53 protein-coding genes, 2 tRNA genes and 1 riboswitch (1 of these 56 running past the window's edge) are annotated in these 56,042 nt (G+C 64.2%); of the genes, 26 read left to right on the forward strand and 29 right to left on the reverse strand.

Translation table 11 applies throughout. The features are described from left to right. Positions 1 to 64 precede the first annotated feature (64 nt). From PCE31106_RS11960 to PCE31106_RS12000, 9 genes are all read right to left on the reverse strand, one after another. The gene (locus PCE31106_RS11960; protein WP_150563401.1) at positions 65 to 1,591 is read right to left on the reverse strand and encodes a hypothetical protein; all 1,527 of its coding nucleotides are present in this window, start codon (positions 1,589 to 1,591) and stop codon (positions 65 to 67) included. A 462-nt stretch (positions 1,592 to 2,053) separates the two neighbouring features. Further along, complete coding sequence (gene nrdR / locus PCE31106_RS11965; protein WP_150553050.1) at positions 2,054 to 2,536, reverse strand: transcriptional regulator NrdR; 483 nt, start codon at positions 2,534 to 2,536, stop codon at positions 2,054 to 2,056. An 18-nt stretch (positions 2,537 to 2,554) separates the two neighbouring features. Then, complete coding sequence (gene glyA / locus PCE31106_RS11970) at positions 2,555 to 3,802, reverse strand: serine hydroxymethyltransferase (protein ID WP_150563402.1); 1,248 nt, start codon at positions 3,800 to 3,802, stop codon at positions 2,555 to 2,557. A 98-nt stretch (positions 3,803 to 3,900) separates the two neighbouring features. Next, positions 3,901 to 4,008, reverse strand: a riboswitch (ZMP/ZTP riboswitch). A 135-nt stretch (positions 4,009 to 4,143) separates the two neighbouring features. Further along, complete coding sequence (locus PCE31106_RS11975; protein WP_150563403.1) at positions 4,144 to 5,484, reverse strand: hypothetical protein; 1,341 nt, start codon at positions 5,482 to 5,484, stop codon at positions 4,144 to 4,146. A gap of 141 nt (positions 5,485 to 5,625) precedes the next feature. Further along, entirely contained in the window at positions 5,626 to 6,207 is a 582-nt protein-coding gene (locus PCE31106_RS11980) for a DJ-1/PfpI family protein (RefSeq protein ID WP_150563404.1), read from the reverse strand. A gap of 234 nt (positions 6,208 to 6,441) precedes the next feature. After that, entirely contained in the window at positions 6,442 to 7,698 is a 1,257-nt protein-coding gene (gene boxA / locus PCE31106_RS11985) for a benzoyl-CoA 2,3-epoxidase subunit BoxA (RefSeq protein WP_150563405.1), read from the reverse strand. Between the two features lie 47 nt (positions 7,699 to 7,745). After that, complete coding sequence (gene boxB, locus PCE31106_RS11990) at positions 7,746 to 9,173, reverse strand: benzoyl-CoA 2,3-epoxidase subunit BoxB (protein WP_017234254.1); 1,428 nt, start codon at positions 9,171 to 9,173, stop codon at positions 7,746 to 7,748. 99 nt (positions 9,174 to 9,272) lie between these two features. Continuing rightward, positions 9,273 to 10,928 carry a 2,3-epoxybenzoyl-CoA dihydrolase gene (gene boxC, locus PCE31106_RS11995; RefSeq protein WP_130026586.1) on the reverse strand — a complete coding sequence of 552 codons (1,656 nt, stop codon included), beginning with the start codon at positions 10,926 to 10,928 and terminating at the stop codon, positions 9,273 to 9,275. Positions 10,929 to 11,040: 112 nt separating this feature from the next. Then, on the reverse strand, positions 11,041 to 11,955 hold the full coding sequence (locus PCE31106_RS12000) for a helix-turn-helix transcriptional regulator (RefSeq protein WP_017234256.1): 915 nt from the start codon (positions 11,953 to 11,955) through the stop codon (positions 11,041 to 11,043). A 160-nt stretch (positions 11,956 to 12,115) separates the two neighbouring features. Between PCE31106_RS12000 and PCE31106_RS12005 the strand changes: the two genes are divergently transcribed. The 4 genes from PCE31106_RS12005 to PCE31106_RS12020 all read left to right on the forward strand — a co-directional run bounded on the left by PCE31106_RS12005 (position 12,116) and on the right by PCE31106_RS12020 (position 16,761). Beyond that, positions 12,116 to 12,586, forward strand: coding sequence for a DUF4863 family protein (locus PCE31106_RS12005; RefSeq protein WP_150563406.1), 471 nt, complete (start codon positions 12,116 to 12,118; stop codon positions 12,584 to 12,586). 35 nt (positions 12,587 to 12,621) lie between these two features. Next, positions 12,622 to 14,208, forward strand: a complete 1,587-nt coding sequence (locus PCE31106_RS12010; RefSeq protein ID WP_150563407.1) for a 3,4-dehydroadipyl-CoA semialdehyde dehydrogenase — start codon at positions 12,622 to 12,624, stop codon at positions 14,206 to 14,208. Between the two features lie 136 nt (positions 14,209 to 14,344). Next, entirely contained in the window at positions 14,345 to 15,916 is a 1,572-nt protein-coding gene (locus PCE31106_RS12015; RefSeq protein WP_150563408.1) for a benzoate-CoA ligase family protein, read from the forward strand. A gap of 14 nt (positions 15,917 to 15,930) precedes the next feature. Further along, on the forward strand, positions 15,931 to 16,761 hold the full coding sequence (locus PCE31106_RS12020; protein ID WP_150563409.1) for an alpha/beta fold hydrolase: 831 nt from the start codon (positions 15,931 to 15,933) through the stop codon (positions 16,759 to 16,761). 54 nt (positions 16,762 to 16,815) lie between these two features. Here the strand turns inward: PCE31106_RS12020 and selD are convergent, their stop codons facing one another. After that, the gene (selD, locus tag PCE31106_RS12025; RefSeq protein ID WP_017234261.1) at positions 16,816 to 17,895 is read right to left on the reverse strand and encodes a selenide, water dikinase SelD; all 1,080 of its coding nucleotides are present in this window, start codon (positions 17,893 to 17,895) and stop codon (positions 16,816 to 16,818) included. 294 nt (positions 17,896 to 18,189) lie between these two features. On the opposite strand from selD, the gene PCE31106_RS12030 reads away from it, so the two are divergent. After that, complete coding sequence (locus PCE31106_RS12030; RefSeq protein WP_150563410.1) at positions 18,190 to 19,347, forward strand: transglutaminase-like domain-containing protein; 1,158 nt, start codon at positions 18,190 to 18,192, stop codon at positions 19,345 to 19,347. 26 nt (positions 19,348 to 19,373) lie between these two features. Then, a complete protein-coding gene (locus tag PCE31106_RS12035) occupies positions 19,374 to 19,973 on the forward strand; it encodes a TlpA family protein disulfide reductase (RefSeq protein ID WP_017234263.1) in 600 nt (199 codons plus the stop codon). A 52-nt stretch (positions 19,974 to 20,025) separates the two neighbouring features. Here the strand turns inward: PCE31106_RS12035 and PCE31106_RS12040 are convergent, their stop codons facing one another. Continuing rightward, on the reverse strand, positions 20,026 to 20,949 hold the full coding sequence (locus PCE31106_RS12040; RefSeq protein ID WP_150563411.1) for a LysR family transcriptional regulator: 924 nt from the start codon (positions 20,947 to 20,949) through the stop codon (positions 20,026 to 20,028). A 158-nt stretch (positions 20,950 to 21,107) separates the two neighbouring features. On the opposite strand from PCE31106_RS12040, the gene PCE31106_RS12045 reads away from it, so the two are divergent. Continuing rightward, on the forward strand, positions 21,108 to 21,710 hold the full coding sequence (locus tag PCE31106_RS12045; RefSeq protein WP_174975139.1) for a chromate transporter: 603 nt from the start codon (positions 21,108 to 21,110) through the stop codon (positions 21,708 to 21,710). After that, positions 21,707 to 22,237 (forward strand): chromate transporter, encoded by a 531-nt coding sequence (locus PCE31106_RS12050; RefSeq protein WP_017234266.1) that lies wholly within the window; start codon positions 21,707 to 21,709, stop codon positions 22,235 to 22,237. Before PCE31106_RS12045 ends, PCE31106_RS12050 begins: the two co-directional genes overlap by 4 nt. A gap of 27 nt (positions 22,238 to 22,264) precedes the next feature. Here the strand turns inward: PCE31106_RS12050 and PCE31106_RS12055 are convergent, their stop codons facing one another. Continuing rightward, the gene (locus PCE31106_RS12055) at positions 22,265 to 23,605 is read right to left on the reverse strand and encodes a hypothetical protein (RefSeq protein WP_150563412.1); all 1,341 of its coding nucleotides are present in this window, start codon (positions 23,603 to 23,605) and stop codon (positions 22,265 to 22,267) included. A gap of 271 nt (positions 23,606 to 23,876) precedes the next feature. Here PCE31106_RS12055 and PCE31106_RS12060 point away from each other — a divergent pair, with 271 nt between their 5' ends. Both PCE31106_RS12060 and PCE31106_RS12065 read left to right on the forward strand, forming a co-directional pair. Further along, the gene (locus tag PCE31106_RS12060; RefSeq protein ID WP_254440999.1) at positions 23,877 to 24,608 is read left to right on the forward strand and encodes a DUF3047 domain-containing protein; all 732 of its coding nucleotides are present in this window, start codon (positions 23,877 to 23,879) and stop codon (positions 24,606 to 24,608) included. Positions 24,609 to 24,851: 243 nt separating this feature from the next. Next, positions 24,852 to 26,639 (forward strand): peptidoglycan D,D-transpeptidase FtsI family protein, encoded by a 1,788-nt coding sequence (locus PCE31106_RS12065; protein WP_017234268.1) that lies wholly within the window; start codon positions 24,852 to 24,854, stop codon positions 26,637 to 26,639. A gap of 730 nt (positions 26,640 to 27,369) precedes the next feature. On the opposite strand, the gene PCE31106_RS23995 is transcribed toward PCE31106_RS12065, so the two are convergent. The 5 genes from PCE31106_RS23995 to PCE31106_RS12085 form a co-directional block, all read right to left on the reverse strand. Further along, complete coding sequence (locus PCE31106_RS23995; protein WP_017234269.1) at positions 27,370 to 27,735, reverse strand: cytochrome o ubiquinol oxidase subunit IV; 366 nt, start codon at positions 27,733 to 27,735, stop codon at positions 27,370 to 27,372. Next, complete coding sequence (locus tag PCE31106_RS24000; protein WP_017234270.1) at positions 27,736 to 28,362, reverse strand: cytochrome o ubiquinol oxidase subunit III; 627 nt, start codon at positions 28,360 to 28,362, stop codon at positions 27,736 to 27,738. Between the two features lie 2 nt (positions 28,363 to 28,364). Continuing rightward, the gene (gene cyoB / locus PCE31106_RS12075; protein ID WP_026132005.1) at positions 28,365 to 30,344 is read right to left on the reverse strand and encodes a cytochrome o ubiquinol oxidase subunit I; all 1,980 of its coding nucleotides are present in this window, start codon (positions 30,342 to 30,344) and stop codon (positions 28,365 to 28,367) included. Between the two features lie 15 nt (positions 30,345 to 30,359). Then, entirely contained in the window at positions 30,360 to 31,385 is a 1,026-nt protein-coding gene (gene cyoA, locus PCE31106_RS12080) for a ubiquinol oxidase subunit II (protein WP_150563414.1), read from the reverse strand. 510 nt (positions 31,386 to 31,895) lie between these two features. Then, entirely contained in the window at positions 31,896 to 32,525 is a 630-nt protein-coding gene (locus tag PCE31106_RS12085) for a LysE family translocator (RefSeq protein ID WP_017234274.1), read from the reverse strand. Between the two features lie 267 nt (positions 32,526 to 32,792). Between PCE31106_RS12085 and PCE31106_RS12090 the strand changes: the two genes are divergently transcribed. Further along, a complete protein-coding gene (locus PCE31106_RS12090) occupies positions 32,793 to 33,257 on the forward strand; it encodes an Lrp/AsnC family transcriptional regulator (protein ID WP_130026597.1) in 465 nt (154 codons plus the stop codon). 77 nt (positions 33,258 to 33,334) lie between these two features. Then, a complete protein-coding gene (locus tag PCE31106_RS12095) occupies positions 33,335 to 34,900 on the forward strand; it encodes a sensor domain-containing diguanylate cyclase (RefSeq protein ID WP_150563415.1) in 1,566 nt (521 codons plus the stop codon). 5 nt (positions 34,901 to 34,905) lie between these two features. Here the strand turns inward: PCE31106_RS12095 and PCE31106_RS12100 are convergent, their stop codons facing one another. Further along, positions 34,906 to 35,223, reverse strand: a complete 318-nt coding sequence (locus tag PCE31106_RS12100; protein ID WP_026132006.1) for a YnfA family protein — start codon at positions 35,221 to 35,223, stop codon at positions 34,906 to 34,908. A 102-nt stretch (positions 35,224 to 35,325) separates the two neighbouring features. Here PCE31106_RS12100 and PCE31106_RS12105 point away from each other — a divergent pair, with 102 nt between their 5' ends. Then, positions 35,326 to 35,538, forward strand: a complete 213-nt coding sequence (locus PCE31106_RS12105; protein WP_150563416.1) for a SlyX family protein — start codon at positions 35,326 to 35,328, stop codon at positions 35,536 to 35,538. Between the two features lie 247 nt (positions 35,539 to 35,785). Further along, on the forward strand, positions 35,786 to 36,364 hold the full coding sequence (locus tag PCE31106_RS12110; protein ID WP_017234279.1) for a DUF1439 domain-containing protein: 579 nt from the start codon (positions 35,786 to 35,788) through the stop codon (positions 36,362 to 36,364). A gap of 114 nt (positions 36,365 to 36,478) precedes the next feature. On the opposite strand, the gene PCE31106_RS12115 is transcribed toward PCE31106_RS12110, so the two are convergent. From PCE31106_RS12115 to PCE31106_RS12125, 3 genes are all read right to left on the reverse strand, one after another. Further along, positions 36,479 to 36,904 carry an organic hydroperoxide resistance protein gene (locus tag PCE31106_RS12115; protein WP_017234280.1) on the reverse strand — a complete coding sequence of 142 codons (426 nt, stop codon included), beginning with the start codon at positions 36,902 to 36,904 and terminating at the stop codon, positions 36,479 to 36,481. Between the two features lie 135 nt (positions 36,905 to 37,039). Beyond that, positions 37,040 to 37,624, reverse strand: a complete 585-nt coding sequence (locus tag PCE31106_RS12120; RefSeq protein ID WP_150563417.1) for a TetR/AcrR family transcriptional regulator — start codon at positions 37,622 to 37,624, stop codon at positions 37,040 to 37,042. 192 nt (positions 37,625 to 37,816) lie between these two features. Then, a complete protein-coding gene (locus tag PCE31106_RS12125) occupies positions 37,817 to 40,045 on the reverse strand; it encodes a TonB-dependent siderophore receptor (protein ID WP_150563418.1) in 2,229 nt (742 codons plus the stop codon). A gap of 343 nt (positions 40,046 to 40,388) precedes the next feature. Between PCE31106_RS12125 and PCE31106_RS12130 the strand changes: the two genes are divergently transcribed. Continuing rightward, entirely contained in the window at positions 40,389 to 40,868 is a 480-nt protein-coding gene (locus PCE31106_RS12130) for an Lrp/AsnC family transcriptional regulator (RefSeq protein ID WP_017234283.1), read from the forward strand. Further along, positions 40,861 to 41,817 carry a DMT family transporter gene (locus tag PCE31106_RS12135; RefSeq protein ID WP_150563419.1) on the forward strand — a complete coding sequence of 319 codons (957 nt, stop codon included), beginning with the start codon at positions 40,861 to 40,863 and terminating at the stop codon, positions 41,815 to 41,817. Before PCE31106_RS12130 ends, PCE31106_RS12135 begins: the two co-directional genes overlap by 8 nt. A gap of 46 nt (positions 41,818 to 41,863) precedes the next feature. On the opposite strand, the gene PCE31106_RS12140 is transcribed toward PCE31106_RS12135, so the two are convergent. Next, the gene (locus PCE31106_RS12140; protein WP_150563420.1) at positions 41,864 to 42,622 is read right to left on the reverse strand and encodes an SDR family NAD(P)-dependent oxidoreductase; all 759 of its coding nucleotides are present in this window, start codon (positions 42,620 to 42,622) and stop codon (positions 41,864 to 41,866) included. Positions 42,623 to 42,840: 218 nt separating this feature from the next. On the opposite strand from PCE31106_RS12140, the gene PCE31106_RS12145 reads away from it, so the two are divergent. Then, on the forward strand, positions 42,841 to 43,746 hold the full coding sequence (locus PCE31106_RS12145; RefSeq protein WP_017235250.1) for a LysR family transcriptional regulator: 906 nt from the start codon (positions 42,841 to 42,843) through the stop codon (positions 43,744 to 43,746). A 70-nt stretch (positions 43,747 to 43,816) separates the two neighbouring features. Here PCE31106_RS12145 and PCE31106_RS12150 read toward each other — a convergent pair whose 3' ends face one another. Then, complete coding sequence (locus PCE31106_RS12150; protein ID WP_150563421.1) at positions 43,817 to 44,488, reverse strand: TetR/AcrR family transcriptional regulator; 672 nt, start codon at positions 44,486 to 44,488, stop codon at positions 43,817 to 43,819. 165 nt (positions 44,489 to 44,653) lie between these two features. On the opposite strand from PCE31106_RS12150, the gene PCE31106_RS12155 reads away from it, so the two are divergent. The 4 genes from PCE31106_RS12155 (at position 44,654) to PCE31106_RS12170 (ending at position 47,409) form a co-directional block, all read left to right on the forward strand. Next, entirely contained in the window at positions 44,654 to 45,073 is a 420-nt protein-coding gene (locus PCE31106_RS12155; protein ID WP_150563422.1) for a YybH family protein, read from the forward strand. A gap of 59 nt (positions 45,074 to 45,132) precedes the next feature. Then, a complete protein-coding gene (locus tag PCE31106_RS12160) occupies positions 45,133 to 45,561 on the forward strand; it encodes a VOC family protein (protein WP_150563423.1) in 429 nt (142 codons plus the stop codon). Positions 45,562 to 45,709: 148 nt separating this feature from the next. Further along, positions 45,710 to 46,639 carry an ABC transporter ATP-binding protein gene (locus PCE31106_RS12165; protein ID WP_150563424.1) on the forward strand — a complete coding sequence of 310 codons (930 nt, stop codon included), beginning with the start codon at positions 45,710 to 45,712 and terminating at the stop codon, positions 46,637 to 46,639. A gap of 8 nt (positions 46,640 to 46,647) precedes the next feature. After that, positions 46,648 to 47,409 carry an ABC transporter permease gene (locus PCE31106_RS12170; protein ID WP_026132215.1) on the forward strand — a complete coding sequence of 254 codons (762 nt, stop codon included), beginning with the start codon at positions 46,648 to 46,650 and terminating at the stop codon, positions 47,407 to 47,409. Positions 47,410 to 47,466: 57 nt separating this feature from the next. Here PCE31106_RS12170 and PCE31106_RS12175 read toward each other — a convergent pair whose 3' ends face one another. Further along, the gene (locus tag PCE31106_RS12175; RefSeq protein WP_150563425.1) at positions 47,467 to 48,081 is read right to left on the reverse strand and encodes a glutathione S-transferase; all 615 of its coding nucleotides are present in this window, start codon (positions 48,079 to 48,081) and stop codon (positions 47,467 to 47,469) included. 239 nt (positions 48,082 to 48,320) lie between these two features. Here PCE31106_RS12175 and PCE31106_RS12180 point away from each other — a divergent pair, with 239 nt between their 5' ends. Beyond that, positions 48,321 to 49,031: a type 1 glutamine amidotransferase domain-containing protein gene (locus PCE31106_RS12180; protein WP_150553013.1), complete on the forward strand. Its 711-nt coding sequence runs from the start codon at positions 48,321 to 48,323 to the stop codon at positions 49,029 to 49,031. Positions 49,032 to 49,138: 107 nt separating this feature from the next. Here PCE31106_RS12180 and PCE31106_RS12185 read toward each other — a convergent pair whose 3' ends face one another. Then, a complete protein-coding gene (locus tag PCE31106_RS12185) occupies positions 49,139 to 49,660 on the reverse strand; it encodes a DUF1993 domain-containing protein (RefSeq protein ID WP_150563426.1) in 522 nt (173 codons plus the stop codon). Positions 49,661 to 49,935: 275 nt separating this feature from the next. On the opposite strand from PCE31106_RS12185, the gene PCE31106_RS12190 reads away from it, so the two are divergent. The 4 genes from PCE31106_RS12190 to PCE31106_RS12205 all read left to right on the forward strand — a co-directional run bounded on the left by PCE31106_RS12190 (position 49,936) and on the right by PCE31106_RS12205 (position 52,232). Then, positions 49,936 to 50,670 (forward strand): YoaK family protein, encoded by a 735-nt coding sequence (locus tag PCE31106_RS12190; RefSeq protein ID WP_150563427.1) that lies wholly within the window; start codon positions 49,936 to 49,938, stop codon positions 50,668 to 50,670. Between the two features lie 150 nt (positions 50,671 to 50,820). Beyond that, entirely contained in the window at positions 50,821 to 51,333 is a 513-nt protein-coding gene (locus PCE31106_RS12195; RefSeq protein WP_150563428.1) for a hypothetical protein, read from the forward strand. 213 nt (positions 51,334 to 51,546) lie between these two features. Then, a complete protein-coding gene (locus tag PCE31106_RS12200; protein WP_150563429.1) occupies positions 51,547 to 51,864 on the forward strand; it encodes a VOC family protein in 318 nt (105 codons plus the stop codon). 71 nt (positions 51,865 to 51,935) lie between these two features. After that, positions 51,936 to 52,232, forward strand: a complete 297-nt coding sequence (locus PCE31106_RS12205; protein WP_026132214.1) for a YciI-like protein — start codon at positions 51,936 to 51,938, stop codon at positions 52,230 to 52,232. Positions 52,233 to 52,407: 175 nt separating this feature from the next. Here PCE31106_RS12205 and PCE31106_RS12210 read toward each other — a convergent pair. From PCE31106_RS12210 to PCE31106_RS12225, 4 genes are all read right to left on the reverse strand, one after another. Beyond that, positions 52,408 to 52,483: transfer RNA gene (locus tag PCE31106_RS12210), tRNA-Glu, on the reverse strand. A 16-nt stretch (positions 52,484 to 52,499) separates the two neighbouring features. Beyond that, positions 52,500 to 52,575, reverse strand: a tRNA-Ala gene (locus tag PCE31106_RS12215). 121 nt (positions 52,576 to 52,696) lie between these two features. Continuing rightward, complete coding sequence (locus PCE31106_RS12220; protein ID WP_437343809.1) at positions 52,697 to 53,890, reverse strand: DSD1 family PLP-dependent enzyme; 1,194 nt, start codon at positions 53,888 to 53,890, stop codon at positions 52,697 to 52,699. Between the two features lie 37 nt (positions 53,891 to 53,927). Next, positions 53,928 to 56,042, reverse strand: partial view of an FAD-binding and (Fe-S)-binding domain-containing protein gene (locus PCE31106_RS12225; protein ID WP_150563430.1) — the 3' portion only. The gene runs 948 nt beyond the window's last position; the window shows 2,115 of its 3,063 coding nt (coding positions 949-3,063); its start codon lies beyond the right edge, outside the window — the gene reads right to left on this strand; the stop codon is at positions 53,928 to 53,930.

A 56,042-nucleotide genomic window follows, 5' to 3' on the forward strand; every position in this document is an offset into this window, starting at 1 on the left:
TTCATGCCAACTCCTCATCTGAGCTGAGGAGCCATTATCCCTAGATTTGATTGGTACGAAATTTTCAGGACAGGTCAGCTTCGCCGCCGGACGTCGTTTGGATGTCCACAACGCCGCTGTTCGCCAGGCGCAAGCGGTCGAGGGTCGAGCGCGTAAACGACAGCTCGCCGTCGCCCTCGTTCGTGATTTCGGCATCTCCGCCGGATGACGAAGCAAACATGAGCATCCCAGAATTGATGATCGATGATTGCTTGGCGCCAGCGTCAGAAAAGCCTACGTCACCGCCTTGCGAAATCAAGATGCTGCTGCTACCGGCGTCGGAACCGTAAAACCCGAGACTCCCACCGTCACGGATCGCAATGCGCGCATTTCCCGCCGTGGTACCGGTGTCAAAGTTAACGCGCCCCCCCGCATCTAATTTGCTGCCACCCGAATCTTCGTCAACCGGAAGGCTATCGCCCTCACGAACGCCAACGTCGATACTTCCCGCGCCTGCGTGCGCATCGCCCTGGCTGACGCCCGCGGTAGCGGATTCATCGGCATCGCGACCGGCCGTGATCTCCACCACGCCATCGGCATCAACGCGAACGCCTTTGCTGCCTTCCTCAAACGACAAATTGCCTTCAGTACCGACGGCAATGCTCAGCTTTCCCGCACCCTCAATTCCCTGAAGGATATTCAGTTCACCGTTCTTGACGTCCAAGCGGTGATCCGCCCCTTCCAATAGACGCAACGTACCGACATCTCGCACGCTATCCGCCGTTCCTGTCAGCGGGTTCGACGCCGCGCCAGAATGTTGCGTGATTTCAAGAATGGTTTTCTCGTTGATCAGGTCGCCGCCACTCGTCTTCTGGATGTCGGCAAACTTGCCGCTCAAGTTATCGACCGCCCACGAACCGACTTCCTTGGCCTGTCCGTTCGCCATCTCGGCCTTCAACTCGAATCGGTTGACGAGTTCGTGCAACGACTGACCGTCAGCGATATCCAGCGTCTTCAGCGTCTCCTTGGCGCTTTCCAGCTTCTCCGAAAGCGCAAGCGCATCGGCCTTGATCGTCTTGAGGTTGGATTCACGAGACAAGAAGGCCGAGAATTTAGCGACTTCCTCGGCTCGCGCCTCGTCGCTCGCCCCGACTACCAGGTTCGCAGCTTCCTTGATTTTTTTAAGATCCTCGACGCTCATCCAATCGATATAATCCAGGGGCTTTCCGTCCGTTCCAGTTTCCGCCGACTTGAGCATCTCATCAGCTCTGGAGGCAATCCACACAAGTCCCTCATTCTGCTTTTCCAGAACTTCAACCTTAAGAATATCCCGGACTTTTTCCGCGCTTGACAGCCACGTCTGTTCCCGATTGAACGCTTCGTTCTTTTCGTCATTCGCCTTCGCAATCTCTTTGATTTGCGACTCCAGCGCACTCACAATGTGCGCCTTATGCTGCTGAACGATGACGTCAGCCGTCTCGACTTCCGCCACCGCGACAGTCGGGAACGCCGTGGCCGCCACCATCGCCGCCACTGCCATACCAATCTTCGTCTGACGCAACGCGCCAACCTTTTGAGACTTTCCTAGCATCTGATACTCCCCTTGTTTCATTCAAAAGAATCAACGACGTCGGCCACGGTCTCTTCGAGAGCGGCATAGGGGTCGTCAATGGAAGGGAGCGATTCTAGGAGACGAACAATCGAATTCTCGATTGCAGAGAGTTAATTTGGTTTATTTTCCTACGACAAATCGTATTTAATAACTTTGGGACAAATCACAACAATAAATAAAAATACCCATCGCAAATGCCTCAAATAGCGCGAATTTACTGGCCCAGTTAACCCAAAAGCACCATCAAAAATCACCGCAAATAACGGCATGCATAGCACATTTAGGTCATTTCCCGATTCCGCTTTAATTCCTACCCGCGACATCGAGAAGCCATAAAAAAACCCGCCGTGCCCTTTCGGGCACGACGGGTTTTCCGTCCTTCTTACCGGCAAACGGGCCTTACGGCCGCCTGCGCGCGCTCAGACGCACACGCATCACACGCGCTCTCGCGTCGTCATCGACTCAGGCCACCGGCTTGCGCTTGGGCTTGATATCGGTGCTGTCGATTTCCTCGAGCACGTCGCGGAACTCCGCGATGTCCTCGAAGCTGCGATATACCGACGCAAAGCGGATGTACGCGATCTTGTCGAGCCGCTTCAACTCGCGCATCACCAGCTCGCCGATGCGCTGACTCATCACTTCGCGCTCCGCACCGGCCAGCAGCTTGTATTCGATACGCGCAATCGCGGCATCCATCGCTTCGGCACTCACAGGGCGCTTGCGGATCGCCAACTGCATGCTGGCGCGCACCTTCGCGCGGTCGTACTCGGCGCGGCTGCCGTCTTTCTTGACGACCGCCGGCATCGCCAGCTCGACACGCTCGTACGTGGTGAAACGCTTGTCGCACGCCGGGCATTTCCGGCGCCGCCGGATGGCGGCGCCATCTTCCGCTTCACGCGAGTCGATGACTTGCGTGTCGTCGTGACGGCAGAACGGGCAGCGCATGCGGGCGGCGTCCGGCGCTTAGCCGTAGACCGGGAAGCGCTTCGTCAACTCAGCCACTTGTGCGCGCACGCGGGCCAGGTTGTCGGCGTCTTCCGGGTTTTCCAGCACGTCGGCGATCAGGTTGCCGACGAGTTCGGCTTCAGCTTCCTTGAAACCGCGCGTCGTCATGGCCGGCGAGCCCAGACGCACGCCGCTCGTCACGAACGGCTTTTCCGGATCGTTCGGAATGGCGTTCTTGTTCACAGTGATGTGCGCTTCGCCCAGCGCCGCTTCCGCGGCCTTGCCGGTGATGTGCTTGGCGCGCAGGTCAACCAGCATCACGTGCGATTCGGTCTTGCCCGACACGATACGCAGGCCGCGCTTGACCAGCGTCTCGGCCATCACGCGGGCGTTCTTCACGACTTGTTCCTGGTACGCCTTGAATTCCGGCGACGCGGCTTCCTTGAACGCGACGGCCTTGCCGGCGATCACGTGCATGAGCGGGCCGCCCTGGATGCCCGGGAAGATGGCGGAGTTGATCGGCTTCTCGAACTCGGCCTTCATCAGGATCACGCCGCCGCGCGGGCCGCGCAGGCTCTTGTGCGTGGTCGTCGTCACGAAGTCGGCATGCGGCACCGGGTTCGGGTACACACCGGCGGCGATCAGACCGGCATAGTGCGCCATGTCGACCATGAAGTACGCGCCGACCGACTTGGCGATCTGCGACATACGCTCAAAGTCGATCCTCAAGGCGAAGGCCGAGGCGCCCGCCACGATCATCTTCGGCTTGTGCTGCTGCGCGAGCTTCTCGGCAGCGTCGTAATCGATGTCTTCGTTCTCGTTCAGGCCGTAGCTCACCACGTTGAACCACTTGCCCGACATGTTGACCGGCGAGCCGTGCGTGAGGTGGCCACCGTGCGCCAAGCTCATGCCCATGATCGTGTCGCCCGGCTTGAGCATGGCGAAGTACACGCCCTGGTTAGCCTGCGAGCCCGAGTTCGGCTGCACGTTCGCGGCTTGCGCGCCGAACAGCGCCTTCACGCGGTCGATGGCCAGTTGTTCCACGATGTCGACATACTCGCAACCACCGTAGTAGCGCTTGCCCGGATAACCTTCCGCATACTTGTTGGTCAGTTGCGAGCCCTGCGCTTCCATCACGGCCGGGCTGGTGTAGTTTTCCGATGCGATCAGCTCGATGTGGTCTTCCTGACGCTGATTTTCTTTCTGAATCGCAGCCCAAACGTCGGGATCGACGGAGGCAACGGTGGATTTCGATTTGTCGAACATGGCGTTTCCGTTGAATTGAACAGATTTTCCGGGAGGGGATGGCGCAGCGCATCTTCCTTTGTGCTTCGGAAGACGATAGACAGGGCAGCACCAACCATCACGGCTGCCCAGGCGAACGGCAAATAAGACCCCGGCGCTTCCCGGTGGGTTGCTCCACCTCGGGCACACAAGGCTGTGCACCCTAATCGCCAGTCACGCGGGGTTTGTGGCGTCGATAGTTTATGCGAGCTTGCGACGTTAGGCAACCAGCGGCAACGCGCCTCGATTGACGCCAATGCACCAATTTGGTGCCACCCCTCGAGCCGGCCTGACAGACAGCCGGACGGCCCGATCCGGTGCGTTCATGGGCGATCACGGGCGGTGGCGGCCGGACGTAAGAATGGCGCCTGATGGGCTTCGATGGCGCGGGCGCGCGTCGGATAAAGTTGCGTCCACGCCCGGGCGGCCCATGCGCCGCCGAGCAGTGTCACGAGACGGTCGCGTCGATCCAGCAGATGGTTCACGAATTCGCCCCGGTCTTCGGCCGCCGGGATCGCCTCGGCCGCGTGGGATGCCGCGCAGACGACGTCGTGTGCATCGTCCACCCAAGGCACGATGTCGTGGGCCGAGATTCGCCCGAGGCGGAAGGCCATCTCGGCCGCCAGTGCCCGCGCGCCAGTCGGATTCTTCAGTTCGTCGAGCACGGTCCTGCTGTCGGCGGCTTGCGGCACCCCGGTCAGCCGCCGGATAAACGCCGTGAACGGCTCGCCGCCGCGAAACGGCGTCAAATCGGCAAGCGTGCCTTGAAAGCCGGCATCGAGGCAGGTCCGGAAATCGACCGTCATCATATAGGGCAAGTCGTTCTGGTCCCGCCAGACGCCGACGTTTTCCATGACGTCGCGGCAAAGGTCCCGGTTGCCCAGCCACAGCGCGGCGACATACTGACGCGCCAATGCGCACTGATAGACGTCGGGGAGGCAACCACAGAGCGCGCCGCGCATTTCGTGGCGCCGGCGCGCGGCTTCGGCATAGGACTGTGCCGCCGCGCCGGCCAACGCGTCGATCGGCGCACCGCCGGACTGCGCAAGCACTTGCGCCATTTGCCGCCCAGCTTCGCGGGCGCCATCGCGGGCACGTGTCCCCACCTCCCCGTCACAGCCACGCGCACGCTGCAAGAGTTGCGCGCCGTCGGCCCCCTCGATCGCGCGCCATGCGGCCTCCCCCTCCAGCCATTCACCGAGGGACCGGTACACAGGGAGGTACGTCGTCGCCAGATAGATCCGCTCGGGCGCCTGGGTACCGTCGAACGCCAACGAGCACCCCCGCACCAGCATTGCCGTCGGTGTCGCCAGGCCCAACGCACCGAACAGGCGAGAGGCAAGCCATGTCCGGGTGGCATGCCCGGCGCTCGGGAACGCCGTCACCACGTACTGCGGCGCTTGCGCGTCCGCGTCGAACGACAGTCGAACGGCGGTGCGGGGGCCCGCGGCCGGACGGGCGTCGTGCACACGCCGCGCGGCGGAAAAATCGTACGGCCCAATAGGAGGCAGCGGCGCGCCGCTACCGTCGTGTCCGGTGACCGCCCCGAACGTTCCGAGCGGGCCGGCTTCCGGCAACACGTCGACCCGTTTCGGTCGCGCGACCGAGGCACTGGCGGGTGAACCGACGGCATGGCCCCGGGAGGGATAAGCATTGACGTCCATCACGACTCTCCTTCGTCGTATGGCGGGGCTCCGGCGCGCGCAGCGCCTGTCGACCGACCTGGTTGAGATCGGCCGATCTTGCTGCGCCGCCGGACGTCAAGCTTTCGAAAACGAGGCAAGTTCGGACAAATCCGCCGCGCGTCAGAGCTCGATCTTTGTTCCCAGCACGGCGAGGAACTGCGCGATCCACGCCGGATGCGCGGGCCAGGCGGGGGCGGTCACCAGCTTGCCGTCGGTATGCGCCTCGTCGATCCCGATCTCCATGTACTTCCCGCCGGCCAGCCGCACCTCCGGCGCACAGGCCGGATACGCCGAGCACTCGCGCCCGTCGATCACACCGGCCGCCGCCAGCAACTGCGCCCCGTGACAGATCGCGGCAATCGGTTTGTCGCTCTCGGCAAAATGTCTGACGATCTCGACGACCTCATCATTCAACCGCAGATACTCCGGCGCGCGGCCACCGGGAATCACCAGCGCGTCGAAGTCGGCGGGAGACAGTCCGTCGAATGTCGCATTGAGCGTGAAGTCGTGACCGCGCTTCTCGCTGTACGTCTGATCGCCTTCGAAGTCGTGAATCGCAGTGCGCACCTTGTCGCCCGCCTTCTTGCCGGGGCAGACCACTTCCACCCGGTGACCCACGGCCATGAGTGCCTGCACGGGCACCATCAGCTCGTAGTCTTCGACATAGTCGCCTGCCAGTACCAGAATCCGCTTCTTGCCCATGTGACTCTCCGTTCAGAGAAAAGATGGAAGGGAAACCGCTCCTCCATGTTACTCAATTCCGGTGACGTCGCCGCGACGGCCTTCGATACCCCGACCGTCATCGACGAACGAAAAAAAACCGCGTGCCGAAGCACGCGGTGTCAAGCCGGCGCAAAACGCCGTCGGTCAAGCCGAGGTTCGCGCCACACCCTCTGCCGGGTGCTGCGCGAGCCGATATCGTCAGTCGTCAGTCAATCAGTAGGTTTCCAGATGCAGACGCCCTTCCGTCTTCATCCGTTGCCAGAGGGCCTGCCAGTCGAGCCCGGCGTCGCCCGCGATGGTCTGCAGCACTTGCAGCACGCCGTCCTCCATGCCCTTGAGCCCGCACACATAAATGTAGGTGTGGTCGTGACGCAGCAGCGCCGCCACATCGGCCGCGCGCTCGCGCATGGCGTCCTGCACGTAGCGCTTGGCCTGTCCTGGTGTACGCGAGAAGGCCAGATTCGTGTCGATGAAGTCCTTCGGCAGGTTGAGCAGGGGGCCGAAGTACGGCAGCTCGCCCTGCGTGCGCGCGCCGAAGAACAGCATGAGCTTGCCGGTCGCGCCCTTCAGACGGCGACGACGGCGATACTCGGTCATCGCCCGCATCGGGGCCGCCCCCGTGCCGGTGCAGATCATCAGCAGGTGCGAATCGGCGTGGTTCGGCATCAGGAACGTACTGCCGAACGGGCCCATCACGTTCACCACGTCGCCCTTCTTCAGATCGCACAGGTAGTTCGAACACACCCCGCCAACCGCCTGCTCCTGGTGATCCTTCGTCACGCGTTTGACCGTGAGCGCCAGGTTGTTGTAACCGGGACGCTCGCCGTCGCGCGGCGACGCAATCGAGTACTGTCGCGCATGGTGCGCCCGCCCGTCGCTCGACGTGCCCGGCGGAATGATGCCGATCGACTGTCCTTCGAGCACCGGGAACGGCTGCTTGCCGAAGTCGAGCACGATATGGTGGATGTCGCTCTCGGTGCTGGCGTCGGTCAGGCGATAGTTGCCGACCACGGTCGCCTGTACCGGCGCCTTGTGGTTGTACAGATTGACATAGGGCTTGGCGGCGGACCACGGCGGCACGACAGAGCCGCGCACGAAATCCGAGCCGGCGATGACGGGCTCGGGGACGTCGGCCGACGCACCGCCAGCCACGCCCGGCGCCGCCTCGCCGATCGTGCCCTGACCGGCGAGCGCATCGTCCTGCACGGGCAACTCGTCCCACGTGAGCTGATCGTCGACAGCATACGCGTCGACCTTGAGCACATCGCGCCAGTTGTCGATGGCCCCCGTCGGGCACGGCGAGATACACGCCATGCACCCATTGCACGTGTCCGCGCGCACCACGTAGTTGTTCTCGTCGTGCGTGATCGCGTCGACCGGACACGTCTCCTCGCAGGTGTTGCAGCGAATGCAGATCTCCGGATCGATCAGATGCTGCTTCAGAACTTCGACCGGAACGGGGCCGTTCATGATGCTGTCTCCTTGTGGGATGGCTCGCGCCTGGGCTCTCGTTGGCCTTAGTTGAAGCGCACGTACTCGAAGTCGATCGGCTGGCGGTTGATGCCGAGCGGGGGCGGCGCGATCCAGTTGGCAAACTTGCCCGGCTCGGTCACGCGGCCCATGAGCGACGCCACATACGCGCGATCTTCCGCCGACGGCAGCCACTCACGCTCATGCGCAGCCCATTCGGCCTCGCTCACCACACGGCCATCCGGCGACACACGCACGCCCGCGAATGTGCCGATCTGACGATTGAATGCCTTGTGCGGGACGCTAAGGCGGAAGTCGATACCGGCCTTCTCCAGCACCTTGTTCCAGCGATTCACCCCCGCGACCGAGTCCTTGATGTAATCGTCGCGCAGCACTTCGTTCATCGCGTTGAGCATCGGCACCTCGCGCTCGACGAGCTTGCCGTTGTCCACGTCCAGCAGCCGATACATTTGACCGTTGAGCTGATGGTCGTCGTCGCGCTTGCCCTCTTCGTAGCGGCCCTTCAGGCCCGAGCTGTAGAAGATGGCCGCGTTCGACGACTGATCCGCACCGAACAGGTCGATCGTCACGGAGTAGTGGAAGTTGACGTAGCGCTGAATCGTCGGCAGATCGATCACGCCCGCTGCCCGCAGCTTCGCGACGTCATCGGTCTTCAATTCGTTCATCACTTGCGCCGTGCGAGCGATCACGCGCGAGACGCCCGACTCGCCCACGAACATGTGGTGCGCCTCTTCGGTCAGCATGAACTTCGTGGTGCGCGCGAGCGGGTCGAACCCCGACTCGGCCAGTGCCGAGAGCTGGAACTTGCCGTCGCGATCGGTGAAGTACGTGAACATGTAGAACGCCAGCCAGTCCGGCGTCTTCTCGTTGAACGCACCGAGAATTCGCGGATTGTCTTCGTCGCCCGAGCGGCGGCCGAGCAGCGCTTCGGCTTCTTCACGGCCGTCGCGGCCGAAGTAGCGATGCAGCAGGTAGACCATTGCCCACAGATGGCGGCCTTCTTCCACGTTCACCTGGAACAGGTTGCGCAAGTCGTACATCGACGGCGCCGTCAGTCCGAGGTGGCGCTGTTGCTCGACCGACGCGGGTTCCGTGTCGCCCTGCGTGACGATGATGCGACGCAGGTTCGCGCGGTGTTCGCCCGGCACGTCCTGCCACGCAGCTTCGCCCTTGTGCTCGCCGAAGTGGATCTTGCGATCGGCTTCTCCCGGCGTGAGGAAGATGCCCCAGCGATAGTCCGGCATCTTCACGTGATCGAAGTGCGCCCAGCCGCCCGGATCCACGCTTACCGCCGTGCGCAGATAGACGTCGAAGCCATGCGAGCCTTCCGGCCCCATGTCGCCCCACCAGGACAGGAAATTCGGCTGCCACTGTTCAAGCGCACGTTGCAGCGTGCGATCGTCCGACAGGTTGACGTTGTTGGGAATCTTCTCGCTGTAGTTGATCGAAGCCATCGTGGGAATCCTCGTGTCTCGTACGTATTCTGTGTAAAACGACTTGTTCGGTCCTGCCACCGCCCGGCGTTCGTCACCGGCGATGTTGCAGCCCATTCGTCAGACGCGGTTCGGATCGAACTGCGCCTTGTTGCCCTTGCCGTAGACCTTGAGCGCGCCCTTCTCGCCCACGGCGTTCGGACGGATGAAGATCCAGTTCTGCCACGCCGACAGACGGCCGAAGATGCGGGTGTTCATCGTCTCCTTGCCGTTGAAGCGCAGGTTCGCTTCGAGGCCGGTGAGCGCGTCGGGCGACATGGCCGCGCGCTCCTCGATCGCGATGCGGATTTCGTCCGGCCAGTCGAGATCGTCGACGGCGGCCGTGACCAGCCCGAGGCGTTCCGCCTCATCGGGGCGCACCTGGCGGCCAATCGTGGCGCGCACGGCGTCGAGTTCCGCCGCGTCTTCATAGAAGCGCCGTGCCAGACGCGATTGATCGGTGACCATCGGCAACAGGCCGAAGTTGACTTCGGTGAGCGTGATTGCCGGTTCGTCTTCCTCGCTGGCGGGCAGCGCCGCCATGTACGTGCGGTCGGCCGCGAAGGCGAATTCGGCCAGCGTGCCGGTGAAGCACGAATCCGGTTCGATCAGCGCGAAGAGCGAGCGTGAGGACACGTCGATACGCGCAAACGTGCGGCGCAGCATGCCGATGGTCTCGCGCACCAACCAGTGATCCTGATGGGCCAGCAGCGATGCGTCAGCCGCCAGCACGTGTTTCGCCTCGCCCTCGGTGCGCAGCAGCCACGTGCCGATATCGAGTTCGTTCGTGCGCAGATTGAGAATGGCGTCGTCGAGTTCGCGCGCCATTTTCAGCGGCCACCAGTTCACGCCGGCGGCCTCGATACCGGCGATGTCGGCCGGCGGCGCGGACTTCGGCGCCTTCACGGTGAGGCTGGCGGTGCGGTTGGCGCGGTCGATTTCAACGTCGACGAATTCGTAGCGGATCGCGTCCGGCTCGTCGGTGCGCTCCAGGCGAGTGAGCGTCACACCCTTGCCGCCCGGACGGTCGCTGCCTTGAGCGAGTTCCAGCGCACGCGCCGACACCGTTTGTGCGAATTGCGCGGGCTTGACGACTTCGTCGACCAGGCGCCATTGCTTGGCACGCTCGCCGCGAATCCCCTCGACGACAGTGCAGAAGATGTCGGCGCGGTCGTTGCGCACGTGACGCTTGTCGGTCAAGCGAGTCAGGCCGCCGGTGCCCGGCAGCACGCCCAGCAGCGGCACTTCCGGCAGCGAGACCGACGACGAACGGTCGTCGACCAGATAGATCTCGTCACAGGCCAGCGCCAGCTCGTAGCCGCCGCCCGCACACGCGCCGTTCACGGCGGCGAGGAACTTCAGACCGGAATGGCGGCTGGAGTCCTCCAGACCGTTGCGCGTTTCGTTGGTGAACTTGCAGAAGTTGACCTTCCACGCATGCGTGGACAGGCCGAGCATGAAGATATTCGCCCCGGAGCAGAACACGCGGTCCTTGGCGCTCGTGACGACCACCGTCTTCACTTCCGGGTGCTCGAAGCGGATCCGCTGAACGGCATCGTGCAGTTCGATGTCCACACCGAGATCGTACGAATTGAGCTTGAGCTTGTAGCCTTCGCGAATGCCGCCGTCTTCCGAGATATCGATGGCGAGCGTCGCCACCGGGCCTTCGAAGCTCAGTTTCCAATGCTTGTACTGCGTGGGATCCGTACGATAGTCGACGTGGGGTTTGCCGAACATGATTGCCTCCAACACGAATAATGATCTTGTTGGATTGCAATATAGTGCAGCACAACTACACCGTCAACTAATTTTCCAAATAAAAATGAATTATTTTGCATTCCCATGAGGGTCAATCTGACGACAATTGCACGGCGAGGCGGCCGCGCAGTTGCAGATAGGCGTCGGCCAGCACCCGCCCGCCGGTGTCGAAGCTCATATCCGCCTTGGCATAGAAGTCTTGGCGGCCGGCCAGAATACGTTTGAGGTCGTCCATCGCTTCCGCGTTGCCCGACATTGGACGCAGATCGCCCTGCGCCACCACCCGCTTCATATGCTCTTCGGGCGACGCCTGCAGCCATACCGTATAGCAGTGGGTGAGCAGGAAGTTGAAGGTCGCCGCGTCGCTCACGATACCGCCCGGCGAGGCGATCACGGCACGCGGATGCTCGGCCACGACCGCTTCGAGTGCGCGCAATTCATAGCGTCGATAGGCGCTCGCGCCATAAAGCGAGTAGATTTCCGACGGCGGGCACCCCGCCAGTTGTTCGATCACGCGATTGAGTTCGACGAACGGGACGTGCATGTCGTCGGCAAGCATGCGGCCCAGCGTCGACTTGCCCGCGCCCCGCAACCCGATCAACGCGATGCGGCCACGCCGATCCGGGTCGCGCTCGCTCCCGGCAAACAGCTCGCTGAGCGCCTGACGCGCACGCGTGAGCGCCTCACCGTCGCGCCCGTGCAGAATTTCCCGAATGAGCAACCATTCCGCTGACGACGTCGTCTCGTCGCCCACGATTTCGGCCAATGTGCAATTTAGTGCCTGTGCAAGCTGACGCAGGAACAGCACGGACGCGTTACCGACACCCGACTCCAGATTGGCCACGTGACGCTCGGAAACACCGGCGTCCAGCGCAAGCGCCTTGCGCGTCAAGCCACGCCGGGCGCGCAGCGTGCGCACCCGCTCGCCCAGCGCGACCAGAAACGGGTCTTTCTCACCGGCGCCTCGCGCCGTCGGCACCCCATCGGCTTGCGCACTCTTATTCATCAGACAAGATCCTCAATGCAGGTAACATGTAATATATTGCTTGACAGCCAAAATTGCATGCTCTAATTTTCACCATGCGCCGATAAAAAAGCAAACGCGGACCGGACATCCCGAGTCCCGCCATTGATCGGCGTCATATCGACGTCCACAGGAGACATGGATGGATGTGCCTCAATTTCAGGCGTTGATCGCCGACCTGACGCGGCAACTCGATGGCCGCGCCCTCGACGCCTCTCTCGCCGATTGGCTCAACGCGCATTACGGCGCCGGCTCCGCCGGTTACGAAGCACTTGCCGACGCCTGTCGCACCGGCGTTGCCGACGGCTGGCTGTGCAACCGCGAAGGCGGTGGCATTCGCTACGGACGCGTCATCAAACCCACGCCCGACACGCACGGATTTTCCGTCGACGTGGTGGACATGGCCGATCTGGCCGGACCGCACCATGGGCATCCGAATGGCGAAATCGATCTGATCATGCCGCTCACACCGGGCGCAACGTTCGACGGACATCCGGCGGGCTGGTGCGTCTACGGTCCCGGCACAGCGCATCGACCGACAGTCGCCCACGGACGCGCCCTCGTGCTGTATCTGTTGCCAGACGGCGCCATAGAATTCACGCGCAGTGCCTGATCCGGCGCCTGCCCCCTTCCTGATTCCCCCGGTTCATGCTCATGCACTCCCCTGCCTTGCTGGAAAACTACGTCGCCGGCCATTGGGTGGCCGGTAGTGGCGCGCCCACCGCGCTCACCGATCCCGTGACAGGCGAGACACTCGCCTTCGTATCGAGCGCCGGTCTGGATCTCGACGCCGCGTTCGCCTTCGCGCGAGACGTCGCCGGCCCGGCGCTGCGCGCCTTGTCGTATGGCGAACGCGCGCAGCGCCTCGCGCAGATCGTCGCCACCTTGCAAGCGAGCCGCGACGACTACTACGCGATCGCCACAGCCAATTCAGGAACGGTCGCCACCGACTCCGCCGTCGACATCGATGGCGCTATCTACACCCTGTCGACGTATGCCAAGCTCGGCGCAACGCTGGGCGACGCGCACACGCTGCTCGACGGCGCGGCGGTGCCGTTGGCCAAGGATGCGTCGTTCGCCGTGCGTCACGTGTTCCGTCCGACACCGGGGGTGGCGCTGTTCATCAACGCGTTCAACTTCCCCGCGTGGGGACTTTGGGAGAAGGCCGCTGGCGCGTTGCTCGCGGGCGTGCCGGTCATCGTCAAACCGGCGACCTCGACCGCCTGGCTCACGCAGCGCATGGTGGCCGATGTGGTCGCCGCCGGTCTGCTGCCGCGGGGCAGCCTGTCGGTGATCTGCGGCAGCGCCGCCGGTCTGCTCGACCGGATCGGCCCGTTCGACGTGGTCTCCTTCACCGGCTCGGCCGACACCGCCGCCACGCTGCGCGCGCATCCGGCGTTTACCGAACGCTCGGCGCGCATCAACGTGGAGGCCGATAGCCTGAACAGCGCCGTGCTGCTGCCCGACGCGGCGCCCGGCACCGCCGCGTTCGACCAGTTCGTGCGCGAGGTGGCGCGCGAGATGACCGTCAAGGCCGGCCAGAAATGCACGGCCATTCGGCGCGCGATGGTTCCCGTCGCGCACTTCGATGCCGTGGCCGCCGCCATTGCCGAGCGTCTGGCCAAGACGGTCGTCGGCAATCCGCGCAACGAGGCCGTCAAGATGGGCTCGCTCGTGACTCTGGCGCAGAAACGCGCCGTGCTTGAGGGCATCGCCCATTTGCAGGCGGAAGCCGAAACCCTGTACGACGGCAATCGCGAGACCGCCTTCGTCGACGCCGGTGCCGACAGCGCATGCGTGGCCCCCGTGCTGCTCGGCCTGCGCGATGGCGCGCGCGGACAGCGCGTGCACGACACCGAAGTCTTCGGCCCGGTCGCCACGCTCGTCGGCTATCGCGATCTCGACGAAGCGCTCGCGCTGACCAAGCGTGGGCAGGGCTCCCTCGTCGTCTCGCTGTTCAGCAACGACGCCGTGGCGATGCGTGCCCCGGTCCTCGCGCTGGCCGACGCGCATGGCCGTGTGCACGCGGTCGACCCATCGGTCGTGAAGACACAGACGGGCCACGGCAACGTCATGCCGCAATCGCTGCATGGCGGCCCAGGCCGCGCCGGCGGCGGCGAGGAACTGGGCGGTTTGCGCGCGTTGCGCTTCTATCACGTGCGCTCGGCCGTTCAGGGGCCCGCCGCGCTGATCGAAGCGATCACGCAGGATGCTGTCGAACTCCCGAAGGCGTAATCTGTTCTTCAGCGGCCGTCGCAAACCGTCGCAGTCAAGGTGATTCATTCAGGCGCCGCCAGAGCGCCGACAAGTCCTCACGCCGCGCGTGCACGCCTCCAACGAGTGCGCCGTGCGGTGATCCACCGGAGACACCATGGAAGCCGTACTTACCCCACCGCCGGCGAACTTCAACTTCGCCGCGCATCTGGAGGCGCTCAACCGCGCTCGCGCTGCCAAGACTGCTTATCTCGACGACACGCGCGCGCTCACCTATGGCGAGCTGGCCGAGCAAAGCCGACGTTTCGCGACCGGACTCACACGGGCGGGCATTCACCGTGAAGAGCGCATTCTGCTCATCATGCTCGACACCATCGACCTGCCGGTCGCCTTTCTCGGCGCCCTGTACGCCGGTGTGGTGCCCGTCGTCGTCAACACCTTGCTCACGGCCGACGATTACGCCTACATGATCTCGCACAGCAAGGCGCAGCTCGTGATTGCGTCCGGCGCGCTCCTGCCGACCGTGCAGGCCGCGCTCGACAAGGTGGCCGAGGGCGCCGCGCCGCCGCCGTGCATCGTCTCGCAACCGATCGCGACCGAGGCGGGCAACGCACGCGCCCTGCCGACCTTCGACGCCCTGGTCGACGGCCCCCCGAGCGCACTGCCCGCCGACACCGACGGCGACGACATCGCCTTCTGGCTATATTCGTCGGGTTCGACCGGCAAGCCCAAGGGCACCGTGCACACGCACGCCAACCTGTACTGGACGGCCGAAACCTATGGCCGCCACGTGCTCGGCATTCGCGAAGATGACATCGCCTTCTCCGCGGCGAAGCTCTTCTTCGCTTACGGGTTGGGCAATGCGCTGACGTTCCCACTCTCGGTCGGCGCGAGCGTCGTGCTGATGGCCGAGCGACCGACCGCGCAAGCCGTGGCACAACGGCTTCGCGAGCATCGCCCGACGATTTTCTACGGCGTGCCGACGCTCTACGCCAACCTTCTCGCCTCGCCGCACCTGCCGGCCCGTGAAGACGTGGCGCTGCGGCTGTGCACGTCGGCGGGCGAGGCGTTGCCGCGCGAAATCGGCGAACGGTTCACGGCGCATTTCGGGGCGGAGATTCTCGACGGCATCGGCTCGACCGAAATGTTGCACATCTTCCTGTCCAATCGTGCCGGCCAGGTCGCCTACGGGACGACGGGCGAACCGGTGCCGGGCTACGCCGTGGCATTGCGCGACGAAGACGGTCATCCCGTGCCCGACGGCGAGATCGGCGATCTGTACATCAAGGGCCCGAGCGCAGCGCTCATGTATTGGTGCAATCGCGACAAGACGCGCGCGACGTTCCTCGGCGACTGGCTCAAGAGCGGCGACAAGTACCAGCGTCTGCCCAATGGGTATTACGTCTATGCCGGGCGCAGTGACGATATGCTCAAGGTCAGCGGCCAGTACGTCTCGCCCATCGAAGTCGAGATGGTGCTCATGCAGCATGACGCAGTGCTCGAGGCAGGCGTCGTGGGACGCGACGACGGCGGCCTGACCAAGACACAGGCCTTCGTCGTGCTCAAGCCCGGCATCGCAGCCACCGACGAGATGGCCACCGAGTTGAAGGCCTTCGTCAAGGCGCGCCTCGCCCCGCACAAATACCCGCGTGAGTTGGTGTTCGTCGACGATCTGCCGAAGACGGCGACGGGCAAGGTGCAGCGCTTCAAGCTGCGCGAGTTGCTTTAGGAGACGACAAGACGATGTCGGACGTACAGTTCGCCCGGATCGAGACGGCCTCGCACGGCCCGCTCTCGCTGGAATACCGATGGATCAACCGTGAGCTTGCCGACGCCCCGCTGCTGGTCTTCCTGCACGAGGGGCTGGGCTCTGTTGCGATGTGGAAAGACTGGCCGCAGCAGTTGTGCGACGCGGGCGGCTTTCGCGGGCTCGTCTATTCGCGCAACGGCTATGGCCGCTCCACCCCGCGTGAGCCCGGCGAGAAATGGCCGGTCGACTTCATGCACCGTCAGGCGCGGGAAGTGTTGCCCGCCTTTCTCGATGCGGTGGGCGTCGGCCCCGAGCAGGCCGGGCACGTGTGGCTTGTCGGCCATAGCGACGGCGGCTCGATCGCGCTGCTGTTCAGCGCGGCATTCCCCGAGCGGCTCGCCGGTGCGGTCGTGCTCGCCCCCCATCTGTTCGTCGAGGATCTGTCGGTGCAGAGCATCGCGAAGACGAAGGCGGTGTACGAGACGACCGACCTGCGCGCGAAGCTTGGTCGCTATCACGACGACGTCGATTCGGCGTTTTGGGGTTGGAACGATATCTGGCTGGACCCGGCGTTTCGCGAGTGGAATCTGGTCGGCGCGGTGGCGAGTATCTCGAAGCCGCTGCTCGCGATCCAGGGCGAGGACGACGAGTACGGCACGATGGCGCAGATGGACAGCATTGCCGCGCATGTGCCGCACGCGAGCGTCGTGAAGCTGCCGGCGTGCGGACACTCACCGCACCGCGACGCGCCCCAGCCACTGGCCGAGGCCATCATCGCGTTCATTGGCCGCCATCACGCGGCGGCAAACCGTCAGGCGGCATGACGTGGCGGGCGCGCGCCCACCGAGGGAGGGCGCGCGTTGCGACGATGCCCGTCGTCAGATCACTCGCACGCCGGGCGTGCCCGGACGCATGGCGCCAATGATGCCGGCTTCGTGGAAGCCGTCGGCGCGGAAGACCGCGAGCACATCGTCGACCGCGCCGGGCGCGCACGACACCAGCAAGCCGCCCGCCGTCTGCGGATCGCACAACAGATCGCGATCACGCGTCGTCAGCCGCTCCCCCAGCTCGACCGACGCCCCGTAGGACGCCCAATTCCGGCCAGACGCGCCAGTAATACATCCCTGGTCGGCCAGTTCGCGCACGCCGTCGAACAACGGCACGTCGGACATGCGCAGATACGCCGCCAGATTCGCGCCGCGGCACATTTCGAGCGTGTGACCGAGCAAACCGAAACCCGTCACATCCGTGAGCGCATGCACGCCGGGCAATGCCGCGAGCGCCGGGCCGACACGGTTCAGGCGCGTCGTGGCGTCGATCATGCGGCGATAGCCCGCCGCATCCAGTTGGTTCTTCTTGAGCGCCGCCGACATCACGCCCACGCCCAGCGGCTTGCCGAGCACGAGTACGTCGCCCGCCTGTGCATCGGCGTTGCGCTTGAGCCGCTTCGGATGCACCACCCCGAGCGCGGCGAGACCGTAGATCGGCTCGACCGAATCGATGCTGTGCCCGCCGGCAATCGGAATACCCGCCTCGGTGCAGACCGATTCGCCGCCGCGCAGAATCTCGCGAATCGTCTCGCGTGGCAACACGTTGATCGGCATGCCGACGATGGCCAGCGCAAAAATCGGCTTGCCGCCCATCGCATAGATGTCGGACAGGGCGTTGGTCGCAGCGATGCGGCCGAAGTCGAACGGGTCGTCGACAATCGGCATGAAGAAGTCCGTCGTCGCGATGATGGCCTGCTCGTCGTTGAGCTGGTAGACCGCGGCGTCGTCGGAGGTTTCCGTGCCCACGAGCAGCGCGGCGGGTGCCGGCAGCGGCGTGTCGTTGCGGGCGAGCAGTTCGGAGAGCACGCCCGGTGCGATCTTGCAGCCGCAGCCGCCGCCGTGCGAGAGCGAAGTGAGACGCGGAGCGGCCGGTGTGGCGCCCGCTTGGGTTGCATCGATTGCGGTCATGGTCGTTGGTGTGCGTTGCGAATGGCCGGGAACCCGTCACAAGGCGTGCGGCAGCCTCGATCGGCGCGTCGCCGGCGAGAAATTCGCACTCGCTGCGCCCGGAATGACGACAGTTTGCCAAAAGTCGACGTATTATGAAGCAGCTTTTGCACGTCGATTTGTCTCGAAATGGCGGTCGACGGCATGAAGCGACCGATTCACCGCGTCCCGCCATCGGGGGGACGCCATTGCTGCCGCATCGCAACACCCTAACCACTACGCGCCGTGAGCGCTGACGCCTAAGGGGACCCCACCATGCAACGCCGCCGCTTCCTCTCGCTGGGCGCCTTCGCCCTGCCCGCTTCCGTTCTGTCCACTTCGCTCGTTCCCGCCGCGGCCCAGGCCGCGTCGACGGACTCGCCGTCGCCGGGCCCGGCCGACGGCTGGCGTACGTTCGAGCTGACCACGCGCGTCGACTTGCCCGCCACGAGAGGCCCGGCGAATGTCTGGCTGCCGGTGGCGATATCGCCGTCCGGTACCTACCAGCATGCCCTTGGCACGCGCTGGGAGGCCCCGGGCGCGAATGCCGCGTTGCGCATGGTGCATGGCGCATCGGGCATCGGTGTGCCGATGCTCGCAGTGGCATGGCCCGAGGGGGCGGCTCAGGACACGCGCACCGTCACGCTGGTGAATACCTTTACCACGCGCGATCGATCCGTTGACTTGTCGCAGCCGCCCTCGGCCAACGCCCCGCGCGAATCGCCGGAGGTGCTGCGTCAGTATCTCCAGCCGACAGCGCTCCAGCCGACCGACGGCCTGGTGCGCGAGACGGCCGAGAAGATCACGCGCGGCGAGACGGGCGATGTGGCAAAGGCGCGCGCCATCTATCAGTGGATCGTGGAAAACTGCCGGCGCGAAGGCACTGTGCGCGGCTGTGGCACGGGCGACGTGCGCTACATGCTCACCACCGGCAACCTTGCGGGCAAATGTGCCGACATCAACGCCCTCTTCACCGCACTCGCGCGCTCGGTCGGCATCCCCGCCCGCGATGCCTATGGCGTGCGCGTCGCGACGTCGCGGCGGGGCTTCAACAGTCTGGGCAAGGCGGGTGACGTCACGCGGGCGCAGCATTGCCGCGCCGAGTTCTACGCGGCCGGCTACGGGTGGGTGCCGGTCGACCCGGCGGACGTGCGCAAGGTCATGCTCGAAGAAGTGGCCGGCGGTCTGCCGATCGACGACCTGCGCGTGCGGGCCGCGCGTGCGATGCTCTTCGGCCAATGGGAAATGAACTGGGTCGCGTTCAATCACGGCGCGGATATTGCGTTGCCGGAGGCCCCGGGAGCACTCGCGGCGCGCGAGAGCACCGTGCCGTTCCTCATGTATCCGAATGGCGAAGTGGCGCACGCCCGGCTTGACAGCCTCGATCCGGACACCTTCCGCTATCGCATGAACGCCCGCGAAATCAACGCCTGACGTCAATCACGAAGGAGCGCACCGCCATGCATCGCCGTCATTTTCTTCACACCCTCGGCGCCCTCGGCACAGCCGGTGCGCTGGGGGGTGTCGGCGCACCGGCGCGGGCCGCCGGGCCGGTCAATGGGGCGGCGGAAGTCGATGACAGCGCGCTCGCGGGCACGTCCGGCGGCACGCTCTCGGCGTGGCGCGGGGCCACGCCCGCCTTTACGCTCGATGGACTCGACGGCCGGCCGCACGCCTTGTCCGAATGGCGTGGGCGCGTGGTCATCCTCAACTTCTGGGCCACGTGGTGCGGCCCCTGCCGCGAGGAGATTCCGGCGATGGGCGAGGTGGCCCGTCGATACCGTCAGCGCGGCCTCGCGCTGGTCGCGGTGAATTACAAGGAACCCCTGGCGACAGTCAAGCCGTTCCTCGACAAACTTCCCATCGACGGCACCGTGCTGCTCGACGCCGACGGTGCCGTCTACAAGCGTTTCGGATCGCTCGGCCTGCCGGCCACCTATCTCGTCGATCGCGCGGGCAACGCGCGCTTCTGGCGCATGGGCGAACTGGAATGGAGCGACGTGGGACTGCACGGGCATATCGAGGCGTTGCTCACGCAAAAGGGGGGCACGACGGCCTGAGTGTGCGTCGTTGCTGCCCCCCACGGCATCAAGCCTCTTCCGACTTCCCCCCTCATCCGGCTGCGATCGACTGCGCGGCCTCGCGCACGTGATAGAGCAGTCGCGCCGCCGGCCCGGCGAGCACGCCTTCGCGGTGGGCGCAAAACAACGGTGCACGTGGCGCGGGCGCAAGCGGCCGGTAGACGATACCTTCCACCTGCATGCGCATGAGCGATGCGGGCACGACCGACACGCCCAACCCGGCCGCGACGAGCGAGAGCGTCGTCAGCAGACGCGGTGCTTCCTGCTCGATGTTCGGACTGAAGCCTGCGCCATGGCACGCCGCGATGATGGCGTCGTACAGCCCCTGCCCGGTGCGGCGCCGATACAAAATCAGCTTCTGCGTGGCAATGGCCGTCATCGGCACGGCGGCTCTGCCCGCCCGCCCCGTCAGGGCCAGCGGATGCGCCGACGGGACCGCGAGCACCATCGGCTCTTCGAGCACCGGCACGAAGACAATCTGCGCGGTATCCCCCTGCGGCTGGCGTACGAATGCAACGTCCAGTTGCCCGTCGCGCAGGCCGTCGAGCAGCTCGCTTGTACTGCTCTCGTCGAGCATCAGCGAGACGGCTGGCGCATCGCTTCGGAAGGTACGAATCACCGTCGGCACGAACGGGTGCAGTGCTGCGGAACTGGTCAGGCCTACCGACAGCCGTCCCTTGATGCCGGCCGCGACGCGGCGCACGTCGTCGACCGCCTGATCGAGTTTGCGCACGACCTCGTACGCGTCGCCAAGAAACGCCTGGCCGGCGTCGGTGAGCGCCATGCCGCGCGGCAGGCGCTCGAAGAGCGTCACGCCGAGCTGGCTTTCCAGCACCCGGATCTGCTGCGAGAGCGGCGGTTGTCCGATGCCCAGACGCTCGGCCGCGCGCGTCATGTGCCCCGTTTCAGCCACCGCAATGAAGTAGCGCAATAACCGCACGTCGATATTTGCCATATTGATTCGATATGATTCAAGTCACTTCCATATATTGGACAATATAGCGCAATCCGCCTACGCTCAAGGGGTTCCCCGCGGCATCGGTGCTGTCCGTCCTTCGATGGCCCTCTGTCTTGCGTCCCCCACCGCAGTCCCGTTTTCAGATCGAACCCGTCATGAGCCTTCCGGCCCCCTCCGCGCCTGCCGCCTCCGGCGCGCCCGCCACAACGCCGGCACCGCCAGTTGCTGACGCCCCAAGCATTCGTGCCTTGTTCCTGGGCTTCCTTGGCCTTGGCATGACCGCGTTCGGCGGAGCGCTGCCGTTGGCGCGTCGGATGATCGTCGAGAAGCATCGATGGATCACGCCCGCCGAATTCACCGACTTGCTCGGGCTGTGCCAATTTCTGCCCGGCGGCAACATCATCAATCTGTCCGTCGCGCTCGGCATGCGCTTTCATGGGTGGCGTGGTGCGCTCGCATCGATCCTCGGCTTGATCGCCGTGCCGTCGGCGGTGGTGATCGCGCTGGGCACGATCTATCAGCATTTTCAGCACGACCCGCACGTGCGTCATCTCTTCGCCGGACTCGCAGCGGCCGCCGCCGGGCTGTTGATCCAGATCGCCTGGAAAGTCTCGTGGCCGCTGCGCAAGTCCGTGGTGCTTGCCGCGGTGGCGGCGGCGTGTTTCATCGCCATCGCGGTGCTGCGCGTGCCGCTCGTGCTCACCATGCTGGTGATGACACCGATCTCCCTTTACGCCACGTGGCGGGTGTCGCAATGACCGGCACACTCGTCTCGCTCGCGCTCATCTTCTCGCAGTTGTCCGTGCTGGCCTTCGGCGGCGGCAATACCATCCTGCCGGAGATGGAGCGTCAGGTCGTCGATCTGCATCACTGGATGACGTCTGAACAATTCAGCGCACTGTTTGCGCTGGGGCAGGCGGCGCCCGGCCCGAACCTCATGATCGTGCCGCTCGTCGGATGGCACGTGGCCGGCTGGCAGGGCATGCTCGTGACATCGCTCGCGAAGTTCGGGCCGTCATCGCTCATCACGATCGGCGTGTTGCACCTGTGGGAGCGCTTCAAGGACCGGCCATGGCGTCGCCTTGTGCAGGCTGGTCTGGTGCCGATGACGGCGGGACTCGTTGCCGCGAGTGCGGCCCTGATCGTCGAAGCGTCGGCGACATCGTGGTGGCTCGGCGGGATCACGGCGGCCGTGGCGGTGCTCGCGATCCGCACGCGCGTGCATCCGCTGTGGTGGCTCGCTGCGGGCAGCATCGCGGGTTTGCTCGGTGGGGCGTACCTGTAGCGGCAGCGGTCGCGCCCGCCGCTTACGTCACCCCCTGCCCGCCTCGCGCACTTGCGCGTACGACGCGTGCCAGTGATCACGGCCCAACGCGCCGATCCCGTCGACCAGGTGCATCCAGTCGGTGGACCCGATCACCAGCGACGCGGGCGTATCGCCGCGTGCCAGCGCCGCAAGACGGGGTGGGCATGGGGAACGCCGCCCGGGTGTTCCGGCCACCATCATCAAGCGGGCAATCCAGGGGGCAACGTCTATCGGGATCGCCGGAACGACGACCTCTCCCGCCTGCGGCACCGGTTCGTCGGTCCAGCGCCAAGCGAAGCGCGCGCTGATACTCGCGCGTGTCGCGACGCCGATGGCGTCAAGAACGCGCTCACAGGTCAGCCCGCGCTGCGCGGCGGTATTCAGCGCGCGCACGGCGAGATTTCGCCAGTCGCCATCACCGCCGCAGTCAGCGCGTACGCTGGCGGCGAACAGCGCGACCACGCGGGATCGAACGCGCCGCAGGGCCTCCGGATGGGTCAGCATCGCGCGGGCGTCTCGCGTGTCGTCCGAGAGATCGTCAGTCGTCTCCAACGGATCGAACAGTTGCACGTCGACCGGATGAACGCTGAAGGTCGGCGAGCCCTCGGCATCGTGTCGCCAATCGGGTTCGAGACGTTCGCGCAGCAGCGCGAAGACAGCATCATCAAGGATCAGCGAAGGACGGTCGTCGCTCAGGTTGAGCGCGCGCCGGACGGCGCCGGGCAGCCGGAAACCCAGGCCATGGGCCAGTAACTGGCAAAGCCCGATGACTCGGTCGCTTTGCGCCAAGCTCGCTTGCGGCGCGTCGGCGAGATGCAGAATCAGCGATTCCGCGATGCGCAGTTCCGCGAACTTGCGGCGCGTCGTTGCGCTGGCGCGTTGCGAAACCGCAGTGGGTGGCAGGGGATGGGCGGCGGTCTGCGTTGCGTCGAATGCCGCCAGACACTGGCGCATGGCCGTGACTTCCTCCACGGTCCGACGCCGCAGTTGCGCATCGGTGTCGAGCGCCCACTCGCGCAGCGCGCCCTCGCCCGCGGTGCAGGCGCGCTCCAGCGCGCGCAGCTCGGGCCAAAGATATCGGCACGTGGCGCCCACCGTGACGGCGCTTAGCGCACAGGCGAACGTCACCTCAGCGGCCCCGGTGAGTGCTGCGCCGTGTCGCTGATACCCCAGGCACGCGCTCTGCCATGCGTCGTTGAGCAGGTGGTGCAGCCCGCTGTCTCGCAAACACGCGGATGCGCCTGCGAAATCGCCGCGGACCCCGTCATGCAGGCAGTTCACTGCCTCGTTGGCCAGGCGCAGGAACGGATTCGCCGGGTGGGATGCTGCATGGGAAACGAATGGCATGTCGGCGCCTCCTGGATGTCGGAAAAGCGAGCATCGTCCGCCGTTGCGGCGCAAGACGCTTCAGGATTCGCCCGCCCTTCTGTCGGACCGCCTCACGCAGAATCTGGGATGATGGACGCATTGCGTTGCCACCGAATCCGTTGGAGGCTCCATGTCGATCGTCCCCGAGTTGGCCGCATCCCACTCTGCTTTGCTTGGGCCGCTTGGGCGACTCGCGCACGCGTGGGTCCCGACGTGTCGACGTGATGGCCCCCTGCGCGCGGGGACGCGTGTGCTCGTGGGCGCGCTGACAGCCGTGGCCGTCGGCCTGAGCGCGGCGGTGGCACGGGCGGCCGATCCTGCCCCGGAGGCCCTTCTCTTCTCAAAAGCCGCGCCGGGCAGTGCCTTGCCATCCGGATGGCGAAACCTGCCGGTCGTGAGCGGGAAGAAACTCACCACCTACGCCGTCGTCGTCGATGGCGGGCGCAACGTCATCGAGGCCACTTCGGTCGACTCTGCCTCGGCGCTCATGGCTCAGGGCGACGGCGTCGACCTGAGCGTGACGCCCGTCGTGTCATGGCGCTGGAGAGTCGACCAGGCGATCCCGGGCGCCGACAACCGGGTGGGCGACAAGGAGGATTCGCCGGCGCGGCTGGTGTTTTTCTTCGACGGCAACACATCGTCGCTGCCGTTCGGCGATCGGGCGGCCATGGCGCTGGCCAAGGCGGGGGGCAAAGACCTGCCCTATGCCACGCTGATGTATATCTGGTCCAACGATGCCGCGCCGGGCGGCGTCATCCAGAACCCGCACACCGATCGGGTGCAGATGCTCGTGGTGGCGGGCGGCAATGCGTCGCTCGGCAAGTGGCAAACGTTCTCGCGCAACGTGGCGGCGGACTACGAACGCATCTACCGGGAGAAGCCGGGCAAGCTGCTCGGCTATGGCATCTTTACCGACAGCGACAACACGCACGCCAGCGCGCACGCCTGGTACGGCGACGTTCGGTTCGGCGCGGGAAAGTGACGCCACGGCGTGCGCCGCGCGCAGGGCGATGTCGCGAGACATTCCGCGCCCGGTTTTATCTGCCGACACCGATTCGAGAGGCGGCGACCATGCCGTCGAAAAAATCCCGGAAAGCCCCGTCTGACGGGGCCTTTGCGCTATTACAACAGTCACTTGCGTGCTACGCTATCTCGCCTAGAATCTGAGCCAGAGTTTGTCGACGGGCTCATTGCTGTTCACGCCTCTCACCGCCCCGCGAGCGCCATGCAAAAGAATCGCCAGCCCAAGGACGTTACGTTCGCTTCCAGTCCGGTATTGCAGTCGCGCATGTCGATGTGGCGCTCCAAGTTCGTCGTCATCACGATCACCCTCGCGTTCATCGGACTGGTCGCACGAGCGTTCTGGATTGCCGGCCCGGGCAATAGTTTCTATATCGCGCAGGGCGAAAAGCGGTACGAGCACACCATTGTCATGCCTGCGGTGCGCGGCAAGATCGAGGATCGCGACGGCCGCGTACTCGCGACCAGCCTGCCGATGCGCACCATCTGGGCGGTACCGGCCGAGGTGCCGGACGACCTGTCCGACAGTGCCCTGCAGAAGGCCAGCAAACTGCTCGACATTCCCGCGAAGGAGCTGCGCGCCAAGCTCATCGGCGAGAAGAAGTTCGTCTATGTGAAGCGTCAGGTCTCGCCGGAGATCGGCAAACAGATGGAAGTCCTGGGCATCCCCGGCGTGTACGAAAGCAGCGAATACAAGCGCTTCTACCCCGAAGGCGAAGTCGCGGCGCATGTGGTGGGCTTCACCAATGTCGAAGACAAGGGCCAGGAGGGCATGGAGCTGGGCGAGGAGCCCTTGCTCGAGGGCAAGGCCGGCGTGCGACGCGTCATCAAGGACCGCATCGGCCGGACCATTCAGGACCTCGACGATTCCAGCCCTCCGCGAGACGGCAAGGACATTCGCCTGACGCTGGATACACGTGTGCAGTACATCGCCTACGAGGCGTTGAAGAATGCGCTGGAACGCACGGGGGCGAAAGCGGCGATGGCGGTCGTCATCGATGCCAAGTCCGGTCAGGTGCTGGCGCTGGCCAACTTGCCGACCTACAACCCGAACGACCGGGCCCATTTGACGGGCGAGCAATTGCGCAACCGCGTCTTCACGGATGTCTTCGAACCGGGCTCGATTCTCAAGCCGTTCACCATGGCGCTGGCGTTGGACCTGCATCGGCTCACGCCGACCACGCTCATCGACACGGGGCCCGGGCGATACGTCTTCGAAGGCGCGACCATCAGCGACGACAGCGCGAATGGCGTGTTGACGGCGGCGGGTGTCATTCAGAAGTCGAGCAACATCGGCATGACCAAGGTATCGACGATGTTGCGGGCGGAGGAAATGTGGGACATGTTCACCGAGATCGGACTGGGTCAGCAGCCGAAGCTGGGGTTCCCGGGGGCGGTATCGGGGCGTTTGCGTCCGTACAAATCGTGGCGGCGGATCGAGCAGGCGACGATGGCGTACGGTTACGGGATCTCGGCGTCGCTGTTCCAGTTGGCGCGCGCGTACACGATCTTTGCCAACGATGGCGTGCTCGTGCCCATCACCATCATCAAGCCGGATACGCCGGTGCAGCCCGAGGGCGTGCGGGTGATCGACGCGCACACGGCGGCCGAAATGCGTCAGATGCTGGCGGGCGTGGTCGATACGGGCGGGACGGCCACGACGGCGCAGGTGGCCGGTTACAGCATTGGCGGCAAGACCGGCACGGCTTACAAGGCGGGCGCGCACGGATACGATCACTCGAAGTATCGGGCATCGTTCGTGGGGATCGCGCCGTTGTCGGCACCGCGCCTGGTGATTGCGGTATCGGTGGATGAGCCGAAGGCGTCGCAGCACTTTGGTGGTCAGGCGGCGGGACCGGCGTTTGCGGAGATTGCATCGCAGGCGTTGCCGCTGCTGGGGATTCGTCCGGATCTGCCGGTGCGGCCCGGGGTGATCCTCGCCGCGCCGACGTCGGATACGCCGCCGGATGACAAGGCGGCGTCGCACGGATAGAGCTTCGTGGGCTTGATATCGGTTCGTGGTGTCTTGTAGTGCCTCGTAGCGCCTCGTAGCTCCGTGTTGCGCCCGTATGTCCTGATGCGCCCGGTCGCTTCCAACGTTAGCGGCAAATCGGGTTGGGGGCCGCCCGCGGCACTCCAATGCCTGTTAAGTCGCACCGCGGGCGGCCCCCAACCCGATACGTCAACGAAAGCGATGCGACGACACCCATCGTACAACCCCGGTGGGGGTCGACAGCAGGCTTGAACGACGCTCGCCAGTGCCCCGTCCCGCTCCGTCAGCGCAAACGATGTGACGACACCGATGAGGCGACGGGGGCTGGAATGACAGGATGCGTGAGCGACGCTTGCCGGTGCCCTGACGGAGCGACTTTAAAGTGGAGCGCAGTCAGGGTACCGGCAAGCGTCGCGGGTATGGGGGATTGCGGGGGCGTTGGGGGTGAATGAGCGGGCGGTGTCGACGGATCGGGAAGGTGTGAGCAAAAAAGGCGGTTCGATGACTCGAACTGCCTTTTTTGCGTACTGAGGCGCCAAACGGCACGCACAAGCCCGTGCCGCCCGGCAACGCGTCGAATCATTCACCGAAACAGGTTAGCGAGTCGGCTCGGAAATCGGCTGGAAGGTCGCCCCTCCAAAGCGCCCCAAAAAAGAAAAAGGCGGCCCGGAAACCGGCGCCGCCTTTCTCTCACTTGCCCGAAGTAACGCAGACAAGTTCTGAAGAAGCCTTACATCCCCGGCATCATCAGTGTGTTGGCGTTGTGCATGATCCACAGCGAGCCGACCAGCACGATGGACACGATCAGGATCGTGAACGCGAAGGCCATCACGTTCCAGCGCTGTTCCGACGAACGGTCCATGTGCAGGAAGTAGATCAGATGGACGATGATCTGCACGAGGGCCGCGCCGAGAATCAGCGGCAGCACTGTCGACGGCGGCATCGTGCCATCCATCACCAGCTTGAACGGCACGACCGTGAGGATCACCGCGAGCACGAAGCCGATCAGGTACGACTTCACGCTGCCGTGGCTACCCCCGGCCGCATTGTGGCCAGCGTCGTGGCCGTGCGATTGCACCGATTTCGTATTGCTCATTTACATCGCTCCCATCAGGTACACGACCGTGAACACGCCAATCCACACCACGTCCAAGAAGTGCCAGAACAGCGACAGGCATTGCAGGCGCGTGGTGGTGGTCGAGTTCAGACCCTTCTTGCCGATCTGGAACATCAGCACGGCCATCCACAGCAGGCCCGAGGCCACGTGCAGACCGTGGGTGCCCACCAGGGCGAAGAACGACGACAGGAAACCGCTACGGTTCGGGCCCGCACCTTCCAGAATCAGATGGTGGAACTCATACAGTTCCATCGCGATAAACCCGGCACCCAGCAACCAGGTCACCGCCAGCCAGCCCAGTACCGTGCTCTTCTTGCCGTTGTGCAGCCCGACCATGGCAAAGCCATAGGTGATCGACGAGAACAACAGGATGAACGTTTCGACCAGCACGAACTTCAGGTCGAACAGTTCCTTGCCCGTCGGGCCGCCCGCAGACGAGTCACGCAACACCGCAAAGGTGGCGAACAGGCCGGCGAACAGCACCAGGTCGGTCATCAGGTACACCCAGAAACCGAAGATCGTGTTGCCACCGGTGTCGTGGTGCGCGTGGTCGTGCGCATGCGCATCGGCATGCGCGCCAGAGTGTTTGAGAACTTCGCTCGTCATGATTAAGCCTTTGCTGCTGCGGCCAGTGCCTGATGGTGAGCCGTTTCAATGGCCACCACTTCCGGCGACTGCACGTAGTAGTCGATCGAATCGTCGTTGCTGCGGCAGATGAAGGTCACGATCATGCCGACGAAGCCGACGATGGCCAGCCACCAGATGTGCCAGATGGCCGCGAAACCGAACACCAGCGAGAACGCACTGATGATGAAACCGGCGCCGGTATTCTTCGGCATGTGGATCGGTGCGTAGCTCGTCTTCAGATCGCCCTTGATGCCGTGGGCCTTGCGATAGGCCAGCTCGTCGATGTCATGCACGCGCGGCTCTTCGGCAAAGTTGTAGAACTGCGGCGGCGACGACGTCATCCACTCCAGCGTACGGCCGTTCCAGGGATCGCCCGTCGTGTCGGCGAGCGCCTTGCGGTTCTTGATCGAGACGACCAGTTGCAGCACCTGGAAACCGATACCGGCGGCGATGAACAGTGCCCCCACCCACGCGGCGATCAGCCACGGCTGCCACGCAGCGTTTTCGTAGTGGTTCAGGCGACGGGTCATGCCCATCAAGCCCAGCACGTACAGCGGCATGAACGCGAGGTAGAAGCCGATCAGCCAGCACCAGAAGCTTGCCTTGCCCAGACGCTCGTCGAGCTTGAAGCCGAAGGCCTTCGGGAACCAGTAGTTCATCCCGGCGATGTAACCGAACAGCACGCCACCGATGATCACGTTGTGGAAGTGAGCAATCAGGAACAGCGAGTTGTGCAGCACGAAGTCGGCGCCCGGCACGGCCAGCAGCACGCCCGTCATGCCACCGATCACGAACGTGACGATGAAGCCCAGCGTCCACAGCACCGGCACGGTCATTTGTACGCGACCGCGGTACATCGTGAAAAGCCAGTTGAAGATCTTCACGCCGGTCGGGATCGAGATGATCATCGTCGCGATACCGAAGAACGCGTTCACGTTGGCACCCGAGCCCATCGTGAAGAAGTGGTGCGCCCACACGAGGAACGACAGCACCATGATCGCGGCCGTGGCGTACACCATCGACTTGTAGCCGAACAGCTTCTTGCCCGAAAACGTCGAGATGATCTCCGAGAACATACCGAACGCCGGCAGAATCAGGATGTACACCTCCGGGTGACCCCAGATCCAGATCAGGTTGATGTACATCATCGGATTGCCGCCCAACTCATTCGTAAAGAAATGGAAGTCGAGGTAGCGGTCGAGCGAGAGCAGCGCCAGCGTCACCGTCAGCACCGGGAACGCGGCGCACACCAGCACCATCGTGCACAGCGAGGTCCACGTGAAGACCGGCATCTTCATCAGGTTCATGCCCGGCGCACGCATCTTCAGAATCGTGACGACGAAGTTCACACCCGTGAGCAACGTCCCCAGACCCGAGATCTGCAAGGCCCAGATGTAGTAATCCACCCCCACGCCCGGACTGTATTGAATGCCCGAGAGCGGCGGGTAAGCCAGCCAGCCCGTGCGCGCGAATTCACCCACGCCCAGCGACAGGTTCACCAGCGCTGCGCCGGCCACGAACAGCCAGAACGAGAGCGTGTTCAGGAACGGGAATGCCACGTCGCGGGCGCCGATCTGCAGCGGCACCACGAGGTTGACGAGACCCGTCATGAACGGCATCGCCACGAAGAAGATCATGATCACGCCGTGGGCGGTGAAGATCTGGTCGTAGTGCTCCGGCGGGAGAATGCCCGGCGAGTTGTGCGCGAGCATGAGCTGCGTACGCATCATCAAGGCGTCGGCAAAGCCACGCAGCAGCATAACGAGCGCGACGAGCACGTACATGATGCCGATCTTCTTGTGATCGACCGACGTGACCCATTCGTTCCACAGGTACTTCCACTTGCCGAAGTAGGTGAGCAGCCCAATGATGCCCAGCCCCCCCAGCACCATCATGCCGACCGCGCCGACGATGATCGGCTCGTGGTACGGGATGGCTTCGAGAGTCAGTTTGCCAAACAGCGTTGACATTGTTGTTTACTCCTTGTGCGCGTGCGCAGACGCACCGGCGTGCATCGCATGCGCGCCGGCATTGTCCATGGCCATGGTCATCGCGGCGGCCGGTGCCGTCGCGGTGTCGTTGGCCGCACCCTTCATGTCCATGCCCTTCATGTCCATGGCACCGTGGTTCTCATGGCCGTCCTGCTGCTGGGCCATGCCGGATGCCATCGGGGCGTGCACGATCGACTGGAACAGGTTCGCGTCGACCGAGCTGTAGTACGTGACCGGCGTGTTCTCGCTCATCGGCACGAGCGATGCGTAGGCGTCGCGGTCGAGCACCTTCTTCGACTCGCGCACCTTCGTCACCCATTGCTCGAAGTCGTTGTCGGTCATCGCCAGCGTCTTGAAACGCATGCCCGAGAAACCGCCGCCGCTGTAGTTCGCCGAAATGCCGTCGTACGCGCCGACGTGATTGGCGATCAAGTGCAGCTTCGTCTGCATACCGGCCATCGAGTAGACCTGGCTACCCAATTGCGGAATGAAGAACGAGTTCATGATCGATTCCGACGTGATCTTGAAATTCACGGGGGTATCGACCGGAACGGCCAACTCGTTGATCGACGCAATCCCTTGCTCCGGGTAGATGAACAACCACTTGTAGTTCATCGACACCACTTCGACCGTGATCGGCTTCACATCGCTTTGCAGCGGCTTGTAAGGATCGAGTTCGTGGGTGGAGACCCAGGTGATGCGCGCGAGGATCGCAATGATGATGATCGGCACGAGCCAGACCACAACCTCGATCGCCGTGGAGTGCGACCAGTTCGGTTCGTAGCGGGCCGCCTTGTTGCTCGCGCGATATTTCCACGCAAACCACAGCGTCATCAAGATGACCGGAATCACGACGATCAGCATCAGCCAGGTGGCCGTGAGAATCAGGGATTTGGTCTCTTCTCCGATCTGCCCCTTGGGGTTGAGAACGGCCATGTCGCAGCCAGCCAAAAGCAGCGGCGAGCACAGGGCGAGGAGCCTTAGCAATCGCGGGTTTCTGTGTTTCTTCATGTCACACGACAGGGTTGAGTTGGCCAACGAACGGCGCAACACGGGCTTACCGGCCTGATGCAGGGTCGCAGGAGGTTGGCAAGGGTTAAGGTGAGACGGGAGCAGTCGCCGCGCCGATATTGCACCGGCCGAACTACGACGACTGTGTCATCGAAAAGACGGGAACCGGGGCGGGTTGCCGCCCCGAAGACCTCAAGTCACTGCCCGACTTCTTGTCTTTTACTTCCATCACGGTGCGGCATTATGCCGAAGTTTAATTAGGCCGGACATCGCGCACACACCGGCGCGACAATGTGTCGCGCAGCCCTCACGTATGCGCGCGCGACGTTTTCAAAGCAGATCGGCACGTGTTTGGCGGTAAACGCTGTGCAATGCAGCAATTCGGAAACGTTCTTAGATTTCAAGAGGTGCGACGTTGTGTCGCACCTCCATTTGCCGTGTCGCAGCGAACTGCACCGGATTGGTGCATCGAGAGGAAGGGGGGACCGCTGAGGACGTTGGCCCGGCGTTTCAATCCAGCGACAGGCGCACGGCGAACGCCAAGAGCGCCGCGCCGAACGACCAGCGTTGGACTTTTTGTGCCAGCGGACGGGTGCGCAGCCAGCGGGCGATGCGGGCGGCACCGAAGGCGAGCGTCACGTCGAAGATCGCACCCACGACCAGCAGCAGTACACCCAGTTCGAGCACCTGCGACCACATGGGCCCGGCTTCGGCGCGGACAAACTGGGGCAGCAGCACCGAACAGAACAACAGCGCCTTCGGATTGAGCACGCTGGAGAGCACACCGCGCCGCACGGCATGCGCGAGCGGCGGTGCAGCGTCGGTCGGCGCGGCCGCGGCCTCGATGCCGAACGCCGGAGAACGCCAGATCTGGATCGCCACCCACGCCAGATAGATCGCGCCCGCGATGCGCACCGTCTCGAAGAGCCACGGCGCCGAACGCAACAACGCCGCCACGCCGCAGGCCGAGAGCGTTACGTGCCCGGCACGCGCCAGCGCCAAGCCGGCCGCCGTCGCCAATCCGTGCCTCACCCCTCGCGTCATGCTCGTCTGCATGACGAGCGCCATATCCGGGCCCGGCAACGCGTAGACGACGATCAACGCACCGACGAAGACGGTGAGCAACTGCAGCGAAACCATGATTTTCCCCTGACGGCCGCAATGGCGGAAACGAACCTCATGATCTCGCTATTCAACGAGCGATACACAGCGTTTTTCACTCACAATTATTTAGTAATTTAGCTTATTTCGCCAATAAAGTGCATTTCACGTTGAAGTCTCACCAAGTCAGAGGTCACACCCGCGACAATCAACCTAATCCGGAAGGATGAGGGCAACACTTTCCGGAAATTGCAGATCGTGGTGGAATGCCATCTTTGTAGTAGCTTTCGTAGCGGGATACTCATCATGAACGAACTCGACGCCATCGATCGGGCGATTCTCTCCATCGTCCAGCGCGATGGCCGCATTTCCAACGCCCGGCTTGCGGAACGTGTGTCGCTGTCCGAAACACCCTGTGCGCGACGTCTGAAACGGCTCGAAGCCGAAGGCTATATCACCGGCTATCGGGCAGAACTTTCGCACCGCGCGCTGGGGCTTGGCGTGACGGCATTCGTACATGTGCGCTTCGCCGTGCATGACCGCGCGCTGTCCGAGCAGTTCGAGCGCGAAGTCCAGGCCATCGAGCGCATCGTGTCGTGCCACAACATCTCCGGCAGCGCCGATTACCTGCTGGAGGTGGTTGCCACGGATCTCGACGATTACGGCATGTTCACGCGCGACGTGCTGCGCGCCCTGCCCGGCGTCTCGTCAATCGAATCGATGTTGTCGCTGCGAGAAGTCAAACGCGATACCGGCGCGCCGTTGCTCTAATCCGACTCTCGGCGGCATGGCGCGCATTTGCCCGTAGAATGGCGGGCTGACTCGACTTAGCAGACCTCAGGTGCCTCATGCCGGACGCCACGCCCGTCGTACCCTCCCAGCCGACCTCCCTGCCGCGCGATGCGCTCGGAGCCAGCGCCGCCAACGATGACGCCCTGATGTTCGATCTCGCGCCCGTTTCGCTCTGGCTCGAGGACTTCAGCGGTGTGAAGCAACTGTTCGACGAATGGCGCGCGCAAGGGGTCACCGACCTGCGCGCCCACTTCAGGATCGACCCGGCGCACGTCGCCGCTTGCTCGCGGCGCATTCGTGTCATCAAGGTCAATCGACGAACGTTGTCGATGTTCAACGCCCCATCGCTCGACGCGCTCGTGGCCGGCCTGCCGCGCATCTTCCGCGACGACATGCTCAAGACCCACATCGAAGAGCTTTGCCAGTTGTGGGACGGCCGTACACACTTCACGAGCAAGACGGTCAACTACACGCTCGATGGCCGGCGTCTCGATGTGCTCCTGAACGGCTCGGTCCTGCCCGGGCACGAAGCCACGCTGGAACGCGTGCTGATCTCGCTGGAAAACGTGACCGAACTCGAACACGCCCGTGAGCGCGTGACGATGGGCGAGCAATACGCACGCGGGCTGTTCGAATACTCGCCAGTCTCGCTTTGGGTCGAGGATTTCAGCGCCATCAAGTTGTTGCTCGACGACGCCCGTGCGCGTGGCATCACGGACTTCCGCACGTTTACCGACGTTCACCCCGAATTCGTGGAACGGTGCATGACCGAGATCCACGTGCTCGACGTGAATCGCCATACGCTCGCGATGTTCGTCGCGCCCGACAAGGCCTCGCTGCTCGCCCGCCTGCCCGAAGTGTTCCGCGACGACATGCGACACAATTTCCGCGAGCAGTTGGTCGACCTGTGGGAGAACAAGCTGTTCCAGCAGCGCGAAGTCGTCAACTACGCGCTCGATGGCAACGAGATCAACGTTCACCTGCAATTCGCGGTGCTGCCCGGTCACGAGGCGCGCTGGGACCTGGTGCTCGTGGCGCTCACTGACATCACCGCGCGCAAGAAGGCCGAGTCGTATCTCGAATTCCTCGGCAAGCACGACGTGCTGACCAAGCTGCGCAACCGCTCGTTCTATGTCGACGAACTCAATCGGCTGGAGCGCAAGGGGCCCTATCCGGTGACGGTGATCGTCGCCGACCTGAACGGCCTGAAGACCGTGAACGATCAGCTAGGGCACGCCGCAGGCGACGCGCTGCTGCGCCGTGCGGGCGAGGTGTTGGGCAAAGCGGTCACCGCCCCGCAGATCGCGGCGCGCATCGGCGGTGACGAATTCGCGTTGCTGCTGCCCTCCACCGATGCGACGAGTGGCGCGACGCTGATCGAGAGCATTCGCCAACTCGTGGAGTTGAACAACTCGTTCTACCCTGGCACGGCGCTCTCCTTCTCGATGGGGATGGCGACGTGCGAGGCTGGAGAGCGGCTCGAAGCCACGACCCAACGGGCCGATTTGCTGATGTACGAAGAAAAGCGCAATCACTACGCCGGCACCATGAACGAACGGCGTGTGCTCGATGGACTGCCGTCCGGCACCGGCGAGATGAGCGGTGGCGGCAGTCGCGACTGAAGCGACTAGCGCGGCTGGAACGCGATCAGGCTCATGCCCGCTAACGCAATGGCCACACCGGCCATGTCCCACGGCGTTGGGCGCACCCCGTCCACGAGCCATAGCCACACGATCGCCACGCTGATATAAACGCCGCCGTACGCCGCATAAACACGACCGGCCGCCGACGGATGCAGCGTCAGCAGCCACGCGAAAAGCGCGAGCGACATCGCCCCCGGCACAAGCAGCCATGCGCTGCGATCGTGCTTGAGCCACAGCCAGGGCAAATAGCAGCCGACGATCTCCGCCACCGCCGTGACGACATAAAGCAGGAAGGTTTTCATCGTGCGATTATGCCCGGCGCGAATCGAATGCGTCATATCGCAGGCAACATCGACAGGCTAATCGCCGGGTGGCCTACAATGCCGCGTCTACCGGAGAAGCTCATGGAATTGTTGGAAGCACGCGTCGTCGAACTCGAAGTCAAGGCGGCGTTTCAGGAAGATTTGCTTGAAACCCTCAACGACATCGTCACGCGTCAGGAGCAGCAGCTCGATTTGCTGCAAAAGCAGATCAAGGCGCTGTACCAGCAGATGCAGTCGCAGGGACAGGGGGGGAACGATGGCAATCCACGCCATGAAGTCCCGCCGCATTATTGAACTGGATCGAACCGGATCGAACTGGCGGGCCGGTAGCGCCGTTGCGCGAAGACGAACGTGCGTGGGCACGGAATGACACGGTTCGCACGGGCAATTGCCGCACGCAGAACGATTCTGCGTCGTCCGGGTCACATCATCATCGACGATTCAGGCATGGCCGCGCCGTGCCCGTCCCTCGGACCTTCGTAACATGACCGCTTACCGCCCGCCTCGTCGCCTCCTCCCCACCGACACCTCGGACAGTTCCGTGACCTCGCGCCGCGACGCGCTGCGCCTGACGGCGGCGGGGCTCCTCGGCCTTGCGCTCGCCCCGCTCATGCGCCCGGCCAATGCCGCGTACAACATCTGGACCGGCGAGTACACGATGACACGTCAGGACATCGAGGCTGCCGTCGGCAAGCGCTTCCCGACCACGCTCAACTACGGCCAACTGCTGTCCGTCGAACTGACGCATCCGAAAATCGGCTTCAACCCGCAGGCCAATCGCGTCATCACGCAGATCGACGCGCAATTGCAGAACGTCTTGCTGCAAGGCCAGCCGCTCGCTGGCGTGCTGAGCCTGTCGAGCGCGCTGAAATACGACCCGGTCAAACGTGCCGTGTTGCTCGACAACCCGAACGTGGAGCGTGTGGATGTGAACGGCATGCCCCCGGCATACGACCAACAGTTGACGGCCATTGGCGGCTCTCTCGCCCAGCAAGTACTCAATCAGTATCCGATCTATACATTCAAACCCGAGCAATTGCGTTATGGCGGACGCGATGTCGAGCCGGGCGCCATCACCGTGCTGTCCGACGGCATCAAGGTCGAAGTCAAAACGAAGTGACAGGATCGCGCGCCGTGTCGCAAAAGAACAAGGGCAGCCCGCGGGCTGCCCTTGCCTTATGCCGCAGGGTTCTCCGGCGTCGCGCTTGCGCGCGAGACCGGGAACGCCACGAACTCAGACCACCGTCAGCGTCACGTCGATGTTGCCACGCGTGGCGTTCGAGTACGGGCACACGATGTGTGCCTTCTGTACCAGCGCTTCGACCGTCGCGCGATCCACGCCCGGCACGCTGATCTTCAGTTCCGCCTGAATGCCGAAGCCCGTCGGGATCTGCCCGATTCCGACGCTTCCGTCGATCTTCGTGTCGGCGGGCAGCGCAATCTTTTCCTTGCCCGCCACGAACTTCAGCGCGCCCAGGAAGCAGGCCGAGTAACCGGCAGCAAACAGTTGTTCCGGATTCGTGCCGCCAACGCCCGCGCCGCCCATTTCCTTGGGTACAACCAGCTTGACGTCAAGCACGCCGTCGGACGACACGGCACGGCCATCACGGCCTCCGGTCGCGGTGGCATGGGCGGTGTACAGCACTTTTTCGATCGACATAACGAACTCCTGGTGAGTAGAGAATTTCACTTCCAAACTTCGATCGCCCCAGCCCGGCACACCTTCCCGGCGTTGCCTTCCGGCCCGACGACCCCTCTGACATCCGCTGGCCGGCTCGTGCGAGCCGGCGTCAACTCAAGCGACGCCGCACACCGACGCCACCACATCCTCCAGGCGCGACGGCGCCCGGAACAAACGGGAAGCCATCACGCTCCCCTGAAACCCGGCAAACAGCGCACGCGCAGTACCATCGGGCGACGACGTCAGCGTGAGCGAACCGTCTGTCACGCCTTGGGCCAGCACACGTGCCAACCACGCTTCGTGATACGCGAAGAATCGCTGCACCGCTTCGCGAACCGTCTCCGGCAGCGTTTCGATGTCGGCCGCCAGCATGCCGCACAGACAGATCCGATGCCCGTCGGCCGCGATGCGCCCGAATCCTCGCGCATACAACGCCAGCTTCTGCGCAGGCGGCAGTGCCTCGTCGATGCCCGCCAGCCCTTCCTTGATCAACGCGTCGTAGGCCTTGATGGCTTCGAGTACGAGATCTTCCTTGGCCGGGAAGTAATAGTGGATGCTCGACGTCTTGACCCCGACTTGCTCAGCGAGATCCCGATAGCTGAAGCCGTTGTAGCCCCGCGTCATCAGGAACCGCTGCGCATGCTCGAGCAGTTGTTCCTTGACGGTCGATGTCGTTGGCGATGTATGTGTGCGATTCATGAAACGAACTTTATCTACCAGTAGATAGATAGTCAAGCCGTTTTATCGGATCGATCGATGGATTTTTTCAATGAAGGCCATAGTCGGGACGCCACTCCCCCCTGCCATGTGCGGCGCCCAAGACGACAAACAGCGAATCTTGCGAGCCGCTGTTCCATGAATGGCCAAATCTCGCCAGGTGTCCGACGTCGCTCAGAAGTCGATCTTCGCGTTCAGGCTGACCATGCGCGGGTCGGCCGGCTTGATGTAGTTGTCGTACTGATATTCCCAATACTTGCGGTTGGTCAGGTTGCTCACCGCCGCGCGCAGCGTCACGTCCTTGCCTGCGACGCGCGTGCGGTAGGTTGCGCCGAGGTTGATCAACGTATAGCCCGAGACGGCCAGCGAGTTCTGCGGATTGAGCGCCGTGCGACCGTTGTAGCGAATATCGCCCCCGACCGACAGACCCGGCACGTAAGGCACCTTGTACTCGACGTTGCCCGAGAGCACGAAGCGCGGCGCGCCGCCCACCCGGTTGCCGTCGAAACCGTTCGTACGGGCGTACCAACTATCGAGCGCCATGGCGCTGGCGCCGAGCGTCCACCGTGGCCCCAGCTTCACCGCCCCGGCCAACTCGATCCCCTGGTAGATGGACTGGCCGTCCGAGACGCGTGCGTTGGCGCTGTTCGTGTACACCGCACCCCGCTCAATGCGGAAGAGCGCTGCCGTCGTGCTCCACGTGGACTGCTCCGTCTTCACGCCAACCTCATACTGGCGGCTCTTGAACGGGTTGAGTACCGCGCCCGCGTTGGCGTAGGTCGACCCCACCACTTCGCCAGCCTCCAGCGCTTCCACATAGCTGGCGTATGCCGTCGCGTTCGGCGCGAGCTTGTACATGACGGCGAGTGTCGGCGTGAACACACCGTTCGTCGAGTAGGTCGAGATCCCTTGCGCGTTCGTCTGATTGTAGTTAGTGAAGCGCGCGCCGCCGAGCACCGACAGTCGATCCGTGATCTGTACCGTGTCAGAGGCAAAGACCGAGCGCTGCTCGATGGCGCTGGCGCGTTGCGCCTGGAGCGTCGAGCCGTCGCCAAAGAACTGATACGACGCCCCCTGGTATAGATTGCCCGAGTACGTCGAGAAGGGAACATACGCGTTCGCGGTGACCGGGCTGTACAGATACGTGTAGTCGTTCGTCTGATACTGCGATGCGTAGCCGAACGTGAGCTGGTGTGCGAGCGGCCCCGTACGCACCTTGCCCTCGGCCGCCACCTGCCACGCGTGGAACGTATTGATTTCGTCGCCCAGATCATTCAGGCCACGGAAGTCGCCTGCGCCGTTGAGCAAATAGAGCGTGGCTTCGTTACGGTCGCGCGTCGACTTGTTGTAGGCGAAGTCGGCCGACACCTTCCAGTCCGGATTCAACTGATATTGCAGGCCGGTCGTGTAGAACTGCGTGATGGTGTTCAGATGCGTGGCCTGCGTCTGAAGATTCGCGTTCGACACATTGATCGGCCCCGGCAACTGATGGCCCTGGAAGGACGCCGTCGAGAGCGAGGGCGTGGTGCCCGTCGCCCGGCGATCCTGGTACATCGCGCCGAAGTTCCACGTCAGGTCGGGCGTCAAACGTGCGTCGAGCGCGAGCGACACCGTGTCGCGATTCAGATTGCCGTCCGAATAGGTGCGGCCTTCCTCGTGCGTGTAATTCAGCCGGGCGCCGAACATGTCGTTCGGCCCGGCACGCCCCCCGAGATCGACATGCTCGCGCCAGATGCCGTTCGAATGGAAACCGACATCGATGCTGGCGATGCGCTCGTCCGTCGGCTTTTTCGTCACATAGTTGACGACACCGCCCGGGGCAACGAAGCCGTACATGAAACCGGACAACCCCTTGAGCAGTTCCACGCGGTCGAACTGCTCGTACGGCATCGTCACGCCGTAGGTCATCACGGGCATCCCGTCGAGCTTGAAGCCGGATTGCCAGTCGATCGGCATGCCGCGCACATAGATGTAGCCGGCCCAGGCGTCGAAGGCGTTGCTGCCGTCGGTCACCGAGGCGTCGGTCGAGAACACGTCGCCAAGCTTCGCGGGTTGGCGTTGTTCGAGCTGCTCCTGGCTGACCACCGTTGTGGAGAACGGCGTATCGAGCTGGCTGCGCGAGCCAAGCGCGCCGGATTGCACTGGCTGCTTGAGGTTCTGCGGCGTTTCACGCAGGGCCGAGCCGGTCACCGTTGTGGCCTGGAGCGTGGCTTGGGCATCGGCGTCGGTTGTCGGTCCATCCGTGGACGTGGCCGCCATCGACTGGGCGATGGCCGGTGCGGCGGCAAAGGCCAGGAGTGCGGCCAGCGCGAGCGGCGCCAGACGGCTACGGGGAACGACGACGTTGCCCGTAGCGGTGCGGCCAGCCTCCCCCGAGGCGCCGTGGTGGTAAGCGAAGGTCATGCTGGAAATCCCGAGTGACGGTTTGAAATATTTATAATTAATGAGAATCGTTAACATTCTCATTCAAAGATCGGAATATTAACAAACGTTCACGTATCGTCAACAAGTGTTGAAGATCGGCATCGCGGGACAACACGGAAATACAACATTTTCATCCCTTACACAAAGGGAATGTTGGCGAACGACGCCGCCGGACAGTTGCCGCGGCGGTGGTTTCGGGGCGGTGGTCTGACCGGCGCATCGGAAACCGTGTCAAATAGGCTAGTATTGCGGCACTGTCGCCGACCGAGCGGCTAATCGACTGGACCGCCGACCCTCATCCGGGGCGCGCGTGCAATGTGGTATGGACCTCGACGCCATTGATCTGAAGATTTTGCGGGAGCTGCAAGCCGACGCCCGCCTCACCAACGTAGAACTCGCCTCGCGCGTGAACCTCTCGCCGTCGCCTTGCCTGGCGCGCGTGAAAGCGCTCGAAGCGGCGGGCTACATTCGCCAGCGCGTCACGCTGCTCGATCCATCCCGGCTCGGGTTGCACATCAACGTTTTCATCCACGTCACGCTCGAAAACCAGAATCGCGACGGTCTGGATGCGTTCGAAACGGCCGTCACCGCATTGCCCAACGTCATGGAGTGCTACCTGATGTCGGGCGACGCCGATTACCTCCTGCGCGTCATGGTCAGCGACATGAGTGCCTATGAGACGCTCATCACCGATCGGCTCTCCCGCATCCCGGGCATCCGCAACATTCGCTCCAGTTTCGCGCTCAAGCAGGTCTTGTACACCACGGCCGTCCCGGTGCCCGACCGCTCCGGCGATGCCTGAGGCCGCGTCCCCCGCTACGTTCGCGACGTCCGGCGCCGGCCAGCCCCCGCACGGCGGGGCCGGCCAGCAGATCGCCTTGCATGTCGCGGCCATGTTGTTCGGCGCTTCGGCACTGTTCGGCGAGCACATTGCCGCGAGCAGCGCGATGATCGTCTTCGGTCGCGGCCTCTTTTCGTGGCTTGCGCTGAGCGTCATTGCCCTCGCAGGTCTGGCGGGCATGCGCAGTGCCGCGCGGGTCGCGGGCGGCGCGCCGTGGCGCGGGCTCTCGCCCGCCTCGGCGTTGCGACTCATCCTCGCCGGCGGGCTCCTCGGCGCGCATTGGCTCGCGTTCTTCCTGGCGATCAAAGCGGGCGGCGTTGCCGTCGGCACGCTCGGCTTCGCCTGCTTCCCGGCGTTCGTGATCCTGCTTGAATGGCCATTGCGTCGCGAGCGCCCCACCTTGGGCGACGCGGGCGTCATCGCACTCGTGTGCGTCGGACTGGCGCTCGTCACCCCGGCGTTCGACTGGCGCGCCGGGGCAACCGTCGGTCTCGCGTGGGGAGTGTTCTCCGGCGCCCTCTACGCCGTTATCGCTCTGTCCAATCGCGTGCTGGGCGCGCAGGTCTCGCCGCTGCAGGCCAGTTGGTGGCAATGCTTCGGCATCCTGCTCGTGCTCGGCCCGTTCACCTGGCGCGAGGCACTGTCGCTCCCCGCGACGCAATGGGGGTGGCTCGCATGCCTTGGCGTCGTGTGCACCGCCCTCGCCTACACGCTGTTCATCCATGCGCTGCGCACCGTCAAAGCCAGCCAGGCCGCGGTCGTCATCGCCCTCGAGCCGGTCTACGCCATCGCCTTCGCATGGGCGCTGTTCGGCACCTCGCCCACGCTCAAGATGGCCGCGGGCGGTGTGTGCATCGTCGGCGCCGTGGCCTGGTCCGGTTCGATGCGCTCACGCCGTCCCGCTCACTGATGCCTCACCGCCTCCCTCACTGAGGCTCCCATGAGGCCGTCGGCCGTCAGACGAACATCCCGCCCGACGCCTCGATGCGCTGGGCATTGATCCAGCCGGTCTCGTCGGCCAGCAGCGCCGCCACCATGCCGCCGATGTCGTCGGCCTCGCCCACGCGGCCCAGTGCCGTGTTCGCGGCCACCATCTGATTGACGCCCTGATTGTCACGCACCGTGCCGCCGTTGAAGTCCGTCGCGATGGCGCCCGGCGCCACCGTATTGGCCCGAATTCCGCGCGCGCCCAACTCCTTCGCCAGGTAGCGCGAAAACACCTCGATGCCGCCCTTCATCATCGCGTAGGCCGACGCGCCCGGCAGCGAGAATCGCGCCAGACCGCTCGAGACGTTCAGGATGCGTCCGCCGTCCGCGATCAGCGGCAGCAACGTCTGCGTGAGGAAATACGGTCCCTTCAGGTGCAGCCGCACGAGCTCGTCGAACTGCGCCTCGGTCGTCTCGGCAAATGGCGCGTGCAAGCCCGTTCCGGCGTTGTTGACGAGGAAATCGAACGTATCGCGCTGCCAGACATCGCCCAGCACGCGCCCGATTTGCGCGGCGAACGGGCCGAACTGCGAGGCATCCGACACGTCGAGCGGCAAGGCCACGGCTTTCGCACCCAGCGCGACGATCTCAGCCGCCACCGCGTCGGCTTCCGCGCGCTGGCTGCGATAGGTGAGGATGACGTCGATTCCGCGACGTGCCGCTGCGAGCGCCGACGCGCGGCCCAGGCCGCGGCTGCCACCGGTGATGAGAACGATTTTGCGAGTCATGGTATTTCTCCTGAAGGCGTTGGGCCTTGCCGGTTGGCAACGCCCTGTTGAACCCCATCGACACCCGTGCCGTTCGATGTCGGTGACAGACGGCAGGTTGAGGTGCGGCGGTATGTTCAACAGGTTATTGCAACGAATTTCACCAATAAACCCGAAATAATTGATTACACTGATCAAATTTCCATAACAATCAACGATTGGATCGACCGTCGCTCACCATGCATCAGCTCGACGCCATGCGCATCTTCGTGCGTGTTACGCAGACCGGCAGCTTCACGCAGGCCGCCGACAGTCTTGGCCTGCCTCGCGCCAGCGTCTCCAATGCCATCAAGCAACTGGAGGCCAAGCTGGGCACGCGCCTGCTGCATCGGACCACACGACGCGTGCAACTCACGCAAGATGGCCAAGCGTGCCTTGAGCGATGCCAGGATTTGCTCGCCGACATGGAAGAGTGGGAGACGATGTTCGTCGCGCGCGACGAAGCGCTGACAGGCCGTCTGCGCGTCGATTTGCCTGCCACGCTCGCGCGTACGACCGTCATTCCGCAACTGCCCGCCTTCTTGGCGCAACATCCGGCCCTGCGCCTTGAACTGTCGAGCACCGATCGGCGTGTCGATCTCGTGCGCGAAGGGTTCGACTGCGTGCTGCGCGTGGGCGCCGTCGCCGATTCGACGCTGATCGCGCGACCGCTCGGCCACATGCGGCAGATCAACGTCGCGAGCCCGGCGTATCTCGCCCGCTACGGCATACCGCGCTCGCTCGACGACCTGCGCTCGCATCGACTGATCCATTACGCGACGACGCTGGGCGCTCGCCCCGTGGGTTGGGAATACTTCGACGGCGAACGCTATGCGCAGTGGCCAATGGAAGGCGTACTGACCGTGAACAATGCCGACGCCTATCAAGCGGCGTGCCTCGCCGGACTCGGGCTGATTCAGGCGCCCGAGAGCGGCGTGCGGGGGCTGTTGGCCGACGGCACGCTGCAAGCCGTGCTGCCGGAGTTTCAAGCGCAGCCGCTGGCGGTCACCTTGCTGTATGCGAACCGCCGTCACCTGCCCCGGCGCGCTCAGGTGTTCATGAACTGGCTCGCCGACTTACTGACACCACGTCTGACGGCGATTTAATGTTGCGTTGCCATCTATTGAAGTCGGTGGGCAAATGCCCCACGCGACGACCATTGCGGCTGCCTGCGCCTCACCGGCACTCCCCTCCTTGCGATAGCCCCCGCTCGACCATTGCGACGAGGCGCTGCCCCAACCCGTCGACCTGATCGTCGGGCAGATTGCGCAGCGGGCCGTCGATGACCAGCACGGACAATCCATGCACTGCCGCCCAGGCCAGATACTCCGCGCCGGGTCGCTGTGCCGCGTCGATGAGCTTGGCCGCGACCATACCGTCGAGCGCCGCCCCCAGCAGTTCGAACGGGTTGAGACCGCTCGCCCCCGCCTTGGCCGGATCGGCCGCCGAACGCACATTCTCCGACGGAGAAAAGGCCGTTCGAAACAGCCCCGGATGCGCGCGAGCGAAGTGCAGATAACCGATGCCGACAGCACGCAGCCCGGCGCGGGCGCGCGCAACCCTGTCGAGCGCCGAGGTCTCCCGTGCCGCCAACTCAAGTTCGATGGCCACCGCCAATTCGGCCAGGGCCGCCGAGCGCACGGCGTCGAGCAAATCCTGACGATTCGCGAAGTGCCGGTACGCCGCATTCGGCACGACCCCGACGCGGCGCGTCGCCTCGCGCAAGACGACCGCATCCGGCCCGCCCTCGCGTGCCAGCGCAATCCCGGCCTCGAGCAACGCCCGGCGCAGGTCGCCATGTCGATACGTCGTGCGCGCCGGGCCGGCCGTTGTTACCTGTTCAGTCATTACAACCCCTTGTGGACAGTGTCCATTATGTCTGCTATTGTTTGTGTACACTGTCCACAAAGACAAGTTGCGGTGCATCATGTCTCGATGTACCGGGCGGCAGGGGCGTATCGTCGCCGTTGCCGTTCCCCACCAGAAGTCACTCGCTTTACATCAGGAGGCACTATGGTTGAGACGTATCCCGCACACGGCGACGAAGCCGCCATTCGGGCGATTCATTCGGCATGGCTCGACGCCGTGCGCAGCAAGTCGGTTGGCACGTTGCTCGAGCATTACGACCCTGACGTCGTCGTGTTCGATGTGATGCCGCCCATCGAGCATCGCGGCACCGAGGCGTATCGCCGTCTGCTCGAGGGTTGGTTCGGCCACACGGTCGGGCCAATCCATTTCGAAGTCACGCAGTGGCATCTCGTGCACGCCGGCGATCTGGCGTTCAGCCACAGTGTGAATGTGGTTCGCAACACCGGCCCCGACGGACAGACGCACGGCGCCACCGTGCGCGCGACCGTGGGCTATCGCAAGACGCAAGGTCGCTGGCGCGTGGTGCACGAGCACGCGTCGGTACCCATGACGTTCGCACCGTAATCCTTGTCTGCCGGGGCGTCGCCACGCCCCCCCTTTTTCCGAATCGAGAGGAGCGTTCCATGCAAGTCCATTCCTATTTGTTTTTTGAAGGTCGTTGCGAAGAAGCCATTGCGTTCTACGAGAAAGTGCTGGGCGCGAAGCGCGGCATGCTCATGCGCTACGGCGAGAGCCCGGAGCCGTGTCCGTCGGGGATGCTGCCGCCCGGGAGCGAGAACAAGATCATGCATGGCGAATTCACCATTGGCGATTCGATGGTGATGGCCTCGGACGGCATGGTGAGCGGCAAGCCCAAGTTCGACGGCTTCTCGCTGTCGGTCGACTTCGCCGAAGTGGCCGCGGCCGAGAAGGCCTTCCACGCACTCGTCGACGGCGGCGAGGTCAACATGCCGCTCGGCGAGACCTTCTTCGCGAAGACGTTTGGCATGGTCAAGGATCGCTTCGGCATGAACTGGATGGTGATCGTGCCGAAGGAAATGCCGAAGGGCTGAGGTATCGAAGCGCGCCGGGCGCTTGTCCGGCCGCTCGCTTCGTTGCTGTGGGCGGGTATCGGCGCCGACGACGGCCCCGCTGCCCGCCTTTTTGCGCCCCGCGCGGCGTGCCCAACAAGTTCTTCACGCCTGTGCTATCGTCGCCGCCATGCCATCCGTGATCTCAATCCAGAATCTGTCGAAGACGTACGCGACCGGTTTCCAGGCGCTCAAGAACATCAATCTGGAAATCCAGCGCGGCGAGATCTTCGCCCTGCTCGGCCCGAACGGCGCCGGCAAAACGACCCTCATCAGCACCATTTGCGGCATCGTGCGTCCGACCTCGGGCACGGTCACCGTCGACGGTCACGATATCGTCACGGACTACCGTGCCGCGCGTGAGGCCATCGGGCTGGTTCCGCAGGAGCTGACCACGGACTCGTTCGAGTCGGTGTGGGCCACCGTCTCGTTCTCGCGCGGCCTGTTCGGCAAGCCCGCGAATCCGGCGCACATCGAAAAGGTACTGCGCTCGCTCTCGCTGTGGGAGAAGAAGGACAGCCGCATCATGCAGCTCTCGGGCGGCATGAAGCGGCGCGTGCTGATCGCCAAGGCGCTCTCGCACGAGCCGCGCGTGCTGTTCCTCGACGAACCGACCGCCGGGGTCGACGTGGAGTTGCGTCGCGACATGTGGCGTCTCGTGAACTCGTTGCGCGAGACCGGCGTGACCGTGATCCTCACTACACACTACATCGAAGAAGCCGAGGAGATGGCCGATCGCGTGGGCATCATCACCGGCGGGCAGATCACGCTCGTGCAGGAGAAGACCGAGCTGATGCGGCACATGGGCAGCAAGCGACTCACGTTGCAACTGACCGAGCCGCTCAGCGCCGTGCCCGAGGCGCTGGCCGCCTACGGCCTCACGCTTGGCGCCAACGGCACCGAACTCGTCTTCGCCTACGACGCGAACATCGAGCAGACGTCCATCGCCACCCTGCTGCGCGACATGGAACGCGCCGGTATCTCGGTGAAGGATCTGCATACGACGCAAAGCTCGCTCGAAGATATCTTCGTCTCGCTCGTGCACAGGAAAGAAGGATGAGCCGCGCCATGAATTTCTACGCCGTCAGGGCGATCTACAACTTCGAGATGGCACGCACGCGTCGCACGCTGATGCAGAGCATCATCTCGCCGGTCATCTCGACCTCGCTGTACTTCGTGGTGTTCGGTGCGGCCATCGGCTCGCGCATTCCCGAAATCGAGGGCGTGCCTTACGGCGCGTTCATCGTACCGGGCCTCATCATGCTCTCGCTGCTCACGCAGAGCGTCACGAACGCGTCGTTCGGCATCTATTTCCCGCGCTTCACCGGCACGATCTACGAACTCCTCTCCGCGCCGGTGTCGTATATGGAGATCGTGATTGCCTACGTGGGCGCGGCAGCCACCAAGTCGATCGTGCTCGGGGTGATCATGCTCGGCACGGCCGCGTTGTTCGTGCCGCTGCGCATCGAACATCCGATATGGATGGTGTTGTTCCTGGTGCTCACGGCCGTGACGTTCAGCCTGCTCGGTTTCATCATCGGCATCTGGGCCGACGGCTTCGAGAAACTGCAACTCGTGCCGCTGCTCATCATCACGCCGCTCACCTTTCTCGGCGGTAGCTTCTACTCGACGCACATCCTGCCGCCGTTCTGGCGTACCGTCACGCTGTTCAATCCGGTTGTGTATCTCATCAGCGGTTTTCGCTGGAGCTTCTACGGACTGGCGGACGTGAGCGTCGGGGTGAGTCTGGGCATGACGCTCGTTTTCCTCGCCGTCTTCCTGAGCATCGTCGCCTGGATGTTCAAGACCGGTTACCGGCTCAAGAGCTGACCCCGCCTGCCGGACGGCAAGCCGTCCGGCGCCGGGCGTGTGCCGCCGCCGTGTCGGTCAGGTCGGCGGTGTTTCGAGAAACGCCGGGAGCGCTTCCGCCTGCACGGAAAAGCTGGCGACTTCCGGAAACTCGGCCGTGAAGTCGAGTTCCGGCACCAACAGGTGATGGAACCGCCATGCCACGGCGATCGTTACGCCGTGCTCGCCGATCCGGTCCGGCGTCGCCACGATCGGCACTTGCGCCAGTTCAACCTCCAGCGCGTGAAAGGCCGCATGCACCTGTTTGCGCACGCGATCGGTCCACGGGACGTGCCGCTTCTCGCTCGGACGCAGTTCGCGCTCGTACACCAGTTGCACCGACTTTTCGCACGCCGCCAAGGCCAGGCCCGTCAGGCGCAATGCGCGCAAACGCTCGGCAGGATCGCTCGGTACAAGCCGCTGCGCCGGATCGACCAGCGTCTCCAGGTATTGCAGGATCAGCGTGGAGTCCATGAGCACCGTGCCGTCGTCGGTCACGAGCGTCGGGGCCTTCACGACCGGATTGATGTCGGCAAACTCGTCAAACGTTCGAAACACGGAGAGCGCGTGATGCGCATACGGTAGGCCCAGCAACTTCAGGCAAATCGCCGTGCGGCGCACGTAGGGGGAATCGAGCATTCCGATCAATTGCATGTCTTGCTCCTGAGGACGGCAGTCGCCGCCGGGTCGTAGGGTCTTGCGTGGGCTGAATGGCGGCGGGCGGTGCCGGCATCCGCACAAGCATAGCGGACGTCCGATGCTCCGCAAATCGAATTCGATCACCGCTTTCTGCGAATTTGGCTCACAAGAGACGCGCGCGAGCCTGTCGCGGGCGAGCGTGCCCCATGACGGGTAGAATTGCCCGAATGGCCGACTCGACAAGGAGACGATTCATGAACATCCTGATGGTGCTGACCTCGCACGACCGCCTCGGCGACACGGGCAAGAAGACCGGTTTCTGGCTCGAAGAATTCGCCTCACCGTACTACGTGTTCATCGACGAGGGACTGGCGGTCACGCTGGCGTCCCCCGCAGGCGGCCAGCCGCCGCTCGATCCGAAAAGCGACGAGCCCGATGCCCAGACCGATGCCACGCGACGCTTCCGTGAAGACTCGGTCGCGCAGCAGGCGCTGGCGAACACCCTCCGGCTCGCCGACGTCAAGGTCACCGACTACGACGCCGTCTTTTACCCCGGCGGCCACGGCCCGCTGTGGGATCTCGCGCAAGACCCGAACTCCATCCGTCTGATCGAAGCTTTCGAGCGCGCCGGCAAGCCCATCGGCTTCGTCTGCCATGCGCCGGGGGTGCTGCGTCAGGTGCGCAGCGAGAACGGTGAGCCGCTCGTACGGGGGCGCCACGTTACAGGCTTCACCAACGAGGAGGAGGCCGCCGTCGGTCTCACCGACGTGGTGCCGTTCCTGGTCGAAGACGAACTCAAACGGCTGGGCGGGTTGTATGAGAAGGCCGACAACTGGCAATCGCATGTGGTCGGCGACGGCCGGCTGGTCACGGGCCAGAATCCGGCCTCATCGGACGAAGCCGCGCGCACGGTACTCGCCATGATGGAACCGCGTCTGCCGTCTCTGCCGTCGTCCCTTCCCTGATGCACGAGAGGCGCTTGCATCGTGCCGGCTCCACGCGCTGACGCGGCGGCTTTGGTCAGCCCGCATCGGCGCGTTTCCCGCCGGCGCTGCCAATCGGCACGCGCCGGTCAGATTTTCTGCGTCTCGTACGGGCCGAGATAATCCGCCTTGCCGACCGCCACGCCTTGCGCGCGCAGAATGTCGTGCGTGGTCGTGACATGAAAATAGAAGTTCGGCAATGCGAACTTCAACAGATAGTCGACCGCGTCCATCGTCGTCTGATGGTCCTTGAACTTCAGGGTGATCTGTCGCGACTCGGCCCCGTCGAATCGATCTTCGAGAATACCGGCGATGAACGCCTCGGTGTTCGCGACGCGATCGCGCAGTTGGTCGAACGTCGTCTCGTTGTCGTCGAACTTCGGCGACTCCACGCCCGTGATTCGCGCGACCGCGAACTTGGCCGTGTCGCTCACGCGCTGCACTTGCGCCACGAAGTCGAGCATATCGGGGGCGAGCTTCGCCTTGAGAATCGTTGCGGGGTCGAGCGCGTTCGCATCGCAATGCGCGCGCGCCTTCTGGAGGTAGTCGGCCATGACGGTCAGGCCACGCAGATAGACCGGGACGGTGGCGCGATAAAGAGAGATCGACATCGGAAGGCTCCTCGAAGTTTGGCATGACGGTGAGCGCACTCGAAACATGCGATAAGACATGCTATCAGCCCCGAAACATTCTCGCCGGGCACGCCGACGCCTCACGGAAACGGTGATGCGATCGTCTGCGGGATCGACGCTGCGCGGTGTCACCGCGCGTCCGTCCCGCATACGGTGGTGATATGCTTCACTCGCACCCCGTGCCCGCCTGCGCTTGCCTCGCATGCCGAACCGGATGCGCAAAACCTGCCATGCAAGTCGACAGAGGAGCTGCCATGGGTGCCCCCCGCCACATCCCCACGCCGACCGAGGCCGCCACCGTCGCGCGCACGTGGGTGAGCCACTTTGCCAAACCCACGGCCATCGGCATGACACTCGCCTTCGTGGCGGGCTATATCGACGTCGTGGGCTTCATCGCGTTGTTCGGACTGTTCACCGCGCACGTGACCGGCAACTTCGTGATGATCGGCGTGCAGTTGGTCGCGAGCACCCATGTCGGCGTGCTGGCCAAACTGTTGGCACTGCCCGTGTTCGTCATCGTCGTCGCGCTGGTAAAACTCGTGGTGCAGCGCTTCTCGCGAACGGAACGACGGCCGCTGCGGCGGCTGCTCGTGGTGCAAACGTTGCTGCTGCTCGGCTTCATGATCGTGGGCATGGCGGCACAACCCATCATCTCGGCCGATGCGCCGCTGGCGATTCTGTCGGGCATGTTCGGCGTGGCTGCCCTCGCGATCCAGAATGCCGTCGGGCGCCTGGTGCTCGCCGATCTGGCCCCCACCACGATCATGACCGGCAACACTACGCAAATCGTGATCGATATCGTCGAGTTGGCGAGCGGTCATTGCAGCGACGACAACGCCGTGCGAGCGCGCCTGCGCAAGATGATTCCCGCCTTGGCGGCGTTCGCTGTCGGGGCCGTTTTCGGCGGCTTCGCGTATCACGGCACGGGGTTCTGGTGCGTGTTGCTGCCAGTGCTGCTGCTCGTGGCGCTGGCGATCGCCAACGAGTGAGCGGTTGACGCTGGCATCACGCGTTTGCCTACGCAGCGCAGCGAATGCGTCCGCGCTTTGGCCGGACGCGGTAAAATCGCATCCTCCAGCCGGGCGCTTCGACGCGCCTCGCACCATCATCCGCCCATCCCCACGCACCGATCGCCGCCAGTGACTGCCACCCCCGCCAACCTTCTTTCGACCGAGAACTCCGCCGATAGCGGCGATGCCATCCACGACGCCCGCCTTTGGCGCGACGACGGATGGACGGCCAAGGTCGTCAAGAACGAGGACGACGACGGCTGGGCGGTCGCCATGTACAAGGACGGCGAATCGGAGCCGGCGCTCGTCGGTCCCTGGACCATGGGGCGTGACAAGAAGAATCCGAAGCCGCTCGATGTTGGCGCTTTCCACACGCTGGTGAAAACGGCCGACGAAGTGCTGCGCCGTCACGAACAGCAGTTGCGCGCCCAGTTGCACAAGCGCGTGAGCGTCGACGGCCCCGACGGCGACATCGACGTCACGCTCGACATCGTGCCCGACGACTACGACCCCCACGCCATGCTGAGCGCCGTCGACCGTTTCGGCGAAACCCTCGCGTCGGTCAAGGTGCCGCCCACGTTCAAGCTCTCGCGCCACAGCGCACGCGCGTGGATCGAGAACGATTTTCAGCGCCCCCAGTAAGCGCCCGCTCACTCGCCTCGCGGCGTTTTCGTCGGGCGCTCTATCGGGAGCGGCGACATACCCCATTACGTTGAATACCGGGATAGCGGCTCGTCTGGCTGGGCCTTCCAACGCGCTCTATGATGGGCTTCATCGACGCTCTGCTTGCCACGCGAGCGGGCACTCACACTGCCCCGCGTCGATGCATCGCTATGCTCACCGTCAGGAGACCCTATGAAGCGCTTCCACATCGCACTCGCCGTGCGCGATCTCGACGAGTCCATCCAGGACTATTCGGTCCGTCTCGGTCAGCCGCCAACGGCGGTCGTGCCGGGTGCGTACGCCATGTGGCGCACCGATCTGCTGAACTTCTCGATCAATCAATCGCCATCACGCGCCGGAGAACTGCGACACGTCGGCTTCGAGGACGACGCCGCCCCGGAATACTCGAGCAGCACCGATTGCAACGGCTTGATGTGGGAAGCGTTTTCCGCGAGGGAGCAGGACCAACGCATAGTGAGCACTTACGGGGTAGCGGTGCGTCACGCGTAGCCCTCTGCCCTGCCGTCGGCGTTTTGCGGATAATGGCGCGGTACGGCAGCAAACTCAACGGAGGCATGACCATGCATTACCTGCTCACCTACGACCTCGTCGACGATTATCTCGAACGGCGAGGTCAGTACCGCGACGCGCATCTGGCGCTCGCATGGCAAGCGGCCGAACGCGGCGAACTGCTCCTGGCCGGCGCCCTGGAATCCCCCGTCGACACGGCCGCCCTACTCTTCGAAGGCGACTCGCCGGCTGCGGCGGAAGCGTTTGCGAACGCCGATCCCTACGTAGCCCATGGACTGGTGAAGTCGTGGCGCGTGCGCCCGTGGAAAACGGTGGTGGGGAAGCGGGCGAGTTCGCCGGTGCGTTAAGCGCGACGGCCATTGCGTGCGTTCGCGTCTGCGATTGCCGCATCGCATGCCGTGGATGCACGCGCAATCCACCGCAGAAAAACAAAACGCGCTTGGCGATGAAGCCAAGCGCGTTTGTCGACAACCGATTGAGCGTCGTGCTTTCGGAAAGCTCCGAGAGTCACGCCGGTAAATCTGGCGTCCCCTAGGGGATTCGAACCCCTGTACTCACCGTGAAAGGGTGATGTCCTAGGCCTCTAGACGAAGGGGACATAAAGTCTTCCGTTTTGGTGGAGGTAAGCGGGATCGAACCGCTGACCTCTTGCATGCCATGCAAGCGCTCTCCCAGCTGAGCTATACCCCCGTACGGCGAAGAAGTGAGACTATAGCGCGGTTTTCGAAGGTTGGAAAGCCCCCGCCCCAAAATATTTGGCGCGGACGCGACGTATCGGCGTCCATCCCGATCGGCCATGCCCCGCTCGTGCTCACTGACTGAGTCCACGCGCCTCGATAGGCCACAGCCCTTCGACTCGTCCGTGTCGCACCGCGACGTATCGGTCGTAGAGATTGACCGTCGGATCGCAATGCCCCGGCACAAGCAGGATCGGCTCGCCGAGCCAGGGAGCGCCGTCCTCGTCGGGCGACGCCAGTTCGAGCACGCCATGCTCGTCCGACGCCGTGCGGTATTGCGGCTGGCCCGCCTGTTGCGACGACCAGAAGCGCGGCAACCCGGAATCGGTCGCCACGCTCTTGAGTCCCGCATCGCAAACGATGATGCCCGCGCGCGCTGTGCTCATGACTGTCGACGCGAGAAAGAGCCCATGACGAAAGCGCCAGTCGCCGCGCCATTCCAGCGAGCCATAATGACCGTCGAGAAACACATACGAGCCAGGCTGAACCTCCGTATAAACGCCGCTCTCGATGTCGAACTCGGCCGTGCCGGTCCCGCCGCCGGTCACCACGGGACAGGTGATGCCGCGCGCCTCCAGAAAGCGCACATAGGCCGCCGCACGATCGGCGGCAAGCCGCGCCGTGTCGCGTCGCGCGTCCCAGCTATCAACATGCTGCGCACTGCCGTGATACGCCTGCAACCCGCCGAAGCGCAGCCCTTCGTAATGATCGATCGCGTCGATCAGCTTGCCCACGGCCTGCGTCGAATCGACACCGCAACGCCCCTGCCCCACATCGACCTCGGGCAACACCGCGATGCGCACACCGGCGCGCTGTGCCGCCTTGCCGAGCGGCGCCACCTGACGCACGTCGTCCACGCACACGGACAGCGTCACGCGCGCGGCCATCGCCACGGCCAGCGCCACACGGGCTTCGCCAACGAACTCGTTGCTGATGTGGATGCTGCCGATGCCCGCGTTGACGAACGGAATCGCCTCGGTGATCTTCTGACAGCAGATGCCCACCGCGCCCGCCGCCATCTGCGCCTGGGCAATCGTGGCGCACTTGTGCGCCTTGGCATGCGGACGCACCGCCACCCCGCGCGCGGCCGCCGCGCTCGCCATGCGCGCGACGTTCGCGTCGAAGGCGTCGAGATCGAGCAGCAAGGACGGCGTGGCCACCTGGGCAAGCGAATCTCCCACACGGGCGACCGGCGGCACCGCAAGACGCCCGGAGGCGGCGGTCGAAGAGGCCGAAGAGGCCGAAGCCGTATTGTCCGAATCGGGCATCACAATCCTTTGAAAGACGTTTGCAAAAAAACGGCATTCACGCGGGCAGCGCGCGGTCCAGGACACATGCCACATGAAGCGCTTGCGTCTGCGCGCCATCGTGGATCTGATGCCGGCAACTGGTGCCGTCGGCAACCACAATGGCATTCTCGCCGCGCTGTCTGACCGCCGGCAATAGCGTCAATTCGGACATCGCTCGCGACGTGTCATAGTGCTCGGCCTCGTATCCGAAACTGCCCGCCATGCCGCAGCATGACGATTCGATCGATGATACCTTCAGCCCCGGCACCCATCCAAGCACCGCCGTGACGGGCGAGAACGCGTCGAACGCCTTCTGATGGCAGTGCCCGTGCACCAGGGCTTCGCCCACACCGTCGGGCAGCGCGCGCCAGGCGACGTCGAAGCGCCCCGCCGTCTTCTCACGAACCAGAAATTCCTCAAAGAGAAACGCGTTGTCGGCCAACTTGCGGGCCGCATCGCCAAAGCCGTAGCTCAGCACCTCGTCACGCAGCGACAGCAGGCACGACGGCTCCAGGCCCACGATCGGCACGCCGCGCTCGACGAACGGCATCAGCGCGTCGAGCAGGCGCCGCGCCTCCGCCTTCGCCTCATCCACGAGCCCCGCCGCGAGGAACGTGCGACCGCAGCACAACGGCCGCTCGCCCGCCCGCCGATTCACGTGAACGGTGTACCCGGCGGCTTCGAGCACGCGCTTCGCGGCGCGCGCGTTCTCCGGCTCCATGTAATTGTTGAACGTGTCGACGAACAGCAGCACCTGGCGCAGCCCCGCCGAATCTCCCGCGCTCGGGTCCGCCAGCGGCACCTGATGGTCCAGGAACGAAGCCTTCAGCGCCGGCAGCGAGCGCTCCGGCGCCAGGCCGAGCCAGCGCTTCGCCGCGTTGCTGCCCGGCAGCCGCTGCGCCGCATCGAGCAGACCGCCCACGCGGCTGGCCCATGGGGCGTAGCGCGGGAGATAGGCGATCAACTTGTCGCGCAGCGACACGCCGTGACGCTTGGCCCGCGCGTGACGCGCCTCGATCTTGAAGCGCGCCATGTCGATGCCCGTCGGGCAATCGCGCTTGCAACCCTTGCACGACACGCACAGATCGAGCGCCGCCTTGACGTCGTCGCTGGCGAGCCCCGCCTCGCCCAATTGCCCCGACACGGCCAGACGCAATGTATTCGCACGTCCGCGCGTGACGTGCTGCTCGTCGCGCGTGACGCGGTAGCTCGGACACATCGTGCCCGCGTCGAACTTGCGACAGTGCCCGTTGTTGTTGCACATCTCGACGGCCGACGCGAGTCCGTGTGTGGCATCGGTGCCGGTGTCGGGCGCCGTCTGCTCGCCGGTCAGCGCGTTGCGCTGTACGTTCCACGCCGTCCAGTCGAGCGCGGGCGCGATCGATTGGGCGGCGTAGCCCGGTGCGAAGCGAAACAACTCGCGCGTGTCCATCTTCGGTGGACGAACCATCTTGTCCGGGTTGAAGCGATTGTCCGGATCGAACAGTTGCTTGATCTCGCCGAACGCCGCGTTCAGCCGCGGACCATATTGCCACGCCACCCACTCGCCGCGGCACAGCCCGTCGCCGTGCTCGCCCGAATAGGCGCCCTTGTATTCGCGCACGAGCGCCGCCGCCTCCTCGGCGATAGCACGCATCTTCACGGCGCCGTCGCGACGCATGTCCAGGATCGGCCGCACGTGCAGCGTGCCCACGCTCGCATGCGCATACCATGTGCCCTCGGTGCCGTTGCGATGGAACACTTCGGTCAGACGCCGCGTGTATTCGGCAAGGTGTTCCAGCGGCACCGCGCAATCTTCGATGAACGACACCGGCTTGCCATCGCCCTTCATGCTCATCATGATGTTCAGGCCCGCTTTGCGCACTTCCCAGAGCGCTTTCTGCGGCCCCGCGTCGGGCATCTTCACCACGACGCCCGGCAACCCGAGATCCGCCATGAGCGTGGCGAGATCGTCGAGCCTGGCACGCAGCGCGCCGGCGTCGTCTCCCGCGAATTCCACCAGCAGAATCGCTTGCGGATCGCCGACAAGCGCCGTCTCGATCACGGGACGGAACGCGGGGTTGTCCATCGCCAGGTCGATCATCGTGCGGTCGACCAGTTCCACCGCCACCGGCCCCAGCTTGACGATGTG

It is taken from the genome of Pandoraea cepalis (assembly GCF_902459665.1).
Classification (GTDB): domain Bacteria; phylum Pseudomonadota; class Gammaproteobacteria; order Burkholderiales; family Burkholderiaceae; genus Pandoraea; species Pandoraea cepalis.

Excerpts from the sequence above, each read along its gene's own strand:
- cyoA (WP_150563414.1), bottom strand. The coding sequence starts at position 31,385 with ATGAAGAAACACAGAAACCCGCGATTGCTAAGGCTCCTCGCCCTGTGC.
- PCE31106_RS12220 (WP_437343809.1), bottom strand. The coding sequence starts at position 53,890 with ATGCCCGATTCGGACAATACGGCTTCGGCCTCTTCGGCCTCTTCGACC.
- PCE31106_RS11960 (WP_150563401.1), bottom strand. The coding sequence starts at position 1,591 with ATGAAACAAGGGGAGTATCAGATGCTAGGAAAGTCTCAAAAGGTTGGC.
- nrdR (WP_150553050.1), bottom strand. The coding sequence starts at position 2,536 with ATGCGCTGCCCGTTCTGCCGTCACGACGACACGCAAGTCATCGACTCG.
- PCE31106_RS12020 (WP_150563409.1), top strand. The coding sequence starts at position 15,931 with ATGTCGGACGTACAGTTCGCCCGGATCGAGACGGCCTCGCACGGCCCG.
- PCE31106_RS12200 (WP_150563429.1), top strand. The coding sequence starts at position 51,547 with ATGAAGCGCTTCCACATCGCACTCGCCGTGCGCGATCTCGACGAGTCC.
- PCE31106_RS11975 (WP_150563403.1), bottom strand. The coding sequence starts at position 5,484 with ATGGACGTCAATGCTTATCCCTCCCGGGGCCATGCCGTCGGTTCACCC.
- boxA (WP_150563405.1), bottom strand. The coding sequence starts at position 7,698 with ATGAACGGCCCCGTTCCGGTCGAAGTTCTGAAGCAGCATCTGATCGAT.
- PCE31106_RS12040 (WP_150563411.1), bottom strand. The coding sequence starts at position 20,949 with ATGGCAAATATCGACGTGCGGTTATTGCGCTACTTCATTGCGGTGGCT.
- PCE31106_RS12170 (WP_026132215.1), top strand. The coding sequence starts at position 46,648 with ATGAATTTCTACGCCGTCAGGGCGATCTACAACTTCGAGATGGCACGC.
- PCE31106_RS12130 (WP_017234283.1), top strand. The coding sequence starts at position 40,389 with ATGGACCTCGACGCCATTGATCTGAAGATTTTGCGGGAGCTGCAAGCC.
- PCE31106_RS12135 (WP_150563419.1), top strand. The coding sequence starts at position 40,861 with ATGCCTGAGGCCGCGTCCCCCGCTACGTTCGCGACGTCCGGCGCCGGC.
- PCE31106_RS12145 (WP_017235250.1), top strand. The coding sequence starts at position 42,841 with ATGCATCAGCTCGACGCCATGCGCATCTTCGTGCGTGTTACGCAGACC.
- PCE31106_RS12095 (WP_150563415.1), top strand. The coding sequence starts at position 33,335 with ATGCCGGACGCCACGCCCGTCGTACCCTCCCAGCCGACCTCCCTGCCG.
- boxB (WP_017234254.1), bottom strand. The coding sequence starts at position 9,173 with ATGGCTTCGATCAACTACAGCGAGAAGATTCCCAACAACGTCAACCTG.
- PCE31106_RS12090 (WP_130026597.1), top strand. The coding sequence starts at position 32,793 with ATGAACGAACTCGACGCCATCGATCGGGCGATTCTCTCCATCGTCCAG.
- PCE31106_RS12125 (WP_150563418.1), bottom strand. The coding sequence starts at position 40,045 with ATGACCTTCGCTTACCACCACGGCGCCTCGGGGGAGGCTGGCCGCACC.
- PCE31106_RS12120 (WP_150563417.1), bottom strand. The coding sequence starts at position 37,624 with ATGAATCGCACACATACATCGCCAACGACATCGACCGTCAAGGAACAA.
- PCE31106_RS12085 (WP_017234274.1), bottom strand. The coding sequence starts at position 32,525 with ATGGTTTCGCTGCAGTTGCTCACCGTCTTCGTCGGTGCGTTGATCGTC.
- PCE31106_RS12050 (WP_017234266.1), top strand. The coding sequence starts at position 21,707 with ATGACCGGCACACTCGTCTCGCTCGCGCTCATCTTCTCGCAGTTGTCC.
- PCE31106_RS12185 (WP_150563426.1), bottom strand. The coding sequence starts at position 49,660 with ATGTCGATCTCTCTTTATCGCGCCACCGTCCCGGTCTATCTGCGTGGC.
- PCE31106_RS12180 (WP_150553013.1), top strand. The coding sequence starts at position 48,321 with ATGAACATCCTGATGGTGCTGACCTCGCACGACCGCCTCGGCGACACG.
- PCE31106_RS12100 (WP_026132006.1), bottom strand. The coding sequence starts at position 35,223 with ATGAAAACCTTCCTGCTTTATGTCGTCACGGCGGTGGCGGAGATCGTC.
- PCE31106_RS12000 (WP_017234256.1), bottom strand. The coding sequence starts at position 11,955 with ATGAATAAGAGTGCGCAAGCCGATGGGGTGCCGACGGCGCGAGGCGCC.
- PCE31106_RS11980 (WP_150563404.1), bottom strand. The coding sequence starts at position 6,207 with ATGGGCAAGAAGCGGATTCTGGTACTGGCAGGCGACTATGTCGAAGAC.
- PCE31106_RS12155 (WP_150563422.1), top strand. The coding sequence starts at position 44,654 with ATGGTTGAGACGTATCCCGCACACGGCGACGAAGCCGCCATTCGGGCG.
- PCE31106_RS12105 (WP_150563416.1), top strand. The coding sequence starts at position 35,326 with ATGGAATTGTTGGAAGCACGCGTCGTCGAACTCGAAGTCAAGGCGGCG.
- PCE31106_RS12030 (WP_150563410.1), top strand. The coding sequence starts at position 18,190 with ATGCAACGCCGCCGCTTCCTCTCGCTGGGCGCCTTCGCCCTGCCCGCT.
- selD (WP_017234261.1), bottom strand. The coding sequence starts at position 17,895 with ATGACCGCAATCGATGCAACCCAAGCGGGCGCCACACCGGCCGCTCCG.
- PCE31106_RS12015 (WP_150563408.1), top strand. The coding sequence starts at position 14,345 with ATGGAAGCCGTACTTACCCCACCGCCGGCGAACTTCAACTTCGCCGCG.
- boxC (WP_130026586.1), bottom strand. The coding sequence starts at position 10,928 with ATGTTCGGCAAACCCCACGTCGACTATCGTACGGATCCCACGCAGTAC.
- PCE31106_RS12175 (WP_150563425.1), bottom strand. The coding sequence starts at position 48,081 with ATGCAATTGATCGGAATGCTCGATTCCCCCTACGTGCGCCGCACGGCG.
- PCE31106_RS12065 (WP_017234268.1), top strand. The coding sequence starts at position 24,852 with ATGCAAAAGAATCGCCAGCCCAAGGACGTTACGTTCGCTTCCAGTCCG.
- PCE31106_RS12150 (WP_150563421.1), bottom strand. The coding sequence starts at position 44,488 with ATGACTGAACAGGTAACAACGGCCGGCCCGGCGCGCACGACGTATCGA.
- PCE31106_RS12115 (WP_017234280.1), bottom strand. The coding sequence starts at position 36,904 with ATGTCGATCGAAAAAGTGCTGTACACCGCCCATGCCACCGCGACCGGA.
- PCE31106_RS12005 (WP_150563406.1), top strand. The coding sequence starts at position 12,116 with ATGGATGTGCCTCAATTTCAGGCGTTGATCGCCGACCTGACGCGGCAA.
- PCE31106_RS12035 (WP_017234263.1), top strand. The coding sequence starts at position 19,374 with ATGCATCGCCGTCATTTTCTTCACACCCTCGGCGCCCTCGGCACAGCC.
- PCE31106_RS12160 (WP_150563423.1), top strand. The coding sequence starts at position 45,133 with ATGCAAGTCCATTCCTATTTGTTTTTTGAAGGTCGTTGCGAAGAAGCC.
- PCE31106_RS12140 (WP_150563420.1), bottom strand. The coding sequence starts at position 42,622 with ATGACTCGCAAAATCGTTCTCATCACCGGTGGCAGCCGCGGCCTGGGC.
- glyA (WP_150563402.1), bottom strand. The coding sequence starts at position 3,802 with ATGTTCGACAAATCGAAATCCACCGTTGCCTCCGTCGATCCCGACGTT.
- PCE31106_RS12045 (WP_174975139.1), top strand. The coding sequence starts at position 21,108 with ATGAGCCTTCCGGCCCCCTCCGCGCCTGCCGCCTCCGGCGCGCCCGCC.
- PCE31106_RS23995 (WP_017234269.1), bottom strand. The coding sequence starts at position 27,735 with ATGAGCAATACGAAATCGGTGCAATCGCACGGCCACGACGCTGGCCAC.
- PCE31106_RS12165 (WP_150563424.1), top strand. The coding sequence starts at position 45,710 with ATGCCATCCGTGATCTCAATCCAGAATCTGTCGAAGACGTACGCGACC.
- PCE31106_RS12190 (WP_150563427.1), top strand. The coding sequence starts at position 49,936 with ATGGGTGCCCCCCGCCACATCCCCACGCCGACCGAGGCCGCCACCGTC.
- PCE31106_RS12055 (WP_150563412.1), bottom strand. The coding sequence starts at position 23,605 with ATGCCATTCGTTTCCCATGCAGCATCCCACCCGGCGAATCCGTTCCTG.
- PCE31106_RS12010 (WP_150563407.1), top strand. The coding sequence starts at position 12,622 with ATGCTCATGCACTCCCCTGCCTTGCTGGAAAACTACGTCGCCGGCCAT.
- PCE31106_RS12205 (WP_026132214.1), top strand. The coding sequence starts at position 51,936 with ATGCATTACCTGCTCACCTACGACCTCGTCGACGATTATCTCGAACGG.
- PCE31106_RS24000 (WP_017234270.1), bottom strand. The coding sequence starts at position 28,362 with ATGACGAGCGAAGTTCTCAAACACTCTGGCGCGCATGCCGATGCGCAT.